Source organism: Shinella sp. 1A1 (assembly GCF_055379515.1).
The window spans coordinates 439,577-494,549 of sequence record NZ_AP039671.1 but is presented as its reverse complement, the minus strand read 5'-3'; the positions used below and the strand labels follow the sequence as shown (position 1 = coordinate 494,549).

60 protein-coding genes (2 of these 60 cut by a window edge) are annotated in these 54,973 nt (G+C 63.1%); 11 read left to right on the top strand and 49 right to left on the bottom strand.

Features of this window, described 5'->3' with window-relative positions; translation table 11 throughout:
- The 4 genes from bglA to ACZ48C_RS02540 all read right to left on the bottom strand — a co-directional run.
- Nucleotides 1–613, bottom strand: the beginning of a protein-coding gene (gene bglA, locus ACZ48C_RS02555; RefSeq protein ID WP_464782089.1) for a beta-galactosidase BglA. Its footprint begins 1,040 nt before the window's first position; only the first 613 of its 1,653 coding nucleotides appear in the window; its start codon is at nt 611–613; its stop codon lies off the left edge, out of view.
- A 23-nt stretch (nt 614–636) separates the two neighbouring features.
- A complete protein-coding gene (locus ACZ48C_RS02550; protein WP_464782088.1) occupies nt 637–1,782 on the bottom strand; it encodes a carbohydrate ABC transporter permease in 1,146 nt (381 codons plus the stop codon).
- Nucleotide 1,783: 1 nt separating this feature from the next.
- Nucleotides 1,784–2,794 carry a carbohydrate ABC transporter permease gene (locus ACZ48C_RS02545; RefSeq protein ID WP_318910985.1) on the bottom strand — a complete coding sequence of 337 codons (1,011 nt, stop codon included), beginning with the start codon at nt 2,792–2,794 and terminating at the stop codon, nt 1,784–1,786.
- Nucleotides 2,795–2,928: 134 nt separating this feature from the next.
- Nucleotides 2,929–4,269 (bottom strand): ABC transporter substrate-binding protein, encoded by a 1,341-nt coding sequence (locus ACZ48C_RS02540; RefSeq protein WP_464782087.1) that lies wholly within the window; start codon nt 4,267–4,269, stop codon nt 2,929–2,931.
- A gap of 324 nt (nt 4,270–4,593) precedes the next feature.
- Between ACZ48C_RS02540 and ACZ48C_RS02535 the strand changes: the two genes are divergently transcribed.
- Nucleotides 4,594–5,619 carry a substrate-binding domain-containing protein gene (locus ACZ48C_RS02535; RefSeq protein WP_464782086.1) on the top strand — a complete coding sequence of 342 codons (1,026 nt, stop codon included), beginning with the start codon at nt 4,594–4,596 and terminating at the stop codon, nt 5,617–5,619.
- Between the two features lie 36 nt (nt 5,620–5,655).
- Here ACZ48C_RS02535 and folD read toward each other — a convergent pair whose 3' ends face one another.
- Complete coding sequence (gene folD, locus ACZ48C_RS02530) at nt 5,656–6,555, bottom strand: bifunctional methylenetetrahydrofolate dehydrogenase/methenyltetrahydrofolate cyclohydrolase FolD (RefSeq protein WP_464782085.1); 900 nt, start codon at nt 6,553–6,555, stop codon at nt 5,656–5,658.
- A 425-nt stretch (nt 6,556–6,980) separates the two neighbouring features.
- Between folD and ACZ48C_RS02525 the strand changes: the two genes are divergently transcribed.
- Nucleotides 6,981–7,760 (top strand): WecB/TagA/CpsF family glycosyltransferase, encoded by a 780-nt coding sequence (locus ACZ48C_RS02525; RefSeq protein ID WP_464782084.1) that lies wholly within the window; start codon nt 6,981–6,983, stop codon nt 7,758–7,760.
- A gap of 135 nt (nt 7,761–7,895) precedes the next feature.
- On the opposite strand, the gene ACZ48C_RS02520 is transcribed toward ACZ48C_RS02525, so the two are convergent.
- Genes ACZ48C_RS02520 through ACZ48C_RS02510 form a run of 3 tightly spaced genes read right to left on the bottom strand, consistent with a single transcriptional unit; the run spans nt 7,896 to nt 9,367 of the window.
- Entirely contained in the window at nt 7,896–8,423 is a 528-nt protein-coding gene (locus ACZ48C_RS02520; protein WP_119257720.1) for a hypothetical protein, read from the bottom strand.
- On the bottom strand, nt 8,420–8,788 hold the full coding sequence (locus tag ACZ48C_RS02515) for a hypothetical protein (protein WP_119257719.1): 369 nt from the start codon (nt 8,786–8,788) through the stop codon (nt 8,420–8,422). The genes ACZ48C_RS02520 and ACZ48C_RS02515 overlap by 4 nt, the downstream gene beginning before the upstream one ends.
- Before the next feature lie 15 nt (nt 8,789–8,803).
- Nucleotides 8,804–9,367, bottom strand: coding sequence for a rod-binding protein (locus tag ACZ48C_RS02510; RefSeq protein WP_119257718.1), 564 nt, complete (start codon nt 9,365–9,367; stop codon nt 8,804–8,806).
- A 64-nt stretch (nt 9,368–9,431) separates the two neighbouring features.
- Here ACZ48C_RS02510 and ACZ48C_RS02505 point away from each other — a divergent pair, with 64 nt between their 5' ends.
- On the top strand, nt 9,432–9,560 hold the full coding sequence (locus ACZ48C_RS02505) for a hypothetical protein (RefSeq protein WP_281048104.1): 129 nt from the start codon (nt 9,432–9,434) through the stop codon (nt 9,558–9,560).
- A 95-nt stretch (nt 9,561–9,655) separates the two neighbouring features.
- On the opposite strand, the gene ACZ48C_RS02500 is transcribed toward ACZ48C_RS02505, so the two are convergent.
- The 23 genes from ACZ48C_RS02500 to ACZ48C_RS02390 all read right to left on the bottom strand — a co-directional run bounded on the left by ACZ48C_RS02500 (nt 9,656) and on the right by ACZ48C_RS02390 (nt 32,553).
- Nucleotides 9,656–10,054, bottom strand: a complete 399-nt coding sequence (locus tag ACZ48C_RS02500) for a hypothetical protein (RefSeq protein WP_454630907.1) — start codon at nt 10,052–10,054, stop codon at nt 9,656–9,658.
- Nucleotide 10,055: 1 nt separating this feature from the next.
- On the bottom strand, nt 10,056–10,808 hold the full coding sequence (gene fliR / locus ACZ48C_RS02495) for a flagellar biosynthetic protein FliR (protein ID WP_464782083.1): 753 nt from the start codon (nt 10,806–10,808) through the stop codon (nt 10,056–10,058).
- Nucleotides 10,805–12,892, bottom strand: a complete 2,088-nt coding sequence (flhA, locus tag ACZ48C_RS02490; RefSeq protein WP_464782082.1) for a flagellar biosynthesis protein FlhA — start codon at nt 12,890–12,892, stop codon at nt 10,805–10,807. Before flhA ends, fliR begins: the two co-directional genes overlap by 4 nt.
- Before the next feature lie 190 nt (nt 12,893–13,082).
- Nucleotides 13,083–13,817: a class I SAM-dependent methyltransferase gene (locus ACZ48C_RS02485; protein WP_464782081.1), complete on the bottom strand. Its 735-nt coding sequence runs from the start codon at nt 13,815–13,817 to the stop codon at nt 13,083–13,085.
- The gene (locus tag ACZ48C_RS02480; protein WP_464782080.1) at nt 13,804–14,532 is read right to left on the bottom strand and encodes an aspartate/glutamate racemase family protein; all 729 of its coding nucleotides are present in this window, start codon (nt 14,530–14,532) and stop codon (nt 13,804–13,806) included. Before ACZ48C_RS02480 ends, ACZ48C_RS02485 begins: the two co-directional genes overlap by 14 nt.
- A 246-nt stretch (nt 14,533–14,778) precedes the next feature.
- The gene (locus ACZ48C_RS02475; RefSeq protein WP_464782079.1) at nt 14,779–15,453 is read right to left on the bottom strand and encodes an NTP transferase domain-containing protein; all 675 of its coding nucleotides are present in this window, start codon (nt 15,451–15,453) and stop codon (nt 14,779–14,781) included.
- On the bottom strand, nt 15,429–16,106 hold the full coding sequence (locus ACZ48C_RS02470) for an HAD-IB family phosphatase (RefSeq protein ID WP_464782078.1): 678 nt from the start codon (nt 16,104–16,106) through the stop codon (nt 15,429–15,431). Before ACZ48C_RS02470 ends, ACZ48C_RS02475 begins: the two co-directional genes overlap by 25 nt.
- A 14-nt stretch (nt 16,107–16,120) precedes the next feature.
- Nucleotides 16,121–17,617: a CDP-glycerol glycerophosphotransferase family protein gene (locus ACZ48C_RS02465; RefSeq protein WP_464782077.1), complete on the bottom strand. Its 1,497-nt coding sequence runs from the start codon at nt 17,615–17,617 to the stop codon at nt 16,121–16,123.
- Between the two features lie 68 nt (nt 17,618–17,685).
- On the bottom strand, nt 17,686–19,617 hold the full coding sequence (locus ACZ48C_RS02460; RefSeq protein ID WP_464782076.1) for an O-linked N-acetylglucosamine transferase, SPINDLY family protein: 1,932 nt from the start codon (nt 19,615–19,617) through the stop codon (nt 17,686–17,688).
- 197 nt (nt 19,618–19,814) lie between these two features.
- Nucleotides 19,815–20,081: a flagellar biosynthesis protein FliQ gene (gene fliQ, locus ACZ48C_RS02455; RefSeq protein WP_119257702.1), complete on the bottom strand. Its 267-nt coding sequence runs from the start codon at nt 20,079–20,081 to the stop codon at nt 19,815–19,817.
- 9 nt (nt 20,082–20,090) lie between these two features.
- On the bottom strand, nt 20,091–20,507 hold the full coding sequence (gene flgD, locus ACZ48C_RS02450; RefSeq protein ID WP_119257701.1) for a flagellar hook assembly protein FlgD: 417 nt from the start codon (nt 20,505–20,507) through the stop codon (nt 20,091–20,093).
- On the bottom strand, nt 20,501–20,947 hold the full coding sequence (flbT, locus tag ACZ48C_RS02445; RefSeq protein WP_119257700.1) for a flagellar biosynthesis repressor FlbT: 447 nt from the start codon (nt 20,945–20,947) through the stop codon (nt 20,501–20,503). Before flbT ends, flgD begins: the two co-directional genes overlap by 7 nt.
- A complete protein-coding gene (gene flaF / locus ACZ48C_RS02440) occupies nt 20,944–21,294 on the bottom strand; it encodes a flagellar biosynthesis regulator FlaF (RefSeq protein ID WP_119257699.1) in 351 nt (116 codons plus the stop codon). The genes flbT and flaF overlap by 4 nt, the downstream gene beginning before the upstream one ends.
- 38 nt (nt 21,295–21,332) lie before the next feature.
- Entirely contained in the window at nt 21,333–22,385 is a 1,053-nt protein-coding gene (locus tag ACZ48C_RS02435) for a flagellar hook-associated family protein (protein ID WP_119257698.1), read from the bottom strand.
- A 2-nt stretch (nt 22,386–22,387) separates the two neighbouring features.
- Nucleotides 22,388–23,833 carry a flagellar hook-associated protein FlgK gene (flgK, locus tag ACZ48C_RS02430; protein ID WP_119257697.1) on the bottom strand — a complete coding sequence of 482 codons (1,446 nt, stop codon included), beginning with the start codon at nt 23,831–23,833 and terminating at the stop codon, nt 22,388–22,390.
- A 41-nt stretch (nt 23,834–23,874) separates the two neighbouring features.
- Nucleotides 23,875–25,116 carry a flagellar hook protein FlgE gene (locus ACZ48C_RS02425; RefSeq protein WP_119257696.1) on the bottom strand — a complete coding sequence of 414 codons (1,242 nt, stop codon included), beginning with the start codon at nt 25,114–25,116 and terminating at the stop codon, nt 23,875–23,877.
- 99 nt (nt 25,117–25,215) lie between these two features.
- On the bottom strand, nt 25,216–25,890 hold the full coding sequence (gene rem, locus ACZ48C_RS02420) for a transcriptional activator Rem (RefSeq protein ID WP_119257695.1): 675 nt from the start codon (nt 25,888–25,890) through the stop codon (nt 25,216–25,218).
- A gap of 270 nt (nt 25,891–26,160) precedes the next feature.
- A complete protein-coding gene (locus tag ACZ48C_RS02415; protein WP_119257694.1) occupies nt 26,161–26,739 on the bottom strand; it encodes a transglycosylase SLT domain-containing protein in 579 nt (192 codons plus the stop codon).
- Nucleotides 26,663–28,030, bottom strand: a complete 1,368-nt coding sequence (fliK, locus tag ACZ48C_RS02410) for a flagellar hook-length control protein FliK (protein WP_464782075.1) — start codon at nt 28,028–28,030, stop codon at nt 26,663–26,665. The genes ACZ48C_RS02415 and fliK overlap by 77 nt, the downstream gene beginning before the upstream one ends.
- A complete protein-coding gene (gene motC, locus ACZ48C_RS02405; RefSeq protein ID WP_464782764.1) occupies nt 28,027–29,352 on the bottom strand; it encodes a chemotaxis protein MotC in 1,326 nt (441 codons plus the stop codon). Before motC ends, fliK begins: the two co-directional genes overlap by 4 nt.
- Nucleotides 29,353–29,356: 4 nt before the next feature.
- Nucleotides 29,357–30,628: a MotB family protein gene (locus ACZ48C_RS02400; protein ID WP_464782074.1), complete on the bottom strand. Its 1,272-nt coding sequence runs from the start codon at nt 30,626–30,628 to the stop codon at nt 29,357–29,359.
- Entirely contained in the window at nt 30,625–31,278 is a 654-nt protein-coding gene (locus ACZ48C_RS02395; RefSeq protein ID WP_318910952.1) for a hypothetical protein, read from the bottom strand. Before ACZ48C_RS02395 ends, ACZ48C_RS02400 begins: the two co-directional genes overlap by 4 nt.
- A 312-nt stretch (nt 31,279–31,590) precedes the next feature.
- Nucleotides 31,591–32,553, bottom strand: a complete 963-nt coding sequence (locus tag ACZ48C_RS02390) for a flagellin N-terminal helical domain-containing protein (RefSeq protein WP_119257689.1) — start codon at nt 32,551–32,553, stop codon at nt 31,591–31,593.
- Nucleotides 32,554–32,891: 338 nt separating this feature from the next.
- Between ACZ48C_RS02390 and ACZ48C_RS02385 the strand changes: the two genes are divergently transcribed.
- Both ACZ48C_RS02385 and ACZ48C_RS02380 read left to right on the top strand, forming a co-directional pair.
- Nucleotides 32,892–34,937, top strand: a complete 2,046-nt coding sequence (locus tag ACZ48C_RS02385; RefSeq protein WP_464782073.1) for an O-linked N-acetylglucosamine transferase, SPINDLY family protein — start codon at nt 32,892–32,894, stop codon at nt 34,935–34,937.
- Nucleotides 34,934–36,091, top strand: a complete 1,158-nt coding sequence (locus ACZ48C_RS02380) for a UDP-galactopyranose/dTDP-fucopyranose mutase family protein (protein ID WP_464782072.1) — start codon at nt 34,934–34,936, stop codon at nt 36,089–36,091. The genes ACZ48C_RS02385 and ACZ48C_RS02380 overlap by 4 nt, the downstream gene beginning before the upstream one ends.
- Nucleotides 36,092–36,148: 57 nt before the next feature.
- On the opposite strand, the gene ACZ48C_RS02375 is transcribed toward ACZ48C_RS02380, so the two are convergent.
- The 16 genes from ACZ48C_RS02375 to ACZ48C_RS02300 all read right to left on the bottom strand — a co-directional run bounded on the left by ACZ48C_RS02375 (nt 36,149) and on the right by ACZ48C_RS02300 (nt 48,386).
- Entirely contained in the window at nt 36,149–37,120 is a 972-nt protein-coding gene (locus tag ACZ48C_RS02375; protein ID WP_464782071.1) for a flagellin N-terminal helical domain-containing protein, read from the bottom strand.
- A 254-nt stretch (nt 37,121–37,374) separates the two neighbouring features.
- Nucleotides 37,375–38,253: a flagellin N-terminal helical domain-containing protein gene (locus ACZ48C_RS02370; RefSeq protein ID WP_464782070.1), complete on the bottom strand. Its 879-nt coding sequence runs from the start codon at nt 38,251–38,253 to the stop codon at nt 37,375–37,377.
- A 291-nt stretch (nt 38,254–38,544) separates the two neighbouring features.
- Nucleotides 38,545–39,291, bottom strand: a complete 747-nt coding sequence (gene fliP / locus ACZ48C_RS02365) for a flagellar type III secretion system pore protein FliP (RefSeq protein ID WP_119257684.1) — start codon at nt 39,289–39,291, stop codon at nt 38,545–38,547.
- A complete protein-coding gene (locus ACZ48C_RS02360; RefSeq protein ID WP_119257683.1) occupies nt 39,288–39,803 on the bottom strand; it encodes a flagellar basal body-associated FliL family protein in 516 nt (171 codons plus the stop codon). Before ACZ48C_RS02360 ends, fliP begins: the two co-directional genes overlap by 4 nt.
- A gap of 35 nt (nt 39,804–39,838) precedes the next feature.
- On the bottom strand, nt 39,839–40,549 hold the full coding sequence (flgH, locus tag ACZ48C_RS02355) for a flagellar basal body L-ring protein FlgH (protein ID WP_119257682.1): 711 nt from the start codon (nt 40,547–40,549) through the stop codon (nt 39,839–39,841).
- Nucleotides 40,546–41,079 carry a MotE family protein gene (locus tag ACZ48C_RS02350; protein WP_119257681.1) on the bottom strand — a complete coding sequence of 178 codons (534 nt, stop codon included), beginning with the start codon at nt 41,077–41,079 and terminating at the stop codon, nt 40,546–40,548. The genes flgH and ACZ48C_RS02350 overlap by 4 nt, the downstream gene beginning before the upstream one ends.
- Complete coding sequence (locus tag ACZ48C_RS02345) at nt 41,076–42,188, bottom strand: flagellar basal body P-ring protein FlgI (protein WP_162911447.1); 1,113 nt, start codon at nt 42,186–42,188, stop codon at nt 41,076–41,078. The genes ACZ48C_RS02350 and ACZ48C_RS02345 overlap by 4 nt, the downstream gene beginning before the upstream one ends.
- A complete protein-coding gene (gene flgA / locus ACZ48C_RS02340) occupies nt 42,188–42,697 on the bottom strand; it encodes a flagellar basal body P-ring formation chaperone FlgA (protein ID WP_119257679.1) in 510 nt (169 codons plus the stop codon). The genes ACZ48C_RS02345 and flgA overlap by 1 nt, the downstream gene beginning before the upstream one ends.
- Before the next feature lie 20 nt (nt 42,698–42,717).
- Entirely contained in the window at nt 42,718–43,500 is a 783-nt protein-coding gene (gene flgG, locus ACZ48C_RS02335) for a flagellar basal-body rod protein FlgG (protein ID WP_119257678.1), read from the bottom strand.
- A gap of 9 nt (nt 43,501–43,509) precedes the next feature.
- Nucleotides 43,510–43,842 (bottom strand): flagellar hook-basal body complex protein FliE, encoded by a 333-nt coding sequence (locus ACZ48C_RS02330; RefSeq protein WP_464782069.1) that lies wholly within the window; start codon nt 43,840–43,842, stop codon nt 43,510–43,512.
- Nucleotides 43,839–44,258, bottom strand: a complete 420-nt coding sequence (gene flgC / locus ACZ48C_RS02325; protein ID WP_119257676.1) for a flagellar basal body rod protein FlgC — start codon at nt 44,256–44,258, stop codon at nt 43,839–43,841. Before flgC ends, ACZ48C_RS02330 begins: the two co-directional genes overlap by 4 nt.
- 3 nt (nt 44,259–44,261) lie before the next feature.
- Nucleotides 44,262–44,642: a flagellar basal body rod protein FlgB gene (flgB, locus tag ACZ48C_RS02320; protein WP_119257777.1), complete on the bottom strand. Its 381-nt coding sequence runs from the start codon at nt 44,640–44,642 to the stop codon at nt 44,262–44,264.
- Nucleotides 44,643–44,897: 255 nt separating this feature from the next.
- Complete coding sequence (locus ACZ48C_RS02315) at nt 44,898–45,464, bottom strand: flagellar protein (protein WP_424549410.1); 567 nt, start codon at nt 45,462–45,464, stop codon at nt 44,898–44,900.
- Nucleotides 45,461–46,816: a flagellar protein export ATPase FliI gene (gene fliI / locus ACZ48C_RS02310; protein WP_464782763.1), complete on the bottom strand. Its 1,356-nt coding sequence runs from the start codon at nt 46,814–46,816 to the stop codon at nt 45,461–45,463. The genes ACZ48C_RS02315 and fliI overlap by 4 nt, the downstream gene beginning before the upstream one ends.
- Nucleotides 46,817–46,879: 63 nt before the next feature.
- Nucleotides 46,880–47,605 (bottom strand): flagellar basal-body rod protein FlgF, encoded by a 726-nt coding sequence (gene flgF, locus ACZ48C_RS02305; RefSeq protein WP_119257673.1) that lies wholly within the window; start codon nt 47,603–47,605, stop codon nt 46,880–46,882.
- Nucleotide 47,606: 1 nt separating this feature from the next.
- Entirely contained in the window at nt 47,607–48,386 is a 780-nt protein-coding gene (locus tag ACZ48C_RS02300) for a DUF1217 domain-containing protein (protein ID WP_464782068.1), read from the bottom strand.
- Nucleotides 48,387–48,556: 170 nt separating this feature from the next.
- On the opposite strand from ACZ48C_RS02300, the gene motA reads away from it, so the two are divergent.
- The 6 genes from motA (at nt 48,557) to ACZ48C_RS02270 (ending at nt 53,748) form a co-directional block, all read left to right on the top strand.
- Complete coding sequence (gene motA / locus ACZ48C_RS02295) at nt 48,557–49,435, top strand: flagellar motor stator protein MotA (protein WP_119257671.1); 879 nt, start codon at nt 48,557–48,559, stop codon at nt 49,433–49,435.
- A 3-nt stretch (nt 49,436–49,438) separates the two neighbouring features.
- A complete protein-coding gene (locus ACZ48C_RS02290) occupies nt 49,439–50,383 on the top strand; it encodes a FliM/FliN family flagellar motor switch protein (RefSeq protein ID WP_464782067.1) in 945 nt (314 codons plus the stop codon).
- Nucleotides 50,384–50,446: 63 nt separating this feature from the next.
- Nucleotides 50,447–51,028 carry a flagellar motor switch protein FliN gene (fliN, locus tag ACZ48C_RS02285; RefSeq protein WP_464782066.1) on the top strand — a complete coding sequence of 194 codons (582 nt, stop codon included), beginning with the start codon at nt 50,447–50,449 and terminating at the stop codon, nt 51,026–51,028.
- A 30-nt stretch (nt 51,029–51,058) separates the two neighbouring features.
- Nucleotides 51,059–52,099, top strand: coding sequence for a flagellar motor switch protein FliG (gene fliG, locus ACZ48C_RS02280; protein WP_119257668.1), 1,041 nt, complete (start codon nt 51,059–51,061; stop codon nt 52,097–52,099).
- 102 nt (nt 52,100–52,201) lie between these two features.
- Nucleotides 52,202–53,299, top strand: coding sequence for a flagellar biosynthesis protein FlhB (flhB, locus tag ACZ48C_RS02275; protein WP_162911446.1), 1,098 nt, complete (start codon nt 52,202–52,204; stop codon nt 53,297–53,299).
- Nucleotides 53,300–53,304: 5 nt separating this feature from the next.
- A complete protein-coding gene (locus ACZ48C_RS02270) occupies nt 53,305–53,748 on the top strand; it encodes a hypothetical protein (protein ID WP_119257666.1) in 444 nt (147 codons plus the stop codon).
- 40 nt (nt 53,749–53,788) lie between these two features.
- Here the strand turns inward: ACZ48C_RS02270 and visR are convergent, their stop codons facing one another.
- Nucleotides 53,789–54,532 carry a transcriptional regulator VisR gene (gene visR / locus ACZ48C_RS02265; protein WP_424549409.1) on the bottom strand — a complete coding sequence of 248 codons (744 nt, stop codon included), beginning with the start codon at nt 54,530–54,532 and terminating at the stop codon, nt 53,789–53,791.
- Nucleotides 54,533–54,542: 10 nt separating this feature from the next.
- Nucleotides 54,543–54,973, bottom strand: the 3' portion of a protein-coding gene (gene visN / locus ACZ48C_RS02260; RefSeq protein ID WP_119257664.1) for a transcriptional regulator VisN. It continues 313 nt past the right edge of the window; only the last 431 of its 744 coding nucleotides appear in the window; the start codon falls outside the window, past its right edge; its stop codon occupies nt 54,543–54,545.

Genomic DNA, 54,973 nt, shown 5'->3' with positions numbered 1-54,973 from the left:
CGACGCCGCGCTCCAGCCAGAAGCGGGCGACGGAGAGCAGCGCGTCCTGAACTTCCGGATTGTGCAGGTTCAAATCCGGCTGCGAGGTCAGGAAGTTGTGCATGTAATATTGCAGGCGCGTCGCGTCCCACTGCCAGGCGGAACCGCCGAAGATCGCCAGCCAGTTGTTGGGCGGCGTGCCGTCGGGCTTCGAATCCGCCCAGACATACCAGTCCGCCTTGGGATTGGTCCGCCGCGAGCGGCTTTCGACGAACCAGGGATGCCTGTCGGAGGTGTGCGACAGCACGAGATCGATCATCACGCGGATGTCGAGCCGGTGGGCCTCGGCGATCAGCGCGTCGAAATCGGCAAGCTCCCCGAAGATCGGGTCGACATCGAGATAATCCGAGACGTCGTAGCCGAAATCCTTCATCGGCGAGGTGAAGAAGGGCGAAATCCAGATCGCGTCCACGCCGAGGGACGCGACGTGGGCAAGGCGCTCGGTGATGCCCTTGAGATCGCCGATCCCGTCGCCATTGGTGTCCTGGAAGGAGCGCGGATAGATCTGGTAGATCACCGCGCCGCGCCACCAGTCCTTGTCCGGCGTGAGAAGGGTGGAATCCGAGGTCGTCATTCTGCTTGTCCTATAGGTATGCGTCAGCCGCCCTTGACCGATCCCGCCAGCAGGCCGCGCACGAGATAGCGCTGCAGGCTGAAGAAGACGATAAGGGGGACGACAATGGTGATGAAGGCGGAGGCCGTGAGGATTTCCCAGTTGCCGCCGCGCGAGCCGAGGAGGTTCACGAGGCGCCCGGTCAGCACCAGCTCGTCATTACCCGTGCCGAGGAAGACCATGGCGACGAGCAGGTCGTTCCATGTCCACAGGAACTGGAAGATGGCGAAGGAGGCGAGCGCCGGAAAGGAGAGCGGCAGGATGATCTTCACGAAGATGTCGAAATCGGACGCGCCGTCGACGCGGGCCGATTCCATGATCTCGCGCGGCAGGCCGGCCATGTAGTTGCGCAGGAGGTAGATGGCGAGCGGCAGGCCGAAGCCCATATGGGCGAGCCAGATGCCGACATAAGTCTTGGCCGGCACGCCGAAGAAGACGCCGACGCCGTTATAGAGCCGGAGCAGAGGGATCAGCGACATCTGCAACGGCACGACGAGCAGGCCGACGATGACCGCGATGAGGACCGCCCGGCCGGGAAACGGCATCCAGGCGAGCGCATAGGCGCAGAAGGCGGCGACGAGGATCGGGATGATGGTCGAGGGGATCGCCACCGTCAGCGAATTGATGAAGGACGAGCCGATGCCGGCGGCGCTCAGCACCTCGCGATAGTTGTCGAGCGTGAAGCGCGGCGGGACGGAGGCGGTGTAGAAGATGCGCTGGCCGCGCGTGCCTTCCATCCTCGCCGGCGAGACGAGTTCGTAGCTGCCGTCCTCGTTGACGGTCAGCGTCTGGCCGTCGCCGATATCGGCGGCCGTGCCCGGCTCGAAGGCGGCGGGCTGCATGGGGCGGACGCCGAAGGCCGAGACCTTCGCCGAGCCGCCCTCCGTCAGGTTGCCGGAGATGACGAACTTGCCATCACGCTCGACCTGGGCATCCGGCGCGGCAGCGCGGCCGGTGAGGTTCTGCGAGGAGGTGGAGAGCGCCGTCCACCAGCCGGAGACGGCGAGCTGGTCCTTGTCGCGCAGCGAGGAGATCAACAGGCCCGCGGTCGGCAGCGTCCAGAGCGCGACGAGCAGCAGGACCGAAAGATGGACGAGGATGATGAGCGGCGAACGGGACGATGCGATCATCTCAATGGCCTTCCATTTCCCGGGTGGCGTTGCGGATGTTCCAGATCATGATCGGAACGACGAGGATCATGATGACGACTGCGATGGCCGCGCCGCGCCCGAAATCGCCGCCGCCGCGGAACATCCAGTCGAACATCAGGTTGGCCAGGACCTGCGTCTGCCACTGGCCGTTGGTCATCGCGAGCACGATGTCGAAAACCTTGAGGACGAGGATGGTGATCGTCGTCCACACGACGGCGATCGTGCCCCAGATCTGCGGCACCATGATCTTGAAGAAGATCTGGAAGCCGTTCGCCCCGTCGATGACGGCCGCCTCGATGGTCTCTTCCGGAATGCCGCGCAGCGCGGCGGAGAGGATGACCATGGCAAAGCCGGTCTGGATCCAGATCAGGATCACCATGAGGAAGAAGTTGTTCCAGAAGGGAATGGTCATCCACGCCTCGGGCGTGCCGCCGAGGGCGACGACGACGGCGTTGAGGATGCCGATCTGCTCGGAGCCTTCCGAGCGGAAATCGTAGACGAACTTCCAGATGACGGCGGCGCCGACGAAGGAGATCGCCATCGGCATGAAGATCAGGGTCTTGGCGATATTGCCCCACCAGATGCGGTCGGTGAGCGCGGCGATGACGAGGCCGAAGAAGGTGGCGAGCGCCGGCACCACCAGCAGCCAGAGGAAATTGTTGAAGATCGACTGGCGGAACTCGCCGTCATTGATCATCCAGGCGAAATTGCTGAAGCCGACGAAGCGGGTGCCGGAACGGTCGTGGAAGGAGAGGCGCACCGATTCGAAGACGGGATAGACGAGATAGATGGCGAGCGCGAAGAGCGCCGGCGCCATGAAGAGCCACGGCCGGATGGCATTGGTGATCCTGAGGTTGCGGGACGCCTCGGCCCCCGTCCGTCCCTTGGAGGGGAATATCCTGTCGAGCAGCCAGTTGGTCCCAAAGAAATAGGCGGCACAGGCGAGCACGCCCCCGACCATTGTGAAGACGGCGAATAACAATTGCGACATGGCAGCTCCTCCCCAGGAATGCTCCCCTCAAGAACCCTCGGAGGCGCATCGATCGTCCACGTGGCCTTGCCACATGTCCGGTGCACTTCGCATGCGTGGGAAACCGGCCGGCGGATGCCGGCCGGTTCGCCGGATTACTTGATGGCGTCCCAGGCCTTCTGGATATCGGCCGCGACGTCGTTGGCCGACTTGCCGCCGACGAAATCGACCATGCCCGTCCAGAACGCGCCCGCGCCGATCTTGCCCGGCATCAGGTCGGAACCGTCGAAGCGGAAGGTCGTCGAATCGAGCAGGATCTCGCCCTGCTTCTTCATCGGGGCATTGGCATAGGCTTCCTTGTTGGCGCTCTTGAAGGGCGTCAGGAAGCTCGACTGCGCCATCCAGACCTCATGGGCGATCGGCGTCTTGAGGAACTCGATGAAGGCGCGCGAGGCGGGTGTGTCCCTGGTGATCATGGCGAGTGTGCCGGCGCCGAGGACCGGGTTGCCGAGCTCCGGCTTGCTGGCATAGGGCGGCATGTAGAAGAAGTCCGCGTCCTGGCCGACCACCGTGCCCTCCGGGAAGAAGGACGGGATGAACGATGCCTGGTGGTGCAGGTAGCATTTCGGCGGCGAGGCGAAGAGGCCCTTCGGGCTGTCGCGGAAGTCGGTGGAGGCGACCGCCGCCGCGCCGCCGTCGACGAACGTGTCGTTCTTGGCGAACCAGCCGAATTCGTCGAGCGCGCCGACCACGGCGGCATCAGTGAAGGGAATCTCGTTCTTGACCCACTTGTCGTAGGTTTCCGGCGATGCCGTGCGCAGCATCAGGTCCTCGACCCAGTCGGTCGCCGGCCAGCCGGTGGCGCCGCCGGAACCGAGGCCGATGCACCAGGGCGTGCCGCCATCGGCGACGATCTTTTCCGTCAGCGCCTTGAGGTCTTCCATGGTCTTCGGCACTTCATAGCCGGCGTCCTCGAAGTTTTCGGGCACGTACCAGACGAGCGACTTCACGTCGATCTTGTAGGGGAAGGCATAGAGCGCGGCCGTGCCGTCCTTGCCCTTGAAGGTCGAAAGATCGACCCAGGACTGGCCGGCGGCATAGTTGTCGAGCAGCCACTTTTTGGTCTCGTCGCCGAGCGGCGTCAGGTAACCCTTGGAGGCGAGGTCGGCGATGAGACCCGGCTGCGGCAGGATGGCGACGTCCGGCGGGCTGCCGGCCTGCGTGTCGATGACGATCTGCTGCTCGTAGTTCTCGGAGGAGGAGTATTTCAGGTCGACGCCCGTCGCCTCGACGAAATAGGCATAGACATTCTTGAAGAGCGCTTCGTCCTCGCCGCGCCAGGGGCCGAAAATAGTGAGCGTCTGGCCCTTGAGGTCGTGGCCCTTCCCGAAATCCTCCAGGCTCTGCCAGTTGAACCGGGAATCCTCGCCGGGCTTGAACTTCAGATCGGCCGAAACGGCGCCGCCCGCCATGAAGAGCGCGAGGGCAGCGGTCATCAACAAGGTCTTCTTCACCTGATTTGCCTCCCATAGCAAACCCGCCCTCTCCCCGGGCGGGCATTTTCAAAAACGCCCCCAAATTCAAAGCGCTTTGGATGCACTTTCATCCCATTTCCCCCGCGCCTTCGTCAAGTACCCTTCCCGACTTGAACGAAAGGCGCGAGGCTGACGCAGCGCAGCGTAGTTTTGCAACGCAAAAAGCCCAAATCCGCTTTTACTCGCGGATTTGCTGATGTTAGATGCCGGGGCGCCTTGGGACAATCCGGAGATATGCGCGCCAGAAATCCAAAGCGCTTTGAATGGTTCTAGAAAGCTAAGCATGTGAATCTCAAGCAGTTATCGCAATTGCTGGGCCTCTCCCAGACAACCGTGAGCAGGGCTTTGAACGGTTATCCGGAGGTCAATGCCGAAACCCGCCAGCGCGTGCTCGATGCCGTCCGGGAGACCGGCTACCGCCCCAACCGTGCGGCCCAGCGCCTTGCGACCGGCCGCGCCGGCTCCATCGGCCTCGTCATGCCGACGGCCGACGGCATCCAGTCCGACGTGCATTTCGGCGAGTTCCTGGCCGGGCTCGGCGACGAGGCGGTCAAGCACGACTTCCACTTCGTCATCAACCCGAGCCATCCCGAGGACGAGGTCGCCACCTGCCGGCGGCTGGTGGCAAGCGGCAATGTGGATGCGCTGTTCTTCGCCTATATGCGCGAGAAGGACCCGCGCATCGCCATGATGAAGTCGCTCAAGACACCCTTCATCGTGCATGGGCGTTCCATCGGCATCCCGTCCGACTATCCCTTCCTCGACATCGACAATACCGGCCTCTTCTACGATGCGGCGCGGCTGCTCACCCAGCTCGGTCACCGGCACTTCGCCCTCATCAACGGACCGGACTACCTCACCTTCGCGATGCGCCGCCGCAAGGGCACCGAGCGGGCGCTCGGCGAATACGGGCTCGTGCTGCGCGAGGAGTGCGTACAGCATTCGCAGATGACGGACGAATACGGCTTCCGCGCCATGGAGCGTTTCCTCCGGCTGGAGACGCCGCCGACGGCCGTGCTCTGCTCCAGCACCGTGCTGGCGCTCGGGGCCGTGCGGGCGATCAGCCAGGCCGGCCTGAAACTGGGCACGGATATCTCGCTCATCGCCCATGACGACGTGCTGCCGATGCTGAAGCCGGAGAACTTCATGGTGCCGCTGACGACGACGCGCTCGTCGCTACGCGCCGCCGGCCAGCGCATCGCGCGGCGGCTCATCGCGGAGATCCTGCAGCTCGAAACGGTGCCGCAGCAGGAACTGTGGAAGGCGGACCTCATCGTGCGCGCCTCCACGGGGCCGGCACCCGCCAGATGAAAAGGCGCCCCGAGGGCGCCTTTTGCGGGAAGCGGTTCAGAACTTCGGCGGTGTCCTGCCGGCCTTGCGATAGGCGGCAATCACCGTATTGGCCATCAGCATGGCGATGGTCATGGGGCCGACGCCGCCGGGAACCGGCGTGATGACGCCCGCGACCTTCGCGCATTCCTCGAAGGCGACGTCGCCGACGAGGCGCGACTTGCCCTCACCCTTTTCCGGCGCGGGAACGCGGTTGATGCCGACATCGATGACGGTCGCGCCGGGCTTGACCCAATCGGCCTTCACCATCTCCGGCCGGCCGACGGCAGCGACGAGGATATCGGCGTTGCGGCAGACGGCGGCGAGGTCCTTCGTGCGCGAATGGGCCGTCGTCACCGTCGCATTGGCGGCGAGCAGCAGGGCCGACATCGGCTTGCCGAAGAGGTTGGAGCGGCCGATCACCACGGCATTGAGGCCGGAGAGATCGTTGCCGTGGATGCGGCGCACGAAGACCATGGCGCCGGCCGGCGTGCAGGAGACAAGGCCGCCGTCGAGATCGCCCGTCGCCACCTTGCCGGCATTGACGACATGCAGGCCGTCGACGTCCTTCTCGGGCCGGATCGATTGGATGATCGGGTCGGAATCGAGGTGTTTCGGGAGCGGAAGCTGCACGAGGATGCCGTGGATGGTCTCGTCGGCATTCAGCGTTTCCACCAGACGGGCAAGCTCTTCCTGCGTCGTCTCCTCCGGCAGCGTGTGCTGGACGGAATTGAAGCCGCATTCCTTGGCCATGCGGCTCTTGGAGGAAACATAGGCGTGGCTGGCCGGATCGTCGCCGACGATGACGACAGCAAGACCGGGCTTGAAGCCGGCGTCCTGTTCGAGCGCGACGGTCGCGGCTTTCACGGCGTCAATCACGGAAGCGGCAACCTGCTTCCCATCGATAATGGTGGTCACATTTCTCTCCCTGAATGAATTGCGCCACCCTAGCGGGGCGGCCGTTCGGCGGGATGGCCTCTCAACGCCCTATGCTGTCCAAAACACATAAATTCAAGCGCCATCGACGGGAAGAGCACACGAAATCGACCGGAGGCCATTTTTCCTGTCAGCGATGAGGGGAGCCGCTATGCGGCATGGCGAAACCACTCAGACCGCCGGCCTTTGTTCCATGTCGCCCGGAGGATTTTTACCGCAGCGGCAGCCTTTCTCGAAGAAATGATACGCAACATCAATGCCTTGGCCTCATGGTTAGCGAAGGATGAACACCTTCCCTCACCTTTTCCGGAATTCCTTAAACGGCCCTTCAGCCGGACTTGCTAGACCGGCCGCGAAGCAATCCGTTCGAAGCGGGATTGCCGAAAGTCGTATGAGGGAACCGGGCCATGGCCTTCGCATCGGGCAACATCGTCGCCTCCCAGCGGGAGATACTCGGCCTTGCGGTCTGCGATCTCGGCTGGGCCGAAAGTTTCTCGCTTGCCGAGGAAGTGGCGACCATGCCCTTCGGCCAGAACGTCATCGCCTTCCTCGATGCAAGAAACGCCAATCGCCTGACATGGGATGCGGAATACCGCGCCGTGCTGGAGCGGCAGATCGTCATGCCCGAGGGAAGCGGCATCGACATGGCCTCGCGCATGCTGCACGGCAAGCGCTTTCCGGCACGCTTCACCGGCACGGCCTTCGTTCCGGCGCTCCTGACCTATCTCGTCAGGCCGATGCGCGTCGCCCTGATCGGCGGCACCTCGGAAACATTGAAGCAGGCGGCCGGGGACCTGCAGCGACATGCCCCCTGGCACACCATCCTGCCGATCGCCGACGGCGCATTCGACCCGGAAGAATCCGGCGCGATCATGGACCGCGTCCGCGCCGCCCGCGCGGATATCCTCGTCGTATCGATGGGAAGCCCCGCGCAGGAAAAGTGGATCGACCGCCATGTCGGCGCCGGGGATGCGCGGCTCATCCTCAGCGTGCGCGGACTGTTCGACATGCCGGCCGACGGTTCCCGGCATCGCGAGGCCGCCGGCAGGCAGGGCATCACCGCCCGCCTTGCCCGGAAGCCCGATTTCGCCGCCCCCCTCCTCCTTTGCCATGTGCTTCGCCACAAGCTGGCGCGACCAAGGCCGGCGCACGGCCCGGCGGCAACGGCAAAGGCCGGCTCGATCTGACGAACCGGCCTTCCTGCACTCCTAGAGTGTTTCCGCTTTTCCCCGAATCGCGAAAACGCTCTATCTCCTTGTTTCTACGCAACTCCGGACGCAAAACCGCTGCGCACTTTTGCTGGAATTGCCATATGGCGGGGATCAGTGCCCGCTTTTTTGTGTCTGCTCGACGGTCGGGACTTCGCCCTTCAAAAGGGTCACGCCCTTCTTCTGCGGCGGGTCCTCCACCGAGGCGGTGGTGAGATAGTCGATCTGCTCGACATAGACCTCGGCGATGACCTCCGCGCCGAAGCGGCGGTTCAGCCCCTCCTTCACCACGCCGCGGAAGGCGTCGAGATCGAAATTGCCGGTCGCCCCGACATCGATCATCTTCTTGCCGACGAGCAGGGTATAGAGTTCGTCGGTGATCATCTCCGGCAGCGGTACGACCTGCTTGGCGGCAAGCTCCTTGTTGGCCTTGTAGGCGAGCTTGGTCAGCAGGTAGCCGCTGACGCCGCCCTCGCCGATCACCGGCACGGTGGTCGTATAGCCGCTGACGAATTCCATCGCGGCCTCGCGCGCGGCGGCGGCCGTGTCGACCTTGGGAGCCGAGGCCATCTTCAGCGAGAAATAGACCGAGGCGAGCGTGATCGCGAGTATCCAGACGCCGGTGCCGACGAGCTTGATCATGTGCCGTAACCCAGGCGGAACTGTTCCTGCGAATAGGTGCCGTCAGCCTCGAGGTCCTGCACGGCATTCTTCAGGATGGTGACGACCTCGCGCACGGCTTCCAGATGGGCGGAGATGCGCTGGGCGTTGGTGGCCAGCTTTTCGCGCAGGCGTCCGAGCTGCGTGGAGAAGGTCGGCGGCACTTCGTCCGGCGGTACGTCGCGCGTCAGCATGGCGAGCTCATAGAGGCAGCGGCTCTTGTGGGCGTTCGACGTCGGCAGGTCGAATTCCGGGTCGCTGCCGATGCTGTCGTTCTCGTTGTCGATGATCGTCTCGAGTCGGCCGAGAACGGTGCGGATCCGGAGTTCGTTGTTCGCCTGTTCCATTTTGTTATGCTCCGCTTAAACCTTATGCGATTTCTTGTGATCGTCCTTGATGCCGGGCGTCAGATCGGCAAAGGCCTCGCGCTGCATGGTCTGCACCATGCCGGCGGCGACGCGGTCGACATCCTTGTCCCGCGGATTGGTGGTGATGCCGCTCTTCTTGGCGAGGCTTTCGGCAATGCCGATACCGCCGCCCTTGGCGATCGCATCGCCGAGCTGGTCGGCCATCATGCCGCGCCACATCTCGCCGGCCGTGCCCTTGCCGTAAAGCTCCTCGCTCTCGGCGGGCATCATCGACTTCACAAAATTCTGCAGCACCATGGATTCGAACTTGCGCAGGTGCTCCGGGATATTCTTCCCGCCAACGGCCTGAACGCCCGCACTCGCCGCGTGGCTGGCGGTAGTCGTATCCCGATTGAGAATGCCGACGGCGGCCTGGAAGCCGGCGCCCGCTTCGGCAAGGCTGGTCGCCTCAAAGGCGGCCCTGTTCGATTTCAGCTTGGCCTGCGCTTCCTGAACCTGTGCCGGATCGGCGGCGCGCACAACGTCGAGCACCAGATCGCTGGGGGGAGTTATTGCCACGTCTCAAAGCCTTTCAGGTGATTCCCGCGTGCCGGACCCGTCCTCATGGCGGTCCGCCGGCCTCATGACCATCGTGGACATCCGGTCCGCCCGCGCCATTGCCACGGCTGCTTCGGCAAACCTCGTCATCGTCCTGATGCGACTATCGCTGCTCAACCTTACGGGAGGCTGGTGGCGGATGACGAAGCCGTGACGCCGGCGGCCGCCAAATCCATTTTCACGCAAGCTTGATGAGAGGACGGTAAATCGCCTGTCTTTCCGGATATTTGGCCGGATAGTCGAAAGGACCTACGTGTCGTCCGACCTGTAGGCGAGATGCTGGTCGATGAGATCGTAGATGGCGTCGTCCGCGACCGCGCGGTCCTCGGCGTCGCGCGCCTCCTTCATGCGGTCTTCCATCCGGTCGCCCTTGGTGCGCTCACGCACGACACGCATCTCGTGCATTTCCTGCACGTTCGCCAGCATCTGCTCCTGCTGCTGGAGCCTGCTGTACTGGCCGGAATAGTGCCGCGAGAAGCTGCGGTGCACCGGATCGAGCGAGTTGATCGCATCGACCACCACGGTCATCGTCTCCGCCACTTCCTGCCGCTGGCGGGTGGTGCCGGCAAGGTCGATCTCCGCCATCTTCTCCAGATGGCGCTGCACCGTCACCAGCCGCTTGAGCTTGTCCGAGCGGTTCTGCGCCATGTCAGCCTCCCCGGAAGACCGGCAGGAAGCCGGCGGTGAAGATTTCCAGGAGCGAGGACACGCCGAAATACAGCAGCAGCATGCCGCCCATGATGATGAAGGGCAGCGAGATGAAGTAGATCGGGATCTGCGGCGCCAGCTTGTTGACGAGGCCGACGGAGACGTTGAACACCAGACCGTAGAGGATGAACGGGCTGGCGAGCCGCAGCATGATCATGAAGGTCTGGCTCAGCGTATCGGTGAGCGTGATGAGCGCACTCTGCGGATTGAAGCCGCCGCCGAGCGGCATGACATTGTAGGAATCGATCAGCGCCCGAAGGACGATGTGATGGAAATCCAGAAGGAAGAGTATCAGCAGGCCGGTGAAGGAAAGAAGGTTCGTCAGCTGGTTCTCCGCCGCGTCTTCCAGCACGTCCGGCGTCGGCGGCGAGTTGAAGCCCATCATCATGGTCAGCACGGTGCCGGCGAACTGCAGGCCGAGCACGTAATAGCGGGCGATCAGGCCGATCACCGCGCCGGTCAGCGTCTCGAAGGTGATCATCGTCAGATAGCCGCCGAGCGGGCCGGAGGCGCGCGGATAGATCGTGTCCCACATCAGCGGCAGCACCGCCATGGACACGGCGACCGCCAGGAACAGGCGGATCTGCATTGGCATGCGCGCGGAGGAAAAGCCCGGCAGGAGCATGAAGCACCCGCCGACACGGCAGAACGCGGCGAACAGCGCCAGCACCGTGCCCTGCGGGTCCGAGATCATGAAATGGAGCCGAGAATCTTGATCTCGATGCCCTTGGCAAGCTCGACATGCGAGAGAACCGGCAATGTGGCGAAGAGGCGCTCGATGATCATGCGCACATAAGAGCGGGATTCGGGCGACGTGACCAGTACGAAGGGCGTGCCGCGGTCGAGAAACTCGCGGATAACCCGGGTCGCCTGCTCGGAAAACTCCTCGAGCTGGCGCGGATCGATGTCGAACTCGACGATCTCGCCCTTCGAATCGCGCTTGAGCGCCTGGTGGAAGACCATGTCCCACTTGTTGCCGAGGCGCAGCACCGGCAGCACGCCGTTGTCGGTAAGGTCGCCGCAGATCTGCTGGGCCATGCGGATGCGAACATGCTCGACGATCTGCTCTGTCTTGCGCACATGCGGAGCGAGCTCGGCGACCGCTTCGAGGATGAGATGCAGGTTGCGGATGGAGACGCGCTCGGCGAGCAGCAGCTTCAGCACCGCCTGCAGACCCGAATAGGACATGTGCGAGGAGCAGATCTCGTCGGCGAGCTTGCGGTATTCCGGATCGAGGCGCTCGATCAGGATCTTCACGTCCTTGTAGGAGAGAAGCTGCGGCAGGTTGTTGCGGATGACCTCGGAAAGGTGCGTCAGCACCACCGAGACGTTGTCGATCGGGTGGAAGCCCTCGCGGCGCAGGTCGTCGGCGAAGGTCTCGAGGATCGAGACGGCCGGCATGCCGAAGGCGGGCTCGCGGATGTCGTCGCCCGGCACGCTCGGCTTGCGTCCGCCGCCGGTGACGACCAGCACTTCGCCGACGCGCACGATGTTGGAGGCGATCGTCGTGCCGTGGATGCGGATCTGGTAGGACTTGTCCGGGATGGTGATGTCGTCGGACACCTTGATCTCCGGCACCACGAAGCCGTATTGCGCGGCGAACTTCTTGCGCATCTTGCCGACGCGGAAGGCCAGCTCCTGATGCGCGCCGAGAAGGCGCGTGGAGACCTGCTTGCCGAGCAGCAACTCGATCTCGGCGGTCTTCAGCACCGACTTGACGGAATCCTTCTCCTGCTCGCGCGTCGCCTGGACCTGCTGGGCCTCCGCTTCGCGCTTGAGGCGGTTCTCCTCCTCGATACGGCGCGGGATGATCCAGGCGCCGAAGGCCATGACGCCGCCGAGGACCATGAAGGGGAAGAAGGGCAGGCCCGGCATGACCGCGAGCAGCGTCATAAGGCCGGAGGCGACGAAGAGCGCGCGCGGATAGCCGGAGAGCTGGTTGATGACCGCCTGGTCGGTGGAGCCTGCCGTGCCGCCGCGCGAGACGATGAGGCCGGCGGCGAGCGAGACGATGAGGGCGGGAATCTGCGAGACGAGGCCGTCGCCGACCGACAGCTTCACGAAGACGTCCGCCGCCTCGCCGAGCTCCATGCCGTGCCGGAAATAACCGATGATGATGCCGCCGAAGACGTTGATGGCGGTGATGAGGAGGCCGGCGATGGCATCGCCGCGCACGAATTTCGAGGCACCGTCCATCGAGCCGAAGAAGGAGCTTTCCTCCTCCAGCTCGCGGCGGCGGAGCTGCGCCTGCTTCTCGTCGATGAGGCCGGCGGAAAGGTCGGCGTCGATCGACATCTGCTTGCCGGGGATGGCATCGAGGGTGAAGCGCGCGCCGACTTCGGCGATACGCGTCGCGCCCTTGGTGATGACGATGAAGTTCACCACGATCAGGATCATGAAGACGATGATACCGATGACGAAGTCGCCGGACATGACGAGGCTGGCAAAGCCCGCGATGACGCCGCCCGCCGCATCATGCCCCTCGTTGCCGTGGGAAAGGATGACGCGGGTGGTCGCGATGTTGAGCGCGAGGCGCACCATGGTCGCGATGAGGAGGACCGTCGGGAAGGACGAGAAATCGAGCGGCCGCTGGATCCACAGCGCCACCATGAGGATGAGCACGGAAAAGGCGATCGAGAAGGCAAGGCCGATGTCGATCATGAAGGCCGGGATCGGCAGGAAGAGGATCGACAGGATCGTCAGGATGCCGACGGCGAACGCGATATCGCGGCCGCTGGGGCTTACCTTCGGAAGGTTGATTGCCGGTACTTGCGCCATCTGAATGCGTCCCGTCTCGTCATGAGAGGCCGCGACGCATCACACGCGTCGCCCATTTCACATGACGACATAGAGGGCGAAGCTTGCGCGAGGGTGGCAGACAGTAAGGGAAGCGGATCACTGATTTCTTTTATAAAGTCCTTTTAATATATGCCCTCTAAATAGCAATTTGGAGCATCTCAAAGTAATACTATCTCCGCGTCATGATCATGTAACGATGCTTCGTCGTGGCGTGCCTCTGGAAAGAAGAATCTTGCAAAAAATTGCCCTCCTGCAACTCGAACGCGCCCGAGCGAAAGATAAAGCCTTCGTACTCGGCCGGGGTACGATAAGCAGCATTGTAGTCATCACCAATCTTCTGGCTAAACTCATCGATCAGCGTTAATCTTTTTCCGGTGAGAGAAACGGGCTCCCGCCAATAGAAGAATGATCCAGATGGCATTACTTCTGCGAGTGAAGCCAACATGGCTTCCACTGAAAAGTCGTTCATGTAAAGACAAACGGCGGTGACGATACAATGCGTGTATGGGCCGTGAGACTTCAACATTGATACGTTGAGGTCATCTGCAGGCTGCACGTAAAAGTAGCTCCCCGCAAAACCCCGCCCTTTGGCCAAGGATATCAGCTTCGGACTGAAATCGACTCCGACGTAACGAGAGACCGCGGGCACGACATCGGCAAGCGCCGTTTTTGACCAACGTGCGCCACCGCATCCTATATCCAGGATCACACTGGAACCATCAAAATCAAGTAGCGGCCACACTTGATTTACTTCAGCAGCATGTCTCTGTTCAGCTTCATCGAATTCACTGAATGTGGTCGCGGCATGAACGGTATCAGGTGTCGCAGTCTCAGCCCTACGCTCAAAGAAGCGCAACTGCTTGTCGTGATCGAGATTGTGAAGCTCGCCCTCATACCTGCTCATAGGTTGCCTCGCTTAATCGTACGCATGCCTGCGCAAGGATATCTACGGTATCGAGAACCTTATCTAATCTTAACAAGTCTTCGCTAACCGCCAGATGCAACTCAGTGCACGCCAATACGATCTCACCGGCACTTGACTTTCGTAGGCTTGACGCAACTCTCGCCACTATCTCATGAGGCTCCGTCGAATGGCGGTGGCAACCACGCTTTATCATCTGGATAACGTTGGTGATCGACTTTTGATCAGATTCCTCCGGATATACAAATTCCATTTCAACTCCCAAGGCTTTGGCATGGGTTTCGTATACCTTTGCCGCCCTTGTGCCATCCGAGCAAAGTAGCCCGATTGGCTGGACGGTGCTCTGACTCATATGTAGAGATTGGATCGCTTCTCCCACCATGTTGATGAGCGGTACCGGGCTTTTCTCGGCAAGGTCAAAATAGGCAGCGTGGGCGGTATTGCAGCACATCGCGATAAGGTCGGCTCCTGCCGCCGCCAATTTCTCACATGCCGCCACATATGAGGGAATGAAGCTCGGCCCACGCCCCTCCAGATACAAACTTCGACTCGGTGCCTGTGTTGCGTGAAGCATGATGACTTCGGGGTGATGATGGTCTCTATACGCCCCTCTGCTGGTACCGATTGTCTCGACTTTCTGAAGAAAGCTATTCGCGGCAATCACGCCTGCGCCGCCGATTATGCCGATGGTTTTCATACCGACCTCTGTCTCGGATGGAGTGTACACATTGCGCTGACGGCGCTGCAAACTCGGTTCTGAGCAACAACAGGCATCTTGCTCTATTCCGTCCCCGCCCCTCTGCTCAGGCAATTGAACGACCAAGCATGCCATCCTTACGGGACGACGCCGAACGAGAGTATGAAGATGTCGCCGCCGAATTGAAGGTTCATGGACGATTGGAGCGCCCATCCCATTGAGACAGGTTAGGCGTGGCGCAATTGATCACAGCCGTTCAGAAGACATGCCATGCAGCTCGAAAAGACCTGCATTTTCTCTCGCCTGAACAAGTTCTTCTTCCGTATCGACTTCGTAGGACACCAGTTCCTGTGCTGACAGCGGAAGAAATTTGTCAAGATGCTGGTAAACCGAGGTGTCTTCAATGTTCCTGAAGAATTCGATCGGAAGCCAGGCGACGTTTGCCCATTCGAACTCGGCAGGGCCAAGTCTATCGAACGCCGTCACCTTCTCATCCTTGATCGTGACATAGACGGCATCCCGTGTCTTTGTCTTTGTGATGCCCAGCCTCGGCGCATTCGGCCTGCACGAATCCATAAAACGCCTGAAACTCTCCGGCTCAAGGAGAAGATCGCCATCCAGGAACAGGCAGTCGCCCTCCAGGAATTTTGCGCCGGCGGCATAGCTGTGCAGCGTGGTCGTCGAGCGGAAATTTGGGTTGCGGACAGCGATGGCATCCGGCCGGATGCGCTTGAGCTCCGCCATCACGGCTTTCTCTTCAAAGCCGACGACGACCCTTACGTCCTCCACGTCGGAAAGCCGTGAAAGAAGCTGGGCCAGGATGGTGACCCCTTCGATTTCGACCAGGCATTTGGGTTTTCCATGACCGAGCCGGGATCCCAGTCCCGCGGCTGCGATTACAGCGTGCTTAACAGGCGACATAATGATCTTCCATCAAGGGCGACATAGTTCGAGACGGAAACGAGCGCATCCGGAGCGGTGTGAATTCCCTGGAATGCCACACCGATATCGGCAACATCGAACATCGGGATGTCATTAAAGCCATCGCCGACTGCGATGACCCGCTCAAACCGTTCTTTCAATTGTAGGGCCGGCGCACTCTTGCGCATGACCTCGCGGAGGCCGGTCACCCTTCCCCCATCCAGCATGGCCGTGGAGGCAAAGTATCCGCATCCAAGCTTCTCCATCAACGGAGCGATCCAGATGTCCAGATTGCCGGTGACGACAAAGCAGCGATCACGGTTTTTACGAATGAACTCGGCGATAAACGGATCCAGTTCGACCTCGGCAACGATCGACTGTATACGCTCCAGTCCAGCAGTTCGGAGAAGCGCAAAACGGAGCCGGAATGAATCCTCGAACGGAATCATTCCATCCATTGTCAACCGGGTCAAAAGTGCGATCTCGGTTTCCAGACCCAACTCCATGGCAATCAGCGGCAGGAGCTCCTCGCGGGTAACCGTTCCGTCGAGATCGAAGGCGTAGCAGGTTCCAGCCGCATGCGCAGGAAACGCGCTTCGATCCTGGACGATGAAGCCGTCATCCTCCAGAAAGGCACGGCTTATGCTCTGCACGGCATTTCCTTGAATCAATTGCCCCTCCCCTCTTCGTCGATGGAGTCACTGATGGTGTCCAGAATGAAGGCTGCCGGATTTGTATCTCGTGGGACCAGTACATCGAGAAGTCGCTCTACCTCCTCCACCTTGTCCCATTGCCTGCCGTTCTTATATTCGATCACGGCCCGCTTCATCTCCTTGAAAGTATTGACTTTATGAGCGCAAGTTTCGGCCAGCTTGCCAAGCGGATTGAATGGAACGTGCTTCCCGGAATCAAAGAACACGAGCGGCTTCTTGAAGACATGGTATTCGGTCAGGAACGAGACGCCATCTGTGATCATCATATCCGAGGCATCGAACAATTCACCGTATAGCTGTTCCTCAATCGCGCAGTTGGGAAGTGACAACCACATCTTCTTGAAGAAATTCACATCCTCAACTGAGAGGACGCCATTGAAAAGTGCAGGATGGGGCTTCAGTACGAAATGGATATCCTGATGCTGCTTGGCCCAGTCGAGCATATCCTTGTAGATGACGTTGAAAACACCAAAGCCAGTGCCGCTTCCGCCAAGAGAATAATGCGGCGCCCAGATCACACGAAAGGCCCGGCCATTCGGTTCCTGCAGAGGCCATTGCCCCCTGCCCTTGGCCTTCTCCAGACTGCTGAGCTTCGGATACCCGCTCAAGTGAAGCTTTGCCGGATCGCAATGGTGGAACGATTGATAGAAGGACCGGGTCAGCTCCGTTTCGCAAAAGATTTTCCAGGCGGCCCGGTGATATGCCTGGTCGAACGCAAGCGGTGATATCTCCGTCTGAACCGTGCCGCTAAAACTCGAAAGGACATTTGTGCCATAAGGAATGACGCAAATCCGGGCGAAGGTCAGTTCATGCGTGTGGAATGCCGGCGGAAGCGGTGTATCCCATTGCTGCTGGCGGAAGATGACGTCCGGCAGCAGGTTCTTGAGAATATCCAGCCCCTGATAGGAATCGACCATGTCGAAGCGCAGATGGGCGATTTTCTGGCTGTACAGAAAATCGCTGACCTGCTGCTCACCGGTATATTTCCCGCGTCCGAGCGGCGTGGAATTGAGGGACACGACGATGGGGTCGAAGCGATCGTCCGGCGTCATGGCCGCATAGACGTCTGCTAAGGCATCCCACATCGGGATCGAATGAACGAGGAAAACGCAGCGTATCTTCTTCCGTGGACGACGCGTCTGGCGCAATATCAGATTGGATGTCTGCTTCAATATTCCGAGATGAGCGACATAATTCGATATGCTCTCATCCGCTACTTTCTGGACCTTAGCGGATATCGCCTCCCTTTCCGTCTTGATGAGCTCTTCCAACGCATCGATCTTATCAAGTGAAGCGCGTTGATCGCCTACCAGCTTCTGGATGATTTTTACGGTCTCGACGCTTATGTCATTCTGTAAGTTCTGGTTCTCGACAATGGAGTTCAGCGTAGCTTCAATTTTGGAATTCGCGTCAGGATCATTCCCCGCGTCTTTTTCCTCGTGATTTTCCACTGAGAACATCCTCTTATATTTCCGGCAAGGAAGACTGCTTACCCGCAGAATAAAATCACGCGCCCATACTAGAGCGTTGTTCCATCTCGACCGAAGGAAGTTGTCCGCTCCGGCAAGACGGGGACGTCGAAGTGATCGGGCCCGAGCCCGCTCTTGGCGCGGTCGGCCATCATCTCGTAAGCCTTTTCGAGGTGGCGGCAGAACCGTTCGCTGTCGAACAGGGGTTTCAGGAAGCGATTGTCGGACAAGCGCTTCTTGTATTCGGCGATCCGCGTCCGGTCCTTGGCGAGCGATACGGCCATGTCGATGTAGTCGGCCTGGTCGGCTGCCACGAGCTCGGGAAGGCCGATTGCGTTCAAGAGGCTTTCGCTCACCCTCGACGCGAAGTTGGTGCCCTTGAGCGTCAGGACCGGCAGGCCGGCCCAGAGCTGTTCGGACGTCGTCGTGTGGCCGTTATAGGGGTAGGTGTCGAGCCCGAGATCCGCCACCTGGATCCGATTGATGTGCTCTTCGTAGCCGACCTTCGTCGTGAAGAAGACCCGCTTGGGCGAGATGCGGTTCTTCTCGAATTCCTTGCGGATATTCGTCTGGAAACGCGCGTTCGCCCCGAGAATCCAGATGACGGAATTCTCGGTCTTTTTGAGGATGCTGATCCAGGCATCGATCGCCTTCAGGCTGATCTTCCGGTTGCCGTTGAAGGATGCGAAGACGAAGGCGTCCTCCGGAAGGCCAAAATCGGCGCGGCTGCACGGCTGCAGGCGCGGGCGGCTGACGGGGTCGTTCGGCTGGTAGGTTTCCGGCAGGCGGCAGAATTTTTCGTAATAGTGCGGGCGCGAGGCTTCCGGCAGCACGATCGGGTCGCCGATGACGTAGTCGAGATCGACATTGACGGTCGTACCGGGAAAACCGAGCCAGGCGACGTGGACCGGCGCGGTCGCCTCGTTGAGGATATGGGACCTGGTACCCTTGGTATGTCCCTTGAGGTCGACGAGGATGTCGATCTTCTCCTTGCGGATCAGGGCGGCGGCTTCCGCATTCGACATGTCGGCAACCGAGACGACCTTGCCCCAGCGGCCGCGATCGAAACTGTTGGTTTCGAGGTGATGCGGGGCGGTGTAGCAGAAGAGCGTGATCTCGAAACGATCCCTGTCGTGCTGCTCCAGGACGTTTCCGACGAGCTTCATCGTCGCGTGGTTCTCCCAGAAATCGTTCGACAGATAGCCGATGCGGATCTTCCTTCCCGACCAATCATGCGGCATGCTGCGCCGTTTCTCCGGCAGGGCCGGATCGTAGGCGCTGGCGGAGAAGCCGACCGTTCCGTTGAGACTCTCGTCGCCGCACCACATCAGATGGTGGAAGGGGTTGTCGTTCCGCACGACCTCCCGGTTGCCCTTCGCGATTTCGTTCTCGATGAGCGCCTGGCCACGCCGCACGTCGTCGAACTCGCCGAATTCGCGCGCATGCACCAGATAGAAGAGCTGCATGGCGATATGGTTCGGGAAGAGCTTGATAGCGCGCTTGAGCGTTCTCAGGTTCTCCTCGTCCCTGGGGTCGTCGGCAAGGAGGCGCATCGCAAGCGCGATATGCGAGGGATTGTTGCTTTCGAGAAGGGGCTTGCGCAGGCCCTGGAGGATGGACTTCTCGCCTCGCCTCAGGAAGATGGAGGCGATGATATAGGCGATCTCCGGGTCCTTCGGGGCGATCGATATGAAGTTCCTCGCCAGAACGAGAACCTGATCTTCATTGCCGCATTCGAAATGAAGCTGCATGGCATTGCGAAGGTTCTCTTCCTTCCTGCTGCCTTCCTCGCGGCCGGCGAGGGCGTAGGCTTCCGCCGCCTCGGATTTCATGTCGAGCTTCAGGAAGGTTTTGGCGAGAAGGGAGTATGTCCTCGCGTCCCGGGTCGTATCGAGCAAACTGTTGAGCGTGCGGAGGGCCCCCAGATATTCACCTTTCTTGTATTGCTGAGAAGCGGCAGCATAACCGGTGTGAATGTTCATTCGGCACTCCCTGAAGATTGAATCAAGCCGTGAACGATGGCGATTCAATTCCTGACGATCTGGATATTTCCGGTCATCGCACTTGAAGCTTGCTCGGAACGTGAGGCGCCGAAGACCGGGGGCAGCCAGGCGCACAGCACCTTCGCGCCGTGGCGACGGCGCGTCGGACATGCAGGAAAGCAGAATGCGGAAAAGCGTCAGAACCCGCTTTGTATTCGCGAGAAGACGAGGTCGGTGAAGATGGAGATCTGGGCGCCGATGAAGGGCGCGGAAATGGCGATGGTGACGAAGATCGCGAGGATCTTCGGGACGAAGGTGAGGGTCATTTCCTGCACCTGCGTCAGCGCCTGGATGAAGGCGATGACGACGCCCACGACCATGGCCGCGAGCACGGCCGGTCCGGAGGACACGATGACAGTCCAGATGGCTGCCTGCGCTATGTCGAGGGCGTCTGCCTCATTCACGGGATAGGGTCACTTCACGGTTACGCCGGGGCCGACGATGATCTTCTCACCCGACTCAAGCGTTGCTACGATACCGTCATTATATAGCGTGACTTCCTTGACGACGCCAGAAACCTTGCCGTCGTCGCTGGTGACCGTGCGGCCGATGACGGAGTTCGCCTCCTGCAGCGAGGTGCGCTGGAGCAGGCTTTCCAGGTTCTTGTTCGTCTTGATGGTCTGCTCGACCTGCGAGAAGGTCGCAAGCTGCGCCATCTGCTGGGTGGCGTCCATCGGCTCGGTCGGATCCTGGTTCTTCATCTGCGCCACGAGGAGCTTGAGGAAGCTCTCGTAGTTCAGCGTCGCGGTCTTGGAGTCGCCGCCGGATTCCGCGCCGGTGACGCCGGGAATGTAGCCGGAAGAGGTCGCGGTGCCGACTGCGTCTACCATGGTGCGATCTCCCTGCGGATCTGTTCGATGGTGGCCGGAGCCATCTCGTGGTTGTTGAGGATGCGATCCTCGATCGGGTAGAGGGCGCGGATGGCCTTCAGGGCCTCGAAGGCGCGGCCCTGCGTGACGAGCGCGTCGACGCGCTTCAGCTCGGCCAGCACTTCCTCGTTCTTGAAGCAGGAGAGCAGCATGATGACCGACTTGCGGAACATGGCGATCGACTGCTCGGCGCCTTCCGGGTTGATCAGCGCCATCTGCGCGATGAAATAGAGCTGGCGGAGCGGCGTCGTGGCCTGTTCCGGCTGCAGGACGTGGTTTTCCAGAAGGAAGGTCACGTCGTTGAGGAACTCGACGGCGACCTTGCGGTCGACCCTCAGAACTGCGCCGTTGACGAAAATGCGCTCACCGGATTTCAGCGATATACGCAGCGTACTTTTCATTTGATGCCATCCTTGATGATGGTGGTAATGTCGATGATGCCCTGGAAGTTCGTGGATTCGCGTTTGCGTATCCTTTCGATCTCCTTGAGAATCCAGATGGCGATCGAGATGAGATTGGCCCTGATCTCGTCCTCGAGCTGGTTTTCGGGATTTCCGAGATCCTCGATGAAGCGGATCCAGACCCGACGGGTGTAATAGACGGCTTCCACCGCCTCCTTGCCGTAACTGCCCCCGGCAGCCACCGCGGCCTGCAACAGCGCGATGGACCTTTCGAGGACCTGCCGTTCCCGATCCTTCGAGACGGCGACGCCCTCCTCCATGATCTCGGCATAGGAAAACTGGTACATTCAGACATCCTTCATGTGTGTCCGTACCCTCTGGTTCATCAGAGGTAGTTCAGCAGACTGAGATTCTGGATCCTCGACGTCAGCGTGTAGGCGAGCGAAAGCTGCGACTCGAGCGTGGTCACGCGCGTCGCGGCCTCGTAGGTATCGATGCCCTCCATGTCCTTGATGCTGGTGTTCAGGATGGTGATCTGGGCGTCCAGCGACGTGTTGGCCTGCGTGACGCGGGATTCGGAGATGCCGAGCTTGGAGCGCTCGCCGTCGATGCCCGAAATCGCCCGACCCATATAGTCGATCGCCGAATCGCTGACCGTCTTGCGCGTCTGCTCCGAAATGCCGAGTGCCAGCAGTTCCTGCCCGATAACGAGGCCGAGCGCCATGTAGCGCATGCCGGTCGCATTGGTATTGGTCGAGCTCTGGACGGTCTCGGCCGCGCTGATGCGGCTCTGCATGTTCTCGTCAGAGGCGTTCGACCAGTCCGCTTCCCAGTCCGAACCCATGAAGCTGGTTTCGAGATCGTCGATGAAGGCCTGCATGTCCGCCGGCGCGATATTGGCGACGGCCGGGTCGGTCTGCGTGATGCCGAAATGGGCGAAGAAGGCGTTGTCGAACGTCGTCTTGGCGGCAGAGAGCGGCGCTTCCGAATAATCGTTGAACGGAATCACGTCCGAATTGATGCCGGCGAAGAGATATTCACCGCTGAAGGACGTGTTGGCGGCGGCCGTGAAGGTCGACAGCGCGTTGCCGATATTCTGCTTGGCGAGATCGAGCTGGTCGGCCGAGGTGATGCCGGAGAGCGCGATCAGCACCTCCATCGCATCGTTCGCCGCGGACGACATCTGGCCGAGGGCTTCCTGCGAGGCCGCAAGCCGCTGGGTGGTGAGCGCATTGGTGCTCTTCAGCGATTCCATGCGCTGGAGGTCGCGGTGCAGGTTGAGCGTGCGCGCCGTCTTGGCGCCAAGCGCGGTGCCGACATCGGCGTGGCGACCGGTGACCGTCTCTTCCTGAAGCTGCTGCATCTCCTTCTGAGCCTTTGCGACGGTGAGCCGCATGGTGTTCTGAAGGGACAGGTTGGAAACGAAAGAAGCCTTCATGACTAGCCCGCCGCCTGGAGGAGTGCGGTGATCATCTCATCCACCGCCGAAACCAGTTTCGCCGACGCCTTGTAGGATTGCTCCAGATCGAGGAGCAGCGCCAGTTCCTCGTCGAGGCTGACCGCCGTCACGTTCTGCAACGCGTCCTGGGTGCGGCCGAGCAGCGCGTTCTTGTCGTCGCTCGCCGTGGTCGCGGCGCTGCGGATCTGCTCCAGCCAGCCGACCGAGCCGGTCGAGAAGGCGAGGATCGTGCCGGTCGTGTCGATCGCCGCGTCCGGGTCGTAGGTCTGCGGCGTCTCGAAAGCCGCGGCATAGCCGTTCAGGAGCTCCGAGAAGCTCGCATTGTTGTCGACGTTGAACGTCTCGTTGATGCCGTCCCTGAGCAGCATAGAATTGCCGCCCTGGCTGGTGATCACCGCCGGATTGACCTTGATGACGCCGGCAAGACCCGGCGAATTGACCGTCGGCACGCCGCTCCAGGTGAAGAGGCCGTCCGTCGGCAGGAAGGTGCCGGAGCCGGGCGGCGTCTCGACATTCTCGGAGAACATGGAGACGAGCGTGCGCGACATCTCGTCGAGCTGCTTCTGGAAGGTCGGCGCGGCATGGTCGCGAAGCTGGAGGAGCGCGGCGAGCGAACCCTGCGCGCTGGTGTTGCCGCCGGCGCCTGCCTGGACGGGCACGCCGTCGATCAGGATCTGGTTGCCGTCGACGGCCGCCGTATAGGTGGTGGTCGCCTCGAAGCTCACGGTGCGCGGCACCGTCTCGAACAGCACCGTGCCGTCGCTGGTATAGAGCGCAAGGTCGTTGTTGGTGCGGGTGACGGTGGTGACGCCGACAATCTCGGAGATCTGCGTCAGGAGTTTGTCGCGCTGGTCGAGCGCGTCGTTGTCCTGCGTGCCCGCGGCCGTGCTCTGCTTGACCTTGTCGTTATAGGTCTTGAATTCCTTGAGGAGCCGGTTGAGCTCCGTCACCGCCGTATCGATATCCGCATCCGCCTCGGCGCGCAGCTTCTGGAGCGCGGCGGAGGTGCTGTTCAGCGAATTGGCGACATCGGTCGCGTCGGCCACCACGGTCTCGGCGAGCGAGACCTCGTTCGGCTTGTCGGCGAAGGCCTGGAGATTGTCGCGCAGCTTCGCGAGATAGGTGGACGGGGCGAGTTCGTAACCCTCGCCGCCGAGCATCGTCTTCATCTGCGTGAGACCGGCGAGCAGCGTATCCTGCCCGGCGGTCTTGGAGATGCTGAGGAGGTTCTGCTTGAGCAGCGCCTCGTTCTGGGCACGCTGGGTCTCGACCACCGTCGCGCCCGAGGCGGCCGTGGCGAGAACCGCCGCACGGCGCGCGTAGGCCGGGTTGCTTGCATTGGCAATGTTCTTCGAAACGACGGCCGATTGCAGGCCTACGTTGGAAAAACTGGACTGAGCAGTCTTCATTGCTGCTGAAAGCGACATCGGATCTACCTAATTCTCGAACGCGTGCGGGCCGGACCGGCTTATCTCTTGAGGTTGACGAGGACTTCCATCAGTTCCGAACCGGTCTGGAAGACCTTGGAGTTCGCCGTGTAGTTTCGCTGCGACTCGATCATGGCCGTCAGCTCTTCACCGATATCGACGTTGGAATCCTCCAGCGCGCCGGAAAGGATGGTGCCGAAGCCGCCATTGCCGGCATAGCCCATGACGATGACGCCCGAATCGCTGCTCTGCGAATAGACGTTGCCGGGAAGCGGCTTGAGATTGTCCGGGCTCTGCACGTTCGCCATGGCGATACGATACTTCGGCGCCATGTCGCCGTTCTCGTACTTGAGATAGACGATGCCGTCGTCGCTGATCTCGTAGCCGGAAACGCCGCTCGGGCCGATGCCGTCGATGTCGCCGCTGGCGGCGAAGGCAGCGGCAAGCTGCGTCGTGCCCTTGGCGTTGCCGCCGATGGAGATCTCGAGGGCGTTGAGTTCCGCGCCGCCGATGGTCATGGCGTCCGTGGTGATGCTTTCCGGCGTCTGGAGCTTGCCGTCCGAGCCGAAGGTCAGCGTCGTCGGTGCGAGAAGTTCCGTTTCGGTGCCGGTTTCCGGATCGGTGTAGCTGACCCGCAGATCCCACTGCGTCGTCGGCGGCGGGCCCGCCGTCACGCCCACTTTCGTGTAGGTGAAGTCGAGCTTGCGCGTGTTGCCGAGGCTGTCATAGGCGACGAGCGAGGTGGCCTTGGAATAGCCGTCCTCTTCGTTCGCCGGCAGGTTCACGTTGAGATAGCCGCTTTCCGACGCCTTCACGCTGAGATCGCCCGAAGCGAGATTGATCTCGGAGAGGCCGGCAAAGCCGTTGATGACGATGGTCGGATCCTCGGTCGAGGAATATTCGTAGCCCATCAGGGTGAAACCGGCCGAATTGCGCAGCGTGCCGTCGTCCATGACGGTGAAGGCACCGGCGCGCGTCAGGTATTCCACGCCGTCCGAACCGGTGACGATGAAGAAGCCCTTGCCGTTGATGGCAAGGTCCGTCGCCGAGGTCGTGTAGGTGAAGGTGCCCTGCGCGGAGATCGAATAGCGCACGTCCGTGGTCACGCCGCCCGAATTGTAGGCGCCGCCGGTGGTGGGCAGGATCAGGGAAGAGAACTGGGTCGAGGCTTTCTTGTAGCCCGTCGTGTTCGCGTTGGCGATGTTGTCGGCAACCGTGCTCAGGCGATTGGCCTGCGCGTTCATGCCGGAAACACCCGTTCTCATCGTACCGTAGAGGCTCATGTGGTTTCCCCGTTCATCTCGTCACCGCGACCCTATGGGACGGGCCTTGCGTGAAGCTGGCTGCCGGGGTCCGCCTTCCCCGTCAGCCGGCGGTTCGTTTCAGCTCTGCCAGTCGATGCAGTAGCCAAGGAAGCGCTTGGAATCGATCGGATCGAAACCGAGCTTCTTGCGCAGCTTCTTGCGCAGCTTGCTGATATGGCTTTCGACGACGTTCTCCTCGACGTCCTCGTCGAAGATCCCGTAGATCGCGTTGAAGATCTGGGTCTTGGAAAGCCGGCGGCCGCGATTGGCGACCAAATATTCCAGAATGCGGCGCTCGCGGCGCGGCAGGGGGAAGACATCGCCGGAGATTTCCGGGTCGCGGCCGTCCGAGAAGACGCGGATCGGGCCGATGTCGGTATGATTGGCAAGCGCCTTCAGGCGACGCCGGATGGCCGCCGCACGGGCCAGGATTTCCCGGGGGTGAACCGGCTTGCGCACCACGTCGTCGACGCCGCTGTCGAAGAGGGCGAGCGTGGTTTCAAGGGAAGGCGTATCGCTGACCGCGATGACCGGCGCCTGCGACCGGTCACGGATCGCGCGCGGCAGCTCCATGGAGAGCTGGCCCTGGCCGATCAGGAACGCCTCGACCGCGTCGATGTCCGAATCGGCGGCGGTGTTCACCCACTCGCCGAATTCGCGGGGATCGAACCCCGTCGAGGGCACGCCCTCGCGCCCGAAAAGAGAAGTATAGCCGTCTTTAACGAGCTCGCGCTCATCAACCACTACGATCATTCGTCCGCCTCCGAATCAGTGTGGTGCCTCGTTCAGGCAGTGGTACGAATCGGGCGAATCACCGGCAACTAGAGGAACTAATTGGCAGATTTTAACAGTTGATTAAGGATTGCGTGCCGATTTGATCTACATCTAGTAGCTCCACCCATGTACGGCACAAATTTTTCGTGGAAAAGTTAACAAAGGTTAACGGCCCAGCCTTGTCGTTCTAAAACAGGGCGCATTCCTGCCACATTGTGGCACAGGCTGAATTTTCTATTTTTGATTGAATTACTGGCAGAACGCTTTCGCATTCGGTGTCCAGCTTCCATAGCCGGTTGCAACCAGGTTCGCGATCACCCGGCAGACATAACGCTTCTGCGCGGGGTCGTTGTTCGGGCCGGCATGGTAGCGCGCGACGGCCATGGTCCAGGTCTCGTGCCGGGCATGCAGGCGCGCGAGGAAGGCGGCTGCATATTCCACGTTCTTGTGCGGGTCAAACATTTCCGCCGCCGAGGCGAAATGCTCGCCGTGGAAGTGGTGGTTGATCTGCATGCAGCCGAGGTCGATCAGCCTGGCGCCGCGGGCGCGCGCCGCCTCGAAGGTGCGCAGCGCCTCTTCCCGGCTCGCGCCGAAATAGGCCTTGCCCTCGATATTGAGGGCGAAGGGCTGGAGGGATCCCTTCCGCCCGGTCTCCGTGAGACCGACGGAATAGAGGATGCCGGCCGGGATGTCGTACTTGGCGGCGGCGGCGAGGATTTCCCGTTCGCAGGAGCCCGTCGACGCGGCGGCGTCAGAGATAGACGCCGCCAGAGCGCACAGACTGCCCGCCAGCAAGGCCAGAAGCGGCTTCCGCGATGTTGCCCTCATGAGACGTTCCTTCCTGTCCGAACGAGCCTGCGCGCTCGCCGCCGTGCTCACGGCCGCCGCCGCCTTCGCGGGCCTGCGGCTGGCTGGAGAATTGCTGCTGCTGCGCCTGCTGGCCCTGGCTGTCGCCCTGCTGCGTGCCGGCGCCGCGGTCGGCCGGCGCGAGCTGGACGCTGACCTGGTCGACGGCGAAGCCCTGGCCGCGCAGCGCCCGCACGATCGTGTCCTTGTCGTCGAGGAGCTGGCGATAGGCCTCGCCCGTCTCCACCTGCAGCGAGACGACGAGCTCCTCGCCATGGAGGCGCAGCGTCGCCGTCACGAGGCCGAGCTCGATCGGATGCATCTGGATCTTCAGCGTGTTGACGACCTTGCCGGTCGCCGCCGCTTCCGAAGGCGCAAGGCCGCCGGTGGCGCTCAGCGAGGCCGCCCATTCGGGGTCCTGCGTGATCGCGCCCGTCACGGCGGCGGCATTGCCGGTCTGCGCGAGGCCGATATAGCGGCGCGCATCGACCACCGTCACCGTCTCGCCCCGCGCGGCATTGATATCGGCATCCTTGAAGGTCGCGCGATCGCCGGCGCCCGAAAGGCTCATGTCGAGGCCACGGCCCTTGCCGTCGGCGCGGATCAGGCGGAAGAGCTTGTCCGTATCAGATTGCGGCACCTCGCCGCCCTCGGCGCCGGCAAGCTCGGAGGCTTCCCCAGCCGAACCCGCACGGTCCGACACGAGGTCCGCCTTGCCCGCGACCTTGCCGCCGGCCTGCGCCTTGCTGCCATCCGTGGCGGCGGCCTTCGCCGCGCCATGGCCCGCGGCCGTGTGGGAAGCGGTGTTTGCCGCGTTCAGCAGTTCGAGGAGGTTGCCGACATCCGTCTTCGCGGCTGCCGCCTCCCCGCCGCTTTCGGCGACGGTCACGGCAACCTTCTCCGCGTCGGCATCGACACCCTCGGCCGTCTCGGCATGGCCTTTCCTGCCCGTACGACCGGTGCTCTCGGCGTGCGGAACCTTCCCGTCACCAGCCTTGCCGGCCTTGCCGCCCGCCTTCTCAAGCGCATCGGCGAGCGCGGAGATGTCGCCATGCGCGGCATGCACCCGCGTGCCGTTCATCGCCTCGCCTTCCTTTCCGCCATGGCCGGAGATCGAGGTGCGGCCGCCCTTGTGGCCGCTCTCGCCGTCCTTGGCATGGAGGCTGGCGATCGTCTTTTCGAAATCACCGTTCTCGGAGGAACCGGCGGCCTTGCCCTTGGCCGGCGCCTGGCCCTGCGCGATGCCCAAAACTCCGCTAGCAATGGTGCTCAACTGCCTTCTCCCTTCAAGAGCGCGTCGATCTCGTCGAGCTTGGACCGGCCGGTCGACACGAAATTGTCGAATGCCGGGTCGATGCCCGCCTTTTCCTGCTGCCCTGTCGTTTCCTTTTCCGGCCTTGCCGCCGCGACCGGCTTTTCCTCGCCGCCCGCCTGGGGGTCCATCGACCGGTCCGCCGCTTCCGCCTCGCTCAGCCCCTTATAGGAAGCGTTATCGGCCTCGGCGGGCACGCTGTCTTCCTTCGCGACCGTTTGCGCGCCCTCGCCCTCCGGCAGGCGCAGCACCTCTTCGGCGACCGCCCTGGCGGCGGCCTTCAGCGCCTGATCCTTGGCGGAGAGCTTGTCGTCGGGGATCGCCACGATGGATTCCATCGCCGAGGCGACATCGCCCGACGGCACCGAGGCGAGGCCCGAATAGAGGTCCGCCAGCACCTTCGGTACGCTTTCGCCGTCGCCCGTCAGGGCCTGGGCGCGCTCGGCGGCAAGCGAGGCCAGCTTGTTCTTGCCCGAGATCGCCGCCAGCCGCGCCATGCGCAGATAGACCTCGCGCTGGCGGGGCACATCCATGAAGGACAGGACCTCGAGAATGTCCTCCTGCCTGAGCGCATCGAAATGATCGACGGCGAGCTTCACGAAAAGGTCGGCGAACTGGCTGGCATAGGGCGAGCGCAGGAAGCGGCGGGCATAGCGGTTGGCATAGGCCATGCTCTTGTCGGTCCAGCCGGCTTCGCTGGCGATGTAGATGGAGCGGCGCAGCGCCGCCTCCTCGACGATCGTGCCGGGCGCGACGAGGCGCGCCCAGTCGAAATAGCTGAGCGCCAGCTTCGGATCCTTGCGGATGACCGAATTGGCCGAGACGAGCGCCAGATAGGGCCCGACCCGCGAGCGCTTGTATTCCGGGAATATCTCCGCGAGCGACTTGACGCTCTGGCTGCCCCGGCCGCCGAGATAGCTGCGCAGCGCGTCCGTCAGGCGGGAATCGAAATGGCCGGCAATATCCTTGCGGATCAGCAGCTCCAGCGTGTCGGGATTGCCGCCGCTCATGGCATAGACGAGCGCGGCGTCGACATTGCGTGGATCGTCGAAGATCGCGGAATCGGCCGTGCGGAGCCGCTCGTCGATGGTGCCGAGCAGGAAGCGCTGCATCTCCATGGCGGAATGGTCGCCCAGCACCACCGTATCCTGCACATATTGCAGCGAGCGGATCATCTTGTAGGGCGCAAGATCGTCCGGACTGTCGGCGCGCACGGGCGCGGCCGCGGCGAGCGCCGCGCCGAACACCGTTCCCGTCAGAAGAATGCGCCGGAGGAAGCCCATCGTATCAGCCACCCTCGGCCTGGATGAGGATTTCGATGCGGCGGTTGGCGTCCGCCATCGGATCATCCGGCACCTTGAGGCGGCGGTCTGCGAAGCCGGACACCTGGCTCACGCGCTTTTCCTCCAGCCCTCCGCGCACCAGCATGTAATAGGCGCTCTGCGCGCGGTCCATCGAAAGGCGCCAGTTGTCGTTCTTGCCACCGGCAAAGGGACGGCCGTCGGTATGGCCGCGAACGGCGATCGCCCCGGCCCGACCTTCGAGAATCTTGCCGATCTTCTCCATGGCCAGCACCATCTCCTGCCGCGGAACGGCCGAGCCGATATTGAACATGGGCGTATCGAGCTGGTCGGTCAGGCTGACGAGAAGGCCGCCTTCGGAGGGGGTGACGCTGAGGCCTTCGGCAAGCTTGCCGAGCGTGCCGATCTCCCTGGAAATCTGCTGCTTCAGCTCGTCCGCCTTCTTCTGGTCCTCGACCTTTTCGGCCTCGGCCTTGGCCTGCATCTCTTCAGCGGCAGCCTTCCCGGCCTCGGCCTTCGCGTCCTGCGCCTGCTGTGCCGCCGCATCGGCGTCGGCCTTGGCGAGCGCTTCCTCTACCGTGCGGTCGGTGTCCACCGCGGCCATCTGCTGCTGGCCTTCCTTGATATCCTTGGCTTTGGCATCCTTGGCCTTGCTCTCGCTGCCGGCGCTCGTCGCCTGCGAGATTTCGACCTGCTGCGTCCAGAAATCGGGATCGAACGGGTCACGGTAGGCTTCGCCGCCGTCGGCGCCGGTGGCGGGGCCGGAATTGGCCGCGCCACCCTCGCCCTTGGCGCTGACATTGGCCTGCTGGCCGACTTCCTGCGCGATCTCGGACAGGACGGAATAGGGATTGCTGAAGAAATCGGCCTCGGAATATTTCGTTTCCTCGCCGGCGGTCGTGTTCTCGTCGCGGCCTTTTTCCGCGCCGTTGCCGCTCGCCTGTTGCTGGCCCTCTTCCTTCGACTTGTCCTGCGTCGCCTCGCCGTCCTTGCTGTTGGCGGGCTTCTTGACGGATTTTTCCGCCGGCTTGTCGTCGGTCAGCTTGATCGGGTTGAAATAGGAGGCGACCGAGGCCTTCGTTTCCTCGTTCGCGGCATTGACGAGCCACATCACGAGGAAGAAGGCCATCATCGCCGTCATGAAGTCGGCATAGGCGATCTTCCAGGCGGCCGCATGGTGGTCGCCGTCGTGATCGCCATGACGCTTGACGATGATGATCTCGTTCTTGCCGTGGTGGTGATTTTCGCCTTCGCTCATGCAAGCACCTTGCGCACGGTGTCAGCCCAGGCCGCCATCCGCGTTACCAGGACGGCGTCGCCGAACTCCACCGTCAGATCGACATCCTGCATCTCGACATGCCGGAAGACCGGCGCTGGCTCCTCGAAATGCGACTTCAACTGCTCGAAGAGGTCCAGCGGCCCCTTCACCGTGATCGTCATGCCCTCGCCTTCCTTGAGGCCCTCGGCGACGAGGCGGGCAAGATCCGAGATCGCGCCCTTCGTCAGCACCTGGCTCATCACAGGCGCCAGCACCTGGGCCGCCTGCGCGGCGACGAGGTCGGCGACCTCGCCCGTCAGCGTGGCGAACCGCTCGGCGAGCGCCGCCGCATAATCCTGCTCGTAGCGCATCGCCAGAGCCTCGATCTCGGCGCGGTGCGCTTCCTTGAGCGCGGCCATGTCCGCCTCGTGCTTCGCCTGCAGCTCAGCCTCCGCTGCGGCGCGACCTTCGGCGAAGGCTTCCGCGCGCTCCGCCTCGACATCGACCTCGGGCAGGGCCGGCGCCATCGTGAAGGCCTGCGCCTCGGCGCTTTCGGCTTCCGGCGCAAAGCGCGCGGAGGGGAATACGGGCGGCTTCATGCGCGGGGGCGCGCCGAAATCCTTGAGGTAGCGGGCAAGGTGAACGCTCATCGCGCGCCCTCCGGCCCCGTTGCGTGCCGGATGAATGCAGAGAAGGCCCGGCGGCAAGGCCGCGGGCCGCTTCGACGTTCATTCGCAAAGACGCTTTTACCTGACAACACCGCTGACCTGTCTCCCCGGACAAAGCGCCTTCCGGGAGGTGAAAGGCGCACAATCTTCCTGATCGTGCCGCCGAACCTAGAAGGCCAAACTTGTGCGAGGATGAAGATGAAGGTGTTGGGCCGCGCCAGGGCAAATAGCGCGGCCCAACCGCCCGCCTCGGCCGATGACCTGCGGCCGGGCGGATAGAGGTCCCCGAAGCCCTTACTGGCGGAAGAGCTGGAGGATGTTCTCGGCGCTCGAATTGGCGATCGAGAGCGACTGGATGCCGAGCTGCTGCTGGGTCTGCAGCGCCTTGAGGCGGGTCGATTCCTCGTTCATGTCGGCATCCACCAGGCGGCCGATGCCCTTGTCGATCACGTCGCCGAGCGTGGCGACGAAGCTTTCCTGCATGTTGATGCGCTTGGTGATGGCGCCGAGCGTCGAGGCAGCGTTCGTCAGGTCCTTGATGATGTAGTCCGTGACGCTGATCATGTCGTCCAGATCGTCGTAGCTCGTGTTCGTGTCGATCTCTATGGGAGAACCGGCACCGGGCGAGCCCATGTCGATCAGATAGTATTCACGCGCGGTGCCGGCCGGGCTTTCGCTCAACGCGTCGGCATCGATGGATTTGGTCAGATAGCCGCGGCTGGCATCGCCCTCATCGACGAGAACGGAGTTCTCTGTGTCGAAATCGAGCGTGGCGACCTTCACGTTCCCGCCCGCGGTGCGAACGAAGGAGGCGACGACGGACTTCACGCCGAGGGCGTCGGAACCGGTATTGTAGAGCCAGTTCTCCCCCGAGAAGGACGCCGATTGCGCGGCGGAGACGAGCTGGTTCTTCAGCTCCTTGATTTCTTCGTTGATCTTGCTCTTGTCGACGCCCGGCTCGCGGGCGGCCACGAGCTTCGCCTTGATCTCGCTCATCACCTCGATGACGCTTTCCAGCGAGGTATAGGCCGTGTCCACCTTGGCGGCGCCGAGGCCGAGCGCGTCGGCGACCGTCGAGATCGCGCGGTTGTCGGAGCGCATCGTGGTCGCGATCGACCAATAGGCCGCGTTGTCGGCCGCGGTCTCGACCCGCAGGCCGGAGGAAACGCGCGCCTGCGTCGTCTCGAGGCTGTTATCGATGGAACGGAGCGTCTGCAGCGCCGCCATGGCGGCGGAGTTGGTCAAAATGCTGGTCATTGGCACTTGCCCTGAAAAGGAGTTCGTCGGGACATGCCGGAGTGAGGCGGGGACCGGTAACGACCGAGGGCTTCATGCTGCCGGCGCCGCTCGTTTGCCCTGGGCGCCGGTCCGTCGTTCTTAACGACTGGTTAATGGGCAATGGTTAACAAATGGTTAATAGCGTTAAGAAACCGGTAAGACAGATGGAGAAAGCCTGAATTTTTCATGGCCAGAATTTGCAGGCGTGGCCCTCCGCGGATACGACAGCCTTGGACAAGTCTGCCGCGCTATAGGGTAGACTTCGCCGAGATTTGTGTAATGCCCCCGGCCAGACGGCCCCTTGCCGCAGGATATCCATGACCGCCAGCCTTTCCACCGCCCCGGATCCGAACGCCCCCCTCCTCCAGCTCCTGCTGCGCGCACGCACGCAGCAGCTTTCGCTGGCGGAGCTGTTCCAGACGGCGGAGGTTCTTTCCGCAGCAGGACAGACGGCGGCTGCGATCGAGCTCTACAAGACGTGGATCGCCTTCAACGACGCCAACCCGCTGCTGCACCTTGCCTATTTCAACTATGCCGTCTCGCTTTCCAAGGCGGGCGACGTCGCCGCGACGCTCCATGCGCTGCGGGCGGCGATCCGGATCGAGCCGCTTTTCGGGCAGGCGCATATCAACCTGGGCCGGACGCTGGAGGATTGCGGGCTCACCGGCCAGGCCGTGCAGCAGTGGCGCACTTTCGTCGATGCGACGGCGGAGGTGAACCCCGACCGGATCAGCAACCGGCTGCTCAGCCTCCAGCATATCGGCCGCGTCCTGGAAGGCGCCGGCCATCTCGAAGAGGCGGAAGCCGCGCTCTGGCAGGCCATGGAACTGCAGCCGTCCCGCACGGAGGCCGCGCAGCACTGGATCTCCCTGCGGATGCATCAGTGCAAGTGGCCCGTCGTCGTGCCGTCACTGCATGTCGCGCCACGCCATTTCATGGATGCCATGTCCGCCATGTCGATCGCCTGCTATGCGGACGATCCCCTGTTCCAGATGGCCAAGGCCCACCGCTATTGCCGCCAGACCATCGGTCGGCCCGACGACCTCAGCGCCTTCGAGCGCAAGGCGGTGCGGCGCGAGACCGGCACCGGCGAGCGCCTGCGGGTCGGCTACGTCTCCTCGGACCTGCGCCAGCATGCCGTGGGCTTTGCGCTCAGCGAGGTCCTCGAACTGCACGACAAGGCGTCCGTCGAGATCTTCGCCTATTATTGCGGCGACCCCGCGCCGATCGATCCGACGCAGGCGCGCATCAGGCAGGCCGTCGATCACTGGCGCGACATCGCCGCGCTCAGCGACATCGAGGCCGCCCGAAAGATCGCCGCGGACGGGATCGACGTGCTCATCGACGTCAACGGCTACACGAAGCATGCCCGCACGAAGATCTTCGCCTACCGCCCTGCCCCGGTCATCGTGAATTTCTGCGGCTATCCCGGCACGATGGCGAGCCCCTACCATCAGTACATGATCGCCGACGACGTGATCGTGCCGCCGGAAAACGAACTTTATTATACGGAGAAGGTGCTGCGCATCGCCTGCAACCAGCCGGTGGACCGCAAGCGGGCCGTCAGCGAGCGCCCGGCCCGCGCAGACGCGGGCCTGCCCGACGACGCCTTCGTCTTCGCCAGCTTCAACGGCATGCAGAAGATCACCGCACCGTGCTTTGCCCGCTGGATGGCCATCCTGACCGCGACGCCGGGCAGCGTGCTCTGGCTGCTTTCCGGCGACGAGAGCGCCAATGAGCGCCTGCGCCGGCTGGCCGAGGAGGCGGGCGTCGCGAAGGAACGTCTCATCTTCGCGGGCAAGGCACAGAACCCCGATCATCTTGCGCGGATCGGCCTTGCCGATCTTTTCCTCGATACCTTCCCCTACGGCGCCCACTCGACGGCGGCCGACGCCATCACGCAGGGGCTTCCCGTGCTGACGATCGCCGGCAAGAGCTTCGCGTCGCGCTTCTGCGCCAGCATCGTGACGGCGGCCGGCATTCCCGAGCTCGTCTGCGGCGATCCGGACGACTATGTGCGCATGGCCATCGCCCTTGCGGAAAGCCCGGATCGCCTTGCCGCCGTGCGCGAATCGCTCGCGCAGCAGCGCGAGACCTGCGCCTTGCGCGACATGCCGGGCCTTGCCCGCCGACTGGAAGAACTCTTCTGGCAGATGCAGGGCGAGGCGGAGCGCGGCGAGACGCCCGTACCGGATCTTCGCAATCTCGACGTCTATTACGAGATCGGCGCGACGCTCGCGGCGCGCGGCATCGAATTCGAGGACGACACGGCCTATCGCGCGCGCTACCGGGAAGAGCTCATCGTCCTCGACGACTTCGCGCCGCTTGCCCCGGACGCCCGCCTCTGGCCTGCCGCTCCATGAAGGAAGGAGAGCGCATCCTCATCGTCGGCGCCGGACTTTCCGGCGCGGTGATCGGGCGCGCGCTCGCGCAGGAGGGCTGGCGCGTCGAGATCGTCGATTCGCGCGCCCATGTCGCCGGCAACTGCCACACGGAGCGGGATGCGGCGACGGGCGTGATGGTGCATGTCTACGGCCCGCACATCTTCCATACGGATGATGCGGAGGTCTGGGCCTATGTGAACGGCTTTGCGACCTTCCTGCCCTACAAGAACCGCGTGAAGACGACGAGCGGCGGGCAGGTCTATGCGCTTCCCGTCAACCTGCACACGATCAACCAGTTCTTCGGCAAGTGCTTCCGGCCGGACGAAGCCCGCGCCTTCATCGACGCTCTGGCGGACCGCACCATCGCCGATCCGCAGACCTTCGAGGAGCAGGCCCTCCGCTTCGTCGGCCGCGACCTCTACGAGGCGTTCTTCAAGGGCTACACGCAGAAGCAGTGGGGCTGCGCTCCGGCCGAGCTGCCCGCCTCGATCCTGAAGCGCCTGCCGGTTCGCTTCAACTACGAGGACAACTATTTCTTCCACCGGTACCAGGGCATGCCGGAGCACGGCTATACCGCGATGGTCGAACGTATCCTCGACCATCCGAACATCGCGGTGAGGCTCGAAACGGATTTCCGCCGGAACGCGCGAGACGGCTTCGCGCATGTCTTCCATTCCGGCCCGCTCGACGGCTATTTCGACAATGACCTCGGGCGGCTCGGCTACCGGACGCTCGATTTCGAGCGCTTCACCCATGACGGCGACTACCAGGGCTGCGCGGTGATGAACTACGGCGATCTTTCCGTGCCCTATACGCGGATCACCGAGCACAAGCATTTCTCGCCCTGGGAGGAGCATGAAGGCTCGGTCTGCTACCGTGAATTCTCACGGACCTGCGAACCCGGCGACATTCCCTACTATCCGGTGCGCCTCGTGAAGGAGAAGGCGCAGCTTGCCGACTATGTGCGGCTGGCGGAACGGGAGGAAGGCGTCACCTTCGTCGGGCGGCTCGGTACCTATCGCTATCTCGACATGGACGTGACGATCCGCGAGGCACTGGATACGGCACGGCTTTTCATGGAGCGGCGGGCGGCAGGGACAGCGATGCCGGCCTTTCTCAAATCGCCGCTCTGACATGCGAAAAGGCCCCGGTAAACCGGGGCCTTTCCATATCTGCCTTGCGGCTTGCGATTAACGGAAGAGCTGGAGAATGCCTTCTGCCGAGGAGTTGGCGATCGAGAGCGACTGGATGCCGAGCTGCTGCTGGGTCTGCAGTGCCTTGAGGCGGGTCGATTCCTCGTTCATGTCGGCGTCGACAAGGCGGCCTACGCCCGAGTCGATGGCGTCGGTCAGCTTGTTGGCGAAATCGACCTGCAGGTCGATGCGCATGGAGATCGAACCGAGCTGCGAAGCGGCCTTCGTCATCAGTTGGATCGCGGCTTCCGTCAGGTTCAGGGCCTCGGCCATGTCGCTGTCGGAGAAGTTGGTGATGTCCAGGGTCACGACGCTGTCGGAAATCGTGTAGGTGTTGCCCGTTGCGTCGATGTCATCGCCTGCGGTGCCGAGAATGCCGCCTGCGCTGTTCTTGTGATCGTCCGTGTCGACCGAGCCGAACAGGACGTTCTGGCCGTCGGTGGCAAGTTCGTCCAGGGTGTAGGTCGTGGTGTTGACCTTGACCGTGCCGCTGGCGTCGCGGATGAAGCCCGAAACAATGGTCTTGTCGGCGACGTTGTCGGCGCCCGTGTCCGTGCTGTCATAGACGAGCCAGTTCTGGCCGTTGAAGGACGCGCCGGAGGCGATCGAGACAAGCTGCTGCTGCAGCTGGGTGATTTCTTCCTGGACCTTGGCCTTGTCGACGCCCTGCTCGGTGGCGGCGGTGACCTTGGCCTTGATTTCCTTCACGACGTCGATGGCCGCGTTCATGCCGGCATAGGCCGTGTCGATCTTCGCAGCGCCGAGGCCGAGGGCGTCCTGCACGGCGGAAAGGGCGAGGTTGTCGGAGCGCATGGTCGTGGCAATGGCCCAGTAGGCTGCATTGTCCTTGGCTTCGCCGACGCGCATGCCGGAGGAAACGCGGGCCTGCGTGGTTTCCATGTCGTTGCCGATAGAGCGCAGCGTCTGGAGAGCGGACATTGCCGCAACGTTGGTCAGAATGCTCGTCATAGTATAGGTGCCCCTTGAATGGCTGACTGAGAAAGGGACATTCCGGGTTCGCCGGGCGACGGTGGTCAGCATCATGCCTGCTAACCGGTTAAGTTTCTTGGTTAACCCACCGTTTCGATGGCCTAAGAAAACCGCAATAAAGTTAAGGAAATCTTTCCCGGGAAATAAAAATGCAAAAAGCCGCCCCCGTTGCCGGGAGCGGCCTTTGTCGAGGCAGGCGCGGGTCAGCCTCCGCGCCCTCCTCCATCCGTCGATTAACGGAACAGCGAGAGGATGTTCTGCGAGTTGGAATTCGCGATCGACAGCGACTGGATGGCGAGCTGCTGCTGGGTCTGCAGCGCCTTCAGGCGGGTCGATTCCTCGTTCATGTCGGCGTCGACGAGGCGGCCTACGCCCTTGTCGATGGCGTCGGAAAGCTTCTGGGCGAAGTCTTCCTGCAGGCTGATGCGCTTGGAGAGCGAGCCGAGGGTCGAGCCGACCGTCTGCATGCTCGTCAGAGCCGTTTCGACGTTATCGAGGAAAGTGGCCACATCTGCGCCGGTGCCGCTGAGGTCGATTGCCAGAACGTCCTTGAGGATGCCCGAGCTCGCGTCGACTTCACCCGTGGTGGCGTTATAGGCGCCGAAGAGCGAGTTGGTGCTTGCATCGTAGGATGCCGTCGTGACCTTGACCGTGCCATCGCTGGAGCGAACGAAGCCGGTGACGACCGTGGCGTCGCTGGCGCCGCCGGCGAGCCAATTTTCGCCGTTGAACGTCGCGCTGGCGCCGATGCTCTTGAGCTGATCCTGAAGCTGCGTGATTTCTTCCTGGACCTTCGCCTTGTCGACGCCCTGTTCGGTGGCGGTGACGAGCTTGGCCTTGATTTCCTTTACCACGTCGATGGCAGCTTCGACGCCGCCGTAGGCAACGTCAACCTTTGCCGCGCCGAGGCCCATTGCGTCCTGCACGGCGGAAAGGGCGGCGTTGTCCGAACGCATGGTGGTCGCGATGGACCAGTAGGCGGCGTTGTCCTTGGCTGCGCCGACGCGCATGCCCGTGGAAATGCGGTCCTGCGTGGTTTCCATGCCGTTGTTGATGGAGCGCAGGGTCTGCAGGGCGGACATTGCAGACGCGTTGGTGAGAATGCTCGACATTCTAGTTGTCCCTTTGAACGAAATACTGATGGGGACATACCGGACTGATTACTTACCGGTTACGGCGGTTCGGCATCATGCCAACTCGGTTTCTTCAGCGTGTGAAGGGATACCAAACCCGTCGTGTTGAGCCAAAACTCGCAGCCAATCCTTGCCAACTTCTTAAATCGGAAGGTCGCATCCGAGAGGTCGGAGAACAGGGTGAACGGGGGGTAAAACGCTATGGTTAAAGAGATATTCAGCGCGCGCCGCTTCGGGAAAAACGCGCACGCGCGTCTTCCCGGCCGGCGTTCAGTTGAACGAGCGCACGAGACTGCCGACGAGGAGATTCCAGCCGTCGATGAGCACGAAGAACAGGATCTTGAAGGGCAGCGATATCGAGGTCGGCGGCAGCATCATCATGCCCATGGCCATGGTGATGGTGGCGACGATCAGGTCGATGACGAGGAAGGGCAGAACGACGAGGAAGCCGATCTCGAAGCCGCGGCGGATTTCCGAGATCATGAAGGCCGGAATGACAACGCGCAGGTCCGCGACATTGTTCTCGACGACCTTCTGCCCGCGCTCCTCGGCGAGCGAAATGAAGAGCTCGATATCCTTGTCGCGGGTATTGGCGACCATGAAGTCGCGGAAGGGCTCGGCGATCCGCTTGGTGGCCTCGGCCTCGTCGATCTGGTTGGCCATCAGCGGCTGGACGCCGTTCTGCCAGGCCCGGTCGAAGGTCGGCGCCATGACGTAGAAGGTCATGAAGAGCGCCAGCGACACGAGGATCATGTTCGACGGCGTGGTGGAAAGCCCCATGCCGGAGCGAAGAATGGAGAAGGCGATGACGAAGCGCGGAAAGCTCGTCACCATGATCAGGATGCCGGGCGCGACGGAAAGGACCGTCAGCAGCCCGAAGGTGCGGATGATCCAGCCGGCGACCGAGCCATCGACGGGTGCGTTGAGAAGGCCGCCCGGCAGCTGCAGCTGCTGCTGGGCGTAGGCCATACCGGTCATCGCCATCATGGCGACGAAGGTCAGAAGGGCTCGAATCATTCGATCACAAAGGTCCGGAACATGACGTTGGTTACGCGCCCTTCCGACCTGAGGTCAACCCGCTCCTCAAGGTCTTCCCTGAGATATTGAAAGCCGCGCGGGCCCTGCACCTGCTGGAGCGAGACCGTGCGCATATAGGCCATGATGTCCTGGTGGATTTCCTCGGCCAGCTTGACGTCCGGCGCCCCCTTGAACATCAGCGCGACCTCGAGGCGAACGCGATTGTCGGACGGATAGGCGAGATTGCTGGTGATCGGATCGAGCAGCACGATACCGTTGGCCTCGGTGGAGATATGGGCGAGTTCCTGCCCCTTCTCTCCCGCGGCGCCGTGCTCGCCGCCGGCGGGTGCCGCGGCCTTCGCCTCCTCGACCGGCTTTTCGGCCGGGGGCGGGGCGAGCATGTTGCCGACGAACCAGCCGCCGCCGGCGGCAAGCAGCGTCAGGACGGCGATGGCCGCGATGGTGATGACGAGCGACGGCTTCTTCTTCCCGCCCTCTTCTTCGTCCGCCATTGTCTTCTTCCCGTGTTGCGAGGATGCCGAGATCGTCAGATCGGCGAGAACAGGTCGATGGCCTGCTGACCCCATGGCGGCTGCTGCACTTCGGTCAGGCGGCCGCGGCCGCCGTAGGAGATGCGCGCTTCCGCGATGCGCTCGTAGGCGATCATGTTGTTGGCGTCGACATCCTGCGGCCGCACGATGCCGGCCACATTGAGGATGCGCAGCTCATGATTGACGCGCACTTCCTGCGAGCCGCTGATGAGCAGGTTGCCGTTCTCGATGACGCCGGTGACGACCGCCGCGACGAGCAGGTTCAGCTTCTCCGAACGCTCCGTCGAGCCGTCGCCCTTGGTGCTGGTCGAGGACCCGAAGGCCAGGTCGCCCTTGGCATCGACGCTGCTGTCGGCGGTCGAGCCGCTGAGGCCGAAATTGATGCCGCTCTTGTTGGTGCGCGAGCGGTCGGTTTTGTTGTCGAACGTCGCCTTGTCGTTGACGCGGATGTTGACCGTCAGGATGTCGCCGACCTTGAAGGCGCGGGAATCCTTGAAGAGCGCCGATTGCTGGTCGCTCCAGATCGAATAGCCGGAAACCGCCGTGCGCGGCTGCTTCGGATAGGCCGCCATCTGCGGCGTCTCGGCATAGTTGAGGCCGCTGCCGATGGGGCTCATCGCCGGGGCCTTGCCGATCTCGTTGATCGCCTGGCTGGAGCAGCCCGACAGGGCCAGCGCCACGGAGAGTGCGAAGGCGGTCTTCTTCATGACGGGTCCTTTGACGTATTCGGATCGCTGGCCGCAGTGAGGATGCGGGTCAGCGCCGCGGCCTTGTCGGCCGGCATTTCTCCGAGGATCGTGCTCGACTGGCGCGGCGCCAGCTTCATGACGATGGCGGAGGCGATTTCCGGATCGAGCTCGGCGAGCTGGGCGGCGGCCGCGTCCGGTTTCATCTTCTTGTAGATCTCGACGAGGCCGCCCTCGGCGGTCTTCAGGAAATCGTTGCGGCGTTTCAGCCAGTCCTCGTATTCGGCGCGGCGGGCTTCCAGCGTCTTGATGCGCTCGTCGACGTCCTTCTGCAGGTTTTCCAGTTCCTGCTTCTGGAGGAGATAGCGCTGGTCGCGCGCCGCGTCCGCGATATTGGTGCAGAACTCGCGGATCTCGTCGGCGCTTGCATTGGTCGTCGTGATGACGGGGCGATCCTCGGCGAAGGCACCGGGAATGGCCATCATGACGAAGCCGGCGACGGGGAGCGCGAGCCTGCGGGCGATCGTGGAAAGGGTCATGCCTGTTCTCATTGCAGCACCAGTTCCGCCTGGAGGGCACCGGCCGTCTTGATGCTCTGCAGGATGGAGATGATGCCATCCGGCTTCACGCCGATGCTGTTGAGACCCGAGACCAGCGAACGCAGGCTGGAGCCGTCGAGCATGGCGACGTTGCCGCCTTCCTGCTGGACGAGGATGTCCGTGCTCGGCTGGACCGCCGTCACGCCCTTGGAGAAGGGCTCGGGCTGGATCACCTGCGGCATCTCGTTGACCTGCACGGTCAGCGAGCCGTAGCTGACGGCGACGGGCGAGATGCGCACGTCCTGGCCGATGACGATCGTGCCCGTGCGCTCGTTGATCACGACGCGCGCCGGCGCGTCCGTCTCGATGACGAGGTTCTCGATATCGGCCATCAGACGGGCGAGGTCCGCCATCTTCGGCTTGGAGACGTAGACGGACTGGGAATCGCGCGATTCGGCGATCGGCGAGCCGTATTGGGCGGCCGCATAGCGGTTGATCGCGTCCGCCATGCCGACGGCGGTCGAGAAGTCCGGATTGCGCAGCTGGAGGACGAGGTCGGACGCATCCTTGAAGCGCGAGGGCAGCTCGCGCTCGATGATAGCGCCGTTCGGCACGCGGCCGGCGGTCGTCACGCCCTGCTGGACGCTCGCGGCATCGCCGCTGGCATTGATGCCGGTGACGACGATCGAGCCCTGCGCGACCGCGTAGATCTGGCCGTCCGCGCCGGAAAGCGAGGTCATGACCAGCGTGCCGCCGCGCAGCGAGGTGGCGTCGCCGAGCGAGCCGACGGTCACGTCGATACGGCTGCCGGGGCTGGCGAAGGGTGGAAGGTTGGCGGTGACGAGCACGGCCGCGATGTTCTTGGCGCGCGTCTGCGTGCCGACCATCGAGATGCCGAGATTCTGCAGCATGGCGCGGACCGACTGCTCGGTGAAGGGCGAGGAGCGCATGCTGTCGCCCGTGCCCTGGAGGCCGACGACAAGGCCGTAGCCGATGAGCTGGTTCTCGCGGCCGGCCTGCAGCGAGGCGACGTCCTTGATGCGGGCGGCCGGCAGGGCCGGACCCGTCGCCAGCAGGAAGCAGGCGAGAAAGACGACCGCGCGGGAAAGGAAGGACTGCATCATTTCGCCACCACATGTACGGTCCCGTCCGCCATGACGGTGCCGGAAACGATGACCCCGGAATCCTTGTTGCGGACCCGGATGAGTTCGCCGACGGCCGCATCCTGCAGCGGCGTGCCGGCAGCGCGCAGCACCATCGAACGGCTTTCGAAGACGAGCTGGACGGTGGTGCCGCGGGAAACCGCGAAAGGCTCGCGCAGCGCCGAGGTGAGGATGACCCGGCCGGGCAGCAGCGTGCGCCTCGTCACCATTCCGTTGACGGCCGCGATGGTTTCCGCAAAGCCGTTGACGATGTTCGGATTGGTGACCTCGACCTCTTCGAGCTGGCCTGCATCCAGTTCCTCGCCGGGGTAGATGATGCGCTTGGGCACGACGGCCGTGCGCGTATCGGCAAGGGCCGCATCGGCGACGAGAAGGCCGAGCAGCACCGCCGGCGCGGCAAGGGCCGCGCGCCGGAGGGCCGAAAGGGTCTTTCCCGTACGAAGAGCTGCTATCAGGCGAAACATCATGTTCCCCGCATGTCCGGTTGCTATCTCAGGTTCTTGCTGACCACCGCCGCCATTTCGTCCGCTGCCTGGATGATCTTGGAGTTCATTTCGTAGGCGCGCTGGGCGGAGATCAGGTCGGTGATTTCCTTGACCGGATCGACGTTGGACGCTTCGAGGTAGTTCTGCTGGATATAGGCGAAGCCCGCTTCGTCCGGCGCGCCGACCGTGGCCGGGCCGGAGGCGGCGGTTTCACGGAAGAGGTTCTCGCCGAGCGGCTCGAGGCCGGCTTCGTTGACGAAATTCGCCAGCGTGATCTGACCGAGATCCTGCTGCTGGCCGGCGACGGTCGCGAAGACCTGGCCGGACTTGGTGACGTTCACTTCCGTCGCGTCCTGCGGCACCGTGATGCCGGGGACGACCGTGTAGCCGTCGAGCGTGACGAGCTGACCGTCGGCATTGGTGTTGAAGGCGCCGGCGCGGGTATAGAGCGTGGAGCCGTCCGGCGCCTCGATCTGGAACCAGCCGCGGCCGATCAGCGCGAGGTCGAAGGAGTTGCCGGTGGACACGAGCCCGCCCTGGAGGTGCAGGTTGCGCACGGCGGCGGTCTTCACGCCGAGGCCGATGATCGCGCCTTCCGGCACGACCGCCTGGTTGGCGCGGTTCGGCACGCCGGCGGCGCGCTCGGTCTGGTAGAGCAGGTCGGAGAACTCGGCGCGGGCGCGCTTGAAGCCCGTCGTGTTGATGTTCGCGATGTTGTTCGCGATCACTTCGAGATTGGTCTGCTGCGCGTTCATGCCGGTCGCGGCGATGGCAAGGGCTTTCATGTCCGGTCCTCAGATCTGCATTCTTGCGACTTCGAGATAGGCGGTGACGACCTTGTCGCGGATGGCGATGGCGGTCTGCAGCGTCTGCTCGGCGTTCATTACGGCGTCGACCACTTCGCGGGTCGAGGCCTTGCCCTGGATGGCTTCGAAGGATTTGGTCTCGCCGAGCTTCAGCGTGTTCGCCATCTCGCCGGCCATGTCGCCCATCACCTGGGCGAAGGACATCTGGGTGCCCGTTCCCTGCGCGGCCGCAGCGGAAACGCTGCCGGAACTCCCCATCTCGACGCCGGTCGCGGCGTTGCCGGACAGGAGGGAATTGATGCTCTTTACGCTTTCGATCATTGCGAGGCCCTCAGGAGGTCGATCGTCGCGCTGATCAGGTCGCGCGACTGCTTGATGCTCTGGAGGTTCGCCTCGTAAGAGCGGTTGGCTTCACGCATGTCGGCCATCTCGACGATGACGTTGACATTCGGCATCTTGACGTAGCCCTTCTCGTCGGCCGCCGGGTTGCCCGGATCGTATTCGCTGGAGAAGTCGGTCTCGTCAAAGCCGAGGCGCGAGACTTCGACGAGCGAGGCGTTGGTCGCGCGGTCGAGCTCGGCGGCGAAGGTCACGGTCTTGCGGCGGAAGGGATCGGCGCCGGGCGTATCGCCCGTCGAACGGGCGTTGGCGAGGTTCTCCGAAACGATGCGGATACGGGTGGACTGCGCCTCGAGTCCCGAGGCTGCGACTTTCAGGGAAGCTACGAGCGGATCCATTTCTTACCTTTTTACTGTCATCAGCATCATGCGATGAAAGGCCTTGACGAGGCCGGCATTCAACTCGAACTCACGCTTGACCTGGCCCTCTTTCATGAGTTCCTCGGCAAGGCCGACGGTGTTGCCGGACTCCTGCACGCCGATCTCCTCGGTGGGCTTCGTCTCGATGACGCGGCTGGCCATTTCGGTTTCGGTGAAGTGGCCGGGCTGCGTCGCCGCCATGCGAATGCCCGTCGTCTCGAGCACCGACTGGAAGGGGGTCACGTCCTTCGCCTTGAACCCGGGGGTGTTGGCGTTGGCGATGTTGCCTGCAACCACGCTCTGGCGGACGGCGAGCCATTCGGCCTGTTTCGTTGCCAGTTCAAACAGTTGTATCGGTTGCATGACAAGCTCCATCCTTGTTCGAGGCGAACCTACGGAGCCAATCTTGCGTCAGACTTGCTGTGCGGCGGTTTCCCGCCAACCACCTGATTTCGTGGGAGAATAAATATCGCGAAGGAGGGAACCCTCCCTCTGCCCGCCGGCCTCTCCCTGCGAGGCAGAGAAAGTCACAGGCTTGCCCACCGTTCGAAATCGAATGTGTAAGGGTGCGGCCCCTCCCCTTGTGGGGAGGGATTGGGAAGGAGGCTTCCCCCGCGCTCAGTTGCGCTTGATGACTTCGCCGTTCGAGGTCACGATGACCCAGGCGCCTTCGCGCTGTTCCAGCGTGGCAAGGCGGCTGTTGTCCGGCAGGATCGAGCCGACGCGCACGATATACATGCCACGGGCGTCCTCGATGAGCGCCCGGCCGTTCGCCACATGCATCAGGCGGAAGCCGGAGCTGACCGGCAGCGGCTGGTTAAGACCGGTTTCCACCGGGACGCCGAGCTTCTTCTCCGCGCCGAGGCTGGAGGTGGTGGCTGTCGCGACCGGGTCGAGGCTTGCAGGCGCCGGATCCTTGTCTTCATCGACCATGGCGGCGGGCGAAACGCTCACCACCTGCTTGCCTGCCATTTCCGGCAGGTTGCGCGTCGTGCCCTTCCAGAGGGTCGGGACCGAGAACTTTTCCGGGTTGAGGAAAACGTACCACGGGAAGAAGGCCGCGCCCGCCGCCAGCATCACGCCGGTGCCCATGAGCAGCTTGTCCCCGAAGCTGTAGCCCCGCGCCCGCCCCGGCCGCCGCAGCGGCTGGATGGTTTCGTCCGCGTCGAAATCGGTCACTGTCATCCCCTTCGCATGGCCGGCGCACCGCCCTGCCCGGCCGCATTCTTCAGCGCGATCGCGAGATCGGCGAAGGCGTCGCCGGCGGGCCTTTCGCCCGGCGTCTGTTTCAGAACCTCGTAGATGATCGGCACCTGCTTGATCGCCATGTCGAGATCGGGATCGCCGCCGGGGCGATAACCGCCGATGAGGCGGAGGTCCCGCGTTTCCTCGAAGCGGTGGATGAGTGCCTTCAGCCGCGAGACCAGCTTTTCCTGATCCGGCTTCCACGCCTTGCGGGCAAGACGCGAGATGGAGGCGAGCGGGTTGATCGGCGGATAGCGCCCCTCCTCGGCAAGGCTGCGCTCCAGCACGATATGGCCGTCGAGGATGCCGCGCGTCGAGTCGGCGATCGGGTCGTTGTGATTGTCGCCGTCGACGAGGATCGAGATGATCGCCGTGATCGTGCCGGTGCCTTCCGCGCCGGGCCCCGCGCGCTCCAGAAGACGCGGCAGCTCGGTGAAGACGGAGGCAGGATAGCCGCGCGCGATGGGCGGCTCGCCGGAGGCGGTCGCCACCTCGCGGATCGCATGGGCAAAGCGCGTCACGCTGTCGATGATCAGCAGCACATTGTCGCCCTGGTCGCGATAGTGCTCGGCAATGGTGACCGCCGTCAGCGGCGCCATCTTGCGCAGCATCGGGCTCTCGTCGCTGGTCGCGACGACCGCGACGGACTTGGCGAGATTATCGCCGAGCGTATCCTCGATGAATTCGCGCACTTCGCGGCCGCGCTCGCCGACCAGCGCGATCACCACCTTGTCGAAGGCGTCGGCCCTTGCCAGCATCGACAGCAGGGTCGACTTGCCGACACCGGAGCCGGCGAAGATGCCGAGGCGCTGGCCAAGGCAGAGCGGCGCGAAGATGTCGATGGCGCGCACGCCCGTATGGAAGCCCTTCTCGACACGCTTGCGCGTCATCGAAGGCGGCGCGGAATTGGAGATCGAGCGGCGCACGTCGCCCTGCACCAGCGGCCCGAGCCCATCGATGGGCTCGCCCAGCGCGTTGATCGTGCGGCCGCACCAGGACGAGGCCGGCGCGACGCGGAAGGCGCCCTTGCGGATGACCGTGTCGTGGATGCCGATCGGCTCGCCCGGCTCGATGGGGCAGACGACGACCGTTTCCGGTTCGACGCGCACCACCTCGCCGAGATGAACGCCCGTGGCGCTCTTGTGCGCAACGAACTCGCCGAGGCGCACATGGCGCGACAGGCCGCCGACCGTGTAGTTGCCGGCCGCGATGGTCTGCACATGGCCGCCATGGGCGACCGAGAATTCCGGCGTGGAATAGCGCCGCACGAGCCCCGCCAGCGCATTCATCATGCGCCCGCCCTCGGGCGTGCCTGCCGCTTTTCCGCCCTGTCCTTCCCCAGCGCCCGTCATCGCTTACTTGCTTCCGCCGAGGGTGCGGACCGCTTCGCTCATCGAATCCTCGCTGCTGCGCGTCAGCGCGGCGATGTTCTCGAAGGCGCGCGTGACCTGGATGAGCTGCGTCATCTCGGCGATGGCGTTGACGTTCGATTCCTCGACATAGCCCTGCGCCACGCCCGCATCGACGCGGTCGGTCACCGGCTGCGGCGGGATGGTGGTGATGATGCCGCTGTTGCCGGCACGCACGAAGCCGCCGGAAAGGTCCGCCTCGAAGATGCCGAGCGCGGCGACCGGCCGTCCGTTCTGGTTGAGCTGGCCGTCGGCGCTGAGCGTGATGGAGCCGGCATTCGCATCGATCTGGATCGGGCCACCGCCCGGATCGAGCACCGGATAGCCGTTCAGCGTGACGAGGTCGCCGGCATCCGTCAGGGTGAAGCGGCCATCGCGGGTGAGCGTCGGGCCGGAGGGCGTCTCGACCTGGAACCAGGCTTCGCCGCGGATCGCGAAATCGAGCGGGCCGCTGGTCTGCGTCAGGCCGCCGTTGCGGGTCGACAGGAATTCATCGCCCTGCGAGACGAAGGCGACGTCGGCGTTCTTCTGGTCGCTGACGACTTGGTTGAACTTGACCTCCGTCGCGCGGAAGCCGACCGTGGTCGAGTTCGCGACGTTGTCGGCAAGGGTGGCCATGCGGCGGTCGAGCGCGATCTGGGACGAAAGCGATACATAGAGCCCGGTCTGCATCTCAGCGACCTCCGAGTTTCAGGTTGTTGATGGAAAGGAGAAGGTCGGTCGAAATGCCGGTGACGCTCGACGACCTGAAGACCGTCAGCGGATCGTAGCTGCCCGAGGGATTTTCCAGCTCCCACATCGAGGTGAAGCGCTCGAGGAACTTGCCGACCTTGGACGGATCCTTGAAATCGGCGAGATCGAGCGCGTTTTCGTAATAGGCCGCCTGCCGGTCGACATCGGTGGCGGCGAATTCGGCGGGAAGCTGCAGGGCGGTGCGCACCACCTGCGCCAGCGCGTCGTCGGCGATGATCGAATAGCCGGAGGTGATGGAGGAGGCCATGCGCTCGAAATAGAGCGCCAGGCGCACGCCCGTATTGTCCTCGCCCGCGCTGACCTCCAGCGTCTCGCGGGCATATTTCTCGGCGACGCCCTTCTGGGCACGGTCGAAGGTGGTGGCGAACTCGCCATGGCGGGCGAAGTTCAGCGATTCCGCCAGTTCCTTGTAGCGGCTGTCGGAGAGCTTGTTGGCGAAGGCGTCCTTGTCGTCGACACCCTCGGTCAGCACCTTGCGCATGAAGGCCTTGGCATAGGCCATGTCCTCCAGGCCATGCGCCTTCATCACGTAGTTATAGAGCCTGTCATCGGCGAAGAAGGCGTCGATCGACTTTATGCCACCGATCCTGGAGAGGTAATATTCCGTCTCGCGCTTGACGTCCGGCTGCTCCGAAACGCGCTTCAGCGACGTCGGGAGGTCGGCGGAAATCAGCTTGTAGCTCGCATAGGTGGTGGTCACGATAGGCTGCCGATCAGGTTCGAAAAGACATGGATGTCCGTTTTGAACCACGATCTTCGGGGCTTTTGCTTGCGCGAACCTGATCCGTTAACCCGCCGTAAGGTACAGCTTCACGCAAGGCTGGAACCGTATCCCGGAACGGTCAGAATTGTGTCGGGACACCTGCGCTCATGAACATCATTATCGGTCTCATCGTCACCGTCGGCTGCGTCTTGGGCGGCTTCATGGCCATGGGCGGGCACGTCGACGTGCTCATGCAGCCATTCGAACTCATGATCATCGGCGGCGCCGGCGTCGGCGGCTTCATCGTGGCGAACACGATGAAGGTGATCAAGGAAACCGGCAAGGCGCTGGGCGAGGCCTTCAAGCACAAGGTGCCGAAGGAACGCGACTACCTCGATACGCTCGGCGTGCTCTACAGCCTGATGCGGGACCTGCGCACCAAGTCGCGCAACGAGATCGAAGCGCATATCGACAACCCGGAAGAATCGCCGATCTTCCAGTCCGCGCCGACCGTGCTGAAGAACAAGGAACTCACTGCCTTCATCTGCGACTATGTCCGCCTCATCATCATCGGCAATGCCCGCTCCCACGAGATCGAGGCGCTGATGGACGAGGAGATCCAGACGATCACGCGCGACAAGATGAAGCCCTACCACGCCATGACCACGATGGGCGACGCCTTCCCGGCCATCGGCATCATCGCCGCCGTTCTCGGGGTCATCAAGGCGATGAGCAAGATCAACGAATCGCCGGAAGTCCTCGGCGGCCTCATCGGCTCGGCGCTCGTCGGCACCATGCTCGGCATCTTCCTGTCCTATTCGGTGGTCGCGCCGATCACCGCCAACATCAAGGCCGTGCGCGAAAAGCAGAACCGCCTCTATGTCATCGTCAAGCAGACGCTGCTGGCCTACATGAACGGCTCCGTGCCGCAGGTGGCGCTGGAATACGGCCGCAAGACCATCTCTTCCTACGAGCGCCCGTCGATCGACGCGGTGGAGCAGGAAATGATGAATCCCGGCGGCGGCGGCGATTCGAAGGCGGCCTAAGAGATGAGCGCAGCAACCGTGACGTCCCTTCCCACCATGGATCCCGTTGTCCTCGCACGGCTGACCGGCCGGCTCGGCGACCAGGCCACGGTCTCCCGGCTCTGCGCCAGCCTCGGCGAGGTCTTCGCCGAATTCCTGCCCGACATGCTGGAAAGCGAGCTCGGCTTCGAGGTCGCGGTCTCCTATGCCGGCTTCGTCACCGGAAAATATGCCGAGGTCACCCAGGGGCTCGGCGGCGCCATGGCCTTCTGCGATGCGTCGCTGCGCGACTGGTGCGACCGCTTCACGCTGATCTGCGACAGCCCGCTGATCATCACGCTGGTCGAGAACATGCTCGGCGCGCTCAGCGATGCCGTCGAGGATCCCGAGCCGCGCCCGCTCTCCAAGATCGAGCTGGACGTCGCGGCCATGATGTTCGACCGGATCTCCGGCGTGCTGAAGACCGCCGTCAACGGCGCGAACGGCTTCGAGCCCTTCCTCGGGCCGGCGCACAATGCGGAAATCCGCAAGTCGGCGGAGGACGGTTCCGACGAGGCCTTCGTCGCCATGATCAACATGGCCGTCGGCATCGGCCCGGTCCTCTCGACCTTCCATGTCGTCGTGCCGCAGAGCGTGCTGCTGAAATCGGTCATCACTGCGCCGAAGCCGGCCAATGCGGCCAAGACCCGCGTCGAATGGAGCGAGCAGCTCGGCGAGCAGGTCCGCCGTTCCAAGGTGACGCTGGAGGCGCGCATCCGCCTCGAGGCGCAGACGCTGGACACGATCAGCCGCCTGCAGGCGGGCGACATCATCCCGTTCAACGAGGCGGGCGACGTGCGCGTTGAGGTCAATGCGAACGGCCGCAACCTCTATGTCTGCGAATTCGGGCGCTCGGGCGCCCGCTACACGGTTCGCGTCAAGGATACCTACGGCTCGGAGGAAGAGCTTCTCCAGCACATCATCGGATAGTTTTGCGGATGAAGCCTGCGGGGCGGCACGCCTCAGGCAAGTTTCGAATGGAATAGTGGTCTTATGGCACCGAAGAAAACACCCATCGCTGACGACATCATGTCTTCCATCAACGCAGGCGACCAGGAACTGGAGCAGGCGATCGACGACCTGCGCGGCGTTCTTCAGAAGGATGCTTCGGGCGCAGACGCAACCGCGGAGGACGATCCGCTGGCCGCATTCGGCGGCGATTTCGGCGGCAGCACGGATTTCAGCGCCGGCACCGATTTCGGCGGCGGCGCGGCCACGTCGGATTTCGGCGCGGATACCGGCTTCGGCGGTTCGGACTTCGGCGGCGGCGCCGATTTCTCCGAGAGCCTCGGCGAGGCGCCGCGTCCGGGCAGCGCGATGGAGTCCAACATGGACCTCATCATGGACATCCCGATCGATCTGCAGATCGTCCTCGGCTCCTCGCAGATGCAGGTCTCCAGTCTGATGAACCTCAGCGAGGGCGCCACCATCGCGCTCGACCGCCGCATCGGCGAGCCGGTCGAGGTCATGGTCAACGGCCGGGTGATCGGTCGCGGCGAGATCACCGTTCTTGAAAACGACGACACCCGCTTCGGGGTCAAGCTCATCGAAGTAAAGAGTACACGCAAAATCTGACGACCGGTTAGGTCTCAGGGAGATGAATCCATGATGGATTTCGAAAATTTCGGTACGTCCACGGCGGTCGGGACACCGCTTTCGCAGGTCGAGAAGGCAGCAGCCGTCCTTCTCGCCATGGGCAAGGGCGTCGCCGGCAAGCTGCTGAAATATTTCACCCAGAGCGAATTGCAGCAGATCATCGCAGCCGCGCAGAACCTGCGCGCCATTCCCCCTCATGAACTGATCGACCTCGTCAACGAGTTCGAGGACCTGTTCACCGAGGGCGCGGGCCTGATGGACAACGCCAAGATGATGGAAGGCATCCTCGAGGAGGGCCTGACGCCCGACGAGGTGGACGGCCTGCTCGGCCGCCGCGCCGCCTTCCAGGCTTTCGAGACGACGATCTGGGACCGCCTGCAGGACGCCGACCCGGTCTTCGTCTCGCAGTTCCTGCTCAACGAGCACCCGCAGACCATCGCCTACATCCTCTCGATGATGCCCTCTTCCTTCGGCGCCAAGGTGCTTCTGGAGATTCCGGAGGCCCATCGTGCAGATATCATCAACCGCACCGTCAACCTGAAGGACGCGAGCCCCAAGGCCACCGCGATCGTCGAGGCGCGCGTCATCGAGATGATCAACGCGCTGGATGCGGACCGCAACTCTATCGGCACGAACAAGGTCGCCGACCTCATGAACGAGCTGGAGAAGTCGCAGGTCGACGAGATGCTCGCCTCGCTCGAAACGGTCTCGACCGAATCGGTCAAGAAGGTGCGCCCGAAGATCTTCCTCTTCGAGGACGTGCTCTTCATGCCGCAGAGAAGCCGGGTGTCGCTGTTCAACGACGTGTCGGGCGACATCATCACGGCGGCGCTGCGCGGCGCCTCGATGGAGCTGCGCGAGGCCGTTCTCTCCTCGATCGGCGCGCGCCAGCGCCGCATGATCGAATCGGACCTCGCCGCCGGCGACCAGGGCGTCAATCCGCGGGAGGTGGCGATTGCCCGCCGCTCGATCACGCAGGAAGCCATCCGCCTTGCCGCCGCCGGACAAATCCAGTTGAAGGAGAAGGAAGAGGCGCAGCAGGCTGCCTGATCCTTCTTGACACGATAGTGCCGCAGGCGGAGCGTATTTCCGGCCCGAATCTCCAGACAGGCGGTTCGGGCCGTTTGCTTTCGGCCGGAGCCTCCGGCCGGAATTGCCCCGGAGCGCGACGTGTCGGACGACGACAAGGACAGTAAAACAGAACTCCCGACAGAGAAGAAGATTCGCGATGCGATGGAAAAGGGCAACACGCCCTTCTCGCGCGAGATCACGATCTTCGCCTCGACGCTGGCGATCTATCTCTTCCTGGTCTTCTTCCTGCCGGGCGGCATCGCGCGGATGAGCGAGACGCTGCGCGACTTTTTCGAGCAGCCGGAAGCCTGGAACCTCAAGACCGGCACGGACGTCATCGCCATCTTCCGCCATCTCGGCTGGGAGGCCGGCGCGCTGCTGATGCCGATCCTCCTGATGATGATGATCTTCGGCATCGCCTCGTCGGTCTTCCAGAACCTGCCGAGCCCGGTCTTGGAGCGCGTGCGCCCGCAGATCAGCCGGCTGAGCCCGATGAAGGGCCTCGGCCGCCTCTTCGGCAAGCAGGGCCTCGTCGAATTCGGCAAGTCTCTGATCAAGATCCTGCTCGTGTCGCTGGTCGTGGCGATCGCCATGCGCGGCAACTATTTCGCCTCGCTCGACACGATGTTCTCCGAGCCGCAGGCGCTGCTCTACATGATGACGACGGACATCAACAAAGTCCTCCTCATCATCCTCTTCGCCACCGCCCTCATCGCCGCCATCGACTTCGCCTGGACGCGCCATCACTGGTTCACCGAACTCATGATGACGAAGCAGGAGGTGAAGGAGGAAATGAAGCAGGCCCAGGGCGACCCGATCGTCAAGGCCCGCATGCGCTCGATCCAGCGCGACCGCATCCGTCGCCGCATGATGACCGCCGTGCCGCGCGCGACCCTCGTCATCGCCAACCCGACCCACTTCGCCGTGGCGCTGCGCTATGTGCGCGAGGAAGGCGATGCCCCGGTGGTCGTCGCCAAGGGCCAGGACCTCATCGCGCTCAAGATTCGCGAGCTCGCGGAGGAGAACGGCATTCCCGTTTTCGAGGATCCGCCGCTCGCACGCTCAATGTTTGCGCAAGTCTCGGTGGATAGTGTCATTCCGCCGGTGTTCTACAAGGCCGTGGCGGAGCTGATTCACCGGGTTTACGCAGCCTCGCCCCAGACCAGACGGGTAAACTAGATCCGATGAGAAAATGCACCTATTCCGCCGAGCGCGAGAAGATTGTCGCAGAAGCAATCTGCCCGGTCGCCACCGAGCTGAGACTGCTCGACGCGGCCGATCTCGTCTCGCTGTTGCGTTTCGAGTGCTACGGTAACCTGGCCGACCTGGTCTCCTCGGCGGCCGAACTCTATTTCCTGCCCGGCACGGTCAATTTCGGCGCCGGCGGCGACTATCGCCTCGACTGGGACACGGAGCCGGAAGTGACGCTGGACATGGAGCTGCGCCCGCAGGGCGTGACGGTCTATGCCAAGCTGATGCTGCAGAAGGACAAGGCGGGCGTCGAGGTCACCCATGTCGCCTTCAACGATCCGGCCGCCGACCCCGACGACAACACGGCCTTCCTGCGCAGGAGCCTTGCCGAGGCGCGCTATGTGACATCCGGCTCGGCGCCGCAGCACGCGCATTGAGCGCCGAAAACGGCCGGTTCGCCGGCCGTCCCCTCCCCTGTCAGGTAATATAGCCGAGGCGGATCGCCTTCGCGATCGCCTGGATGCGGTTGACGGCGTCGAGCTTCGTCGTCGCCGTGCCGAGATAGGCGTTCACCGTATGCACGGAAAGGCCCATCTTTTCCGCGATCGCCTCTGAGATGCAGCCGTCGCCGGCCATCTGGAGGCAGGCGATCTCGCGCTCGCTGAGCGAGGCGGAGGGCGCCAGCTTGCGCTCCTCGCCGGCCAGCATGTCGATCAGCACCTGGCAGCTCTTCATGTGCATGTCTATGATGAGATCGGCGGCCGGCGCGATGAAGGTGCCGAGGAAGAGGACATAGCCGTTGCCATGCGCGCCGAGGCGGACCGGGAACGCCATGCCCGACCAGGGCAGGAGACGCGCGGGCAGGCGCGCCACGAAAGGATCGGCGGCCGCCTCGATAAACTGGCTGTCGCCCGCCCCTTCCCAGATCAGCGGCAGCATGGAGGCTTCGAGATGCGCGAGCATCGTCTGCCCATAGGCTTCCAGCAGCAGGCGGGCATTGCCCTCCACGTCGCTCGCCCAGTTGTGCAGCGAAAGCGCCAGCTTGCGGGCGGACGGCAGGCCTTGGCCGCTGAGACGCAGGACCGCGAATTGCTCTGCTCCGAGGATCGTCTGCATCACCAGGAGGCGTGACACGAAATCCGCGGCGCTCGCGCTCTTCTGGGGACGCGCGATGCGAATCTCTGGCTCCACGGCAGCGGGAGCGGAAAACTGACCGGCCATCCGTCCCTCCTCAGACCAGGTTGTTGCGAACGGCCCAGGCGATCGCTTCCGATCGCGTCCTGGTGGCCGTTTTGCGCATCACGCTGGTGATGTAGTTGTTGATCGTGTTGCGGGAGATGCCGAGGATGACGGCGATCTCGTCGCTCGTCTTGCCTTCGGCGATCCAGTAGAGGCATTCGATCTCGCGGTCCGTCAGCTCCATCTCCCGGTCATGCCGCAGGATCGCGCCGCGGCAGCAGACGCTGGCGAAATAGCCGGTCATGACGCCGACATCGCGCAGCTTGCTCTGGGAAAGGATGAAATGCTCCGGGAAGAGGAGCAGCAGCGACATGCGCACTCGCCCGACATGGAAGGCGATGACGCAATATTCCCGGCTGATGCCGGCCGGCACCGCCACATCGTCGGCAAGATGGCTGAAGCTCGGCTTCAGCAGCGTCAGGC

Bases quoted from the DNA above. Each gene is read 5' to 3' on its own strand.
- ACZ48C_RS02550 (WP_464782088.1), bottom strand. From the start codon at position 1,782: ATGATCGCATCGTCCCGTTCGCCGCTCATCATCCTCGTCCATCTTTCG.
- ACZ48C_RS02545 (WP_318910985.1), bottom strand. From the start codon at position 2,794: ATGTCGCAATTGTTATTCGCCGTCTTCACAATGGTCGGGGGCGTGCTC.
- ACZ48C_RS02540 (WP_464782087.1), bottom strand. From the start codon at position 4,269: ATGACCGCTGCCCTCGCGCTCTTCATGGCGGGCGGCGCCGTTTCGGCC.
- ACZ48C_RS02525 (WP_464782084.1), top strand. From the start codon at position 6,981: ATGGCCTTCGCATCGGGCAACATCGTCGCCTCCCAGCGGGAGATACTC.
- ACZ48C_RS02520 (WP_119257720.1), bottom strand. From the start codon at position 8,423: ATGATCAAGCTCGTCGGCACCGGCGTCTGGATACTCGCGATCACGCTC.
- ACZ48C_RS02515 (WP_119257719.1), bottom strand. From the start codon at position 8,788: ATGGAACAGGCGAACAACGAACTCCGGATCCGCACCGTTCTCGGCCGA.
- ACZ48C_RS02505 (WP_281048104.1), top strand. From the start codon at position 9,432: ATGACCATCGTGGACATCCGGTCCGCCCGCGCCATTGCCACGGCTGCT.
- ACZ48C_RS02500 (WP_454630907.1), bottom strand. From the start codon at position 10,054: ATGGCGCAGAACCGCTCGGACAAGCTCAAGCGGCTGGTGACGGTGCAG.
- fliR (WP_464782083.1), bottom strand. From the start codon at position 10,808: ATGATCTCGGACCCGCAGGGCACGGTGCTGGCGCTGTTCGCCGCGTTC.
- flhA (WP_464782082.1), bottom strand. From the start codon at position 12,892: ATGGCGCAAGTACCGGCAATCAACCTTCCGAAGGTAAGCCCCAGCGGC.
- ACZ48C_RS02485 (WP_464782081.1), bottom strand. From the start codon at position 13,817: ATGAGCAGGTATGAGGGCGAGCTTCACAATCTCGATCACGACAAGCAG.
- ACZ48C_RS02480 (WP_464782080.1), bottom strand. From the start codon at position 14,532: ATGAAAACCATCGGCATAATCGGCGGCGCAGGCGTGATTGCCGCGAAT.
- ACZ48C_RS02475 (WP_464782079.1), bottom strand. From the start codon at position 15,453: ATGTCGCCTGTTAAGCACGCTGTAATCGCAGCCGCGGGACTGGGATCC.
- ACZ48C_RS02460 (WP_464782076.1), bottom strand. From the start codon at position 19,617: ATGAACATTCACACCGGTTATGCTGCCGCTTCTCAGCAATACAAGAAA.
- flgD (WP_119257701.1), bottom strand. From the start codon at position 20,507: ATGGTAGACGCAGTCGGCACCGCGACCTCTTCCGGCTACATTCCCGGC.
- flbT (WP_119257700.1), bottom strand. From the start codon at position 20,947: ATGAAAAGTACGCTGCGTATATCGCTGAAATCCGGTGAGCGCATTTTC.
- flaF (WP_119257699.1), bottom strand. From the start codon at position 21,294: ATGTACCAGTTTTCCTATGCCGAGATCATGGAGGAGGGCGTCGCCGTC.
- ACZ48C_RS02435 (WP_119257698.1), bottom strand. From the start codon at position 22,385: ATGAAGGCTTCTTTCGTTTCCAACCTGTCCCTTCAGAACACCATGCGG.
- flgK (WP_119257697.1), bottom strand. From the start codon at position 23,833: ATGTCGCTTTCAGCAGCAATGAAGACTGCTCAGTCCAGTTTTTCCAAC.
- ACZ48C_RS02425 (WP_119257696.1), bottom strand. From the start codon at position 25,116: ATGAGCCTCTACGGTACGATGAGAACGGGTGTTTCCGGCATGAACGCG.
- rem (WP_119257695.1), bottom strand. From the start codon at position 25,890: ATGATCGTAGTGGTTGATGAGCGCGAGCTCGTTAAAGACGGCTATACT.
- ACZ48C_RS02415 (WP_119257694.1), bottom strand. From the start codon at position 26,739: ATGAGGGCAACATCGCGGAAGCCGCTTCTGGCCTTGCTGGCGGGCAGT.
- motC (WP_464782764.1), bottom strand. From the start codon at position 29,352: ATGGGCTTCCTCCGGCGCATTCTTCTGACGGGAACGGTGTTCGGCGCG.
- ACZ48C_RS02400 (WP_464782074.1), bottom strand. From the start codon at position 30,628: ATGAGCGAAGGCGAAAATCACCACCACGGCAAGAACGAGATCATCATC.
- ACZ48C_RS02395 (WP_318910952.1), bottom strand. From the start codon at position 31,278: ATGAGCGTTCACCTTGCCCGCTACCTCAAGGATTTCGGCGCGCCCCCG.
- ACZ48C_RS02390 (WP_119257689.1), bottom strand. From the start codon at position 32,553: ATGACCAGCATTTTGACCAACTCCGCCGCCATGGCGGCGCTGCAGACG.
- ACZ48C_RS02385 (WP_464782073.1), top strand. From the start codon at position 32,892: ATGACCGCCAGCCTTTCCACCGCCCCGGATCCGAACGCCCCCCTCCTC.
- ACZ48C_RS02380 (WP_464782072.1), top strand. From the start codon at position 34,934: ATGAAGGAAGGAGAGCGCATCCTCATCGTCGGCGCCGGACTTTCCGGC.
- ACZ48C_RS02375 (WP_464782071.1), bottom strand. From the start codon at position 37,120: ATGACGAGCATTCTGACCAACGTTGCGGCAATGTCCGCTCTCCAGACG.
- ACZ48C_RS02370 (WP_464782070.1), bottom strand. From the start codon at position 38,253: ATGTCGAGCATTCTCACCAACGCGTCTGCAATGTCCGCCCTGCAGACC.
- fliP (WP_119257684.1), bottom strand. From the start codon at position 39,291: ATGATTCGAGCCCTTCTGACCTTCGTCGCCATGATGGCGATGACCGGT.
- ACZ48C_RS02360 (WP_119257683.1), bottom strand. From the start codon at position 39,803: ATGGCGGACGAAGAAGAGGGCGGGAAGAAGAAGCCGTCGCTCGTCATC.
- flgH (WP_119257682.1), bottom strand. From the start codon at position 40,549: ATGAAGAAGACCGCCTTCGCACTCTCCGTGGCGCTGGCCCTGTCGGGC.
- ACZ48C_RS02350 (WP_119257681.1), bottom strand. From the start codon at position 41,079: ATGAGAACAGGCATGACCCTTTCCACGATCGCCCGCAGGCTCGCGCTC.
- ACZ48C_RS02345 (WP_162911447.1), bottom strand. From the start codon at position 42,188: ATGCAGTCCTTCCTTTCCCGCGCGGTCGTCTTTCTCGCCTGCTTCCTG.
- flgA (WP_119257679.1), bottom strand. From the start codon at position 42,697: ATGATGTTTCGCCTGATAGCAGCTCTTCGTACGGGAAAGACCCTTTCG.
- flgG (WP_119257678.1), bottom strand. From the start codon at position 43,500: ATGAAAGCCCTTGCCATCGCCGCGACCGGCATGAACGCGCAGCAGACC.
- ACZ48C_RS02330 (WP_464782069.1), bottom strand. From the start codon at position 43,842: ATGATCGAAAGCGTAAAGAGCATCAATTCCCTCCTGTCCGGCAACGCC.
- flgC (WP_119257676.1), bottom strand. From the start codon at position 44,258: ATGGATCCGCTCGTAGCTTCCCTGAAAGTCGCAGCCTCGGGACTCGAG.
- flgB (WP_119257777.1), bottom strand. From the start codon at position 44,642: ATGCAACCGATACAACTGTTTGAACTGGCAACGAAACAGGCCGAATGG.
- ACZ48C_RS02315 (WP_424549410.1), bottom strand. From the start codon at position 45,464: ATGACAGTGACCGATTTCGACGCGGACGAAACCATCCAGCCGCTGCGG.
- fliI (WP_464782763.1), bottom strand. From the start codon at position 46,816: ATGATGAATGCGCTGGCGGGGCTCGTGCGGCGCTATTCCACGCCGGAA.
- flgF (WP_119257673.1), bottom strand. From the start codon at position 47,605: ATGCAGACCGGGCTCTATGTATCGCTTTCGTCCCAGATCGCGCTCGAC.
- motA (WP_119257671.1), top strand. From the start codon at position 48,557: ATGAACATCATTATCGGTCTCATCGTCACCGTCGGCTGCGTCTTGGGC.
- ACZ48C_RS02290 (WP_464782067.1), top strand. From the start codon at position 49,439: ATGAGCGCAGCAACCGTGACGTCCCTTCCCACCATGGATCCCGTTGTC.
- fliN (WP_464782066.1), top strand. From the start codon at position 50,447: ATGGCACCGAAGAAAACACCCATCGCTGACGACATCATGTCTTCCATC.
- fliG (WP_119257668.1), top strand. From the start codon at position 51,059: ATGATGGATTTCGAAAATTTCGGTACGTCCACGGCGGTCGGGACACCG.
- ACZ48C_RS02270 (WP_119257666.1), top strand. From the start codon at position 53,305: ATGAGAAAATGCACCTATTCCGCCGAGCGCGAGAAGATTGTCGCAGAA.
- visR (WP_424549409.1), bottom strand. From the start codon at position 54,532: ATGGCCGGTCAGTTTTCCGCTCCCGCTGCCGTGGAGCCAGAGATTCGC.